Below are 56794 nucleotides of genomic sequence, written 5' to 3'. Positions count from 1 at the left end.
AAGATTCCAAGTCCCATTTTATAATCATGAAGGGCTGCTTCGGTTGTGTTTCTAGGTTCCATCTGCATTTCATCCAACTCCATTTCGAAAATAGATTCATCGAAAATAGTATGAGCCAATTTGGAATTGAATATGTTAAAAAGTTACCGAATACCACTTGATGAAAGTAAGCCGGTACAAAGGCACCGGCTTTCCTATTGTTATTCCGTTACGGGTACAACGGCTCCATCCCATTCTTCATTGATGAAGTCCTGGATTTCTTTTGAGCGCAGGGCTTTCACCAGTTCTTTTACTTCTTCTTTGTTTTCGTCACCTTTATTTACAGCAATTACGTTCACATATGGGGAGTTGCTGTCTTCGATGGCGATGGAGTCCTCCAGGGGTTTCAAGCCTGCATCTATGGCATAGTTGGAGTTGATCACCACTGCGTCCCCTTCTTCATTTTCATACATTTGCGGAAGGAGAGCTGCTTCGTACTCATAATCGAATTTCAGTTTTTTTGGATTTTCTTTGATGTCCTCAAGCTGTGCCTGTGTATTTTCCACGCCGTCCTTTAACGTGATCAGACCTTTTTTCTCTAATAATGTAAGGATGCGGCCATGATCGGATACGGAATTACTCATCAAGATCGTGGCACCTTCAGGAAGGTCCTCAAGAGATTTATACTTTTTGGAATACACACCGATTGGCTCGATATGAATTCCGCCTGCATTGACGAAATCATATTCGTTCTCTTTCATCTGCAAGTCCATGTAAGGTACGGTTTGGAAATAGTTCGCATCCAGATCACCATTATCCAGGTCTTTATTCGGAAGGATATAGTCTTGATATGTTTCAATTTGCAGGTCGATCCCCTTATCTTCCAAAATCGGTTTCACTTTTTCAAGGATTTCCGCATGGGGAACGTTTGACGCTCCTACCACTAATTCCTTCCCGTCACTGCTTCCGGAGCCGGAATCACTCCCGCATGCTGCCAATCCAAAGATACTTGTTGCTACTACTATTCCTGCTAACCATTTTTTCATCTGTTTTCTCTCCTCTTATCGTTTGTCTAATTTATTTGTGAAGTAGTCACCAATGATTTGAATGGCAAATACAACGAGTAAAATCATGATGGTCGCAGCAAGGGTTACATCCTCCCTGCTCCGTTGAAAACCATCCAGGTAAGCGAGGTTTCCTAATCCCCCGGCACCGATGACACCAGCCATTGCCGTATACCCCATCAGGGCGATGGCTGTTACCGTGATACCTGAAACCAAAGCCGGAAGAGATTCGGGAATAAGCACTTTCCATATGATCGTGCTAGTCTTCGCCCCCATCGCTTTCGCTGCTTCAATGACGCCTTTGTTCACTTCTCTTAATGCAATTTCCACCATGCGTGCGTAAAACGGTGCTGCTCCGATAATCAGGGCCGGAAGAGCCGCGTTCGCCCCGCGGATGGTATCCAATAAAAATTTTGTAAATGGAATCAGTAATACAATCAGGATAATGAACGGAATCGAGCGGAATACATTGACCACTGCACTGGTCACCGTATATGTAAGCTTGTTTTCCCATAAATTTTCCTTGGATGTAAGAAATAAAAGGATCCCAAGAATCAGTCCTACCACGAAGGTAATCAGGACTGACATCCCCGTCATATAAAGGGTTTCAACAGTCGCTTCCCACATCTTCTCCCAGTCCACATTCGGAAATATATTTTCTATCATCCTCCGATCACCTCCACTTTGACCATCTGTTCCTCAGCGAAGGAAACGGCTGCCTGAACCGTCTCTTCGTTTCCATCAAGATGGACGAACAGCGTACCATAAGCCCCTTTTTGCGTTTGGGAAATCTGTCCTTGAAGGATATTGACATCCAGGTCGAATCGTCGGATCAAGCTGGTAATGAGCGGTTGCTCAGTCGATTCACCAACGAAGGTGAATTTCAGTACTTTTCCTTTCGGATACTGAGCCAATAGGTGATCGATCGTTTCCCCTGTTTCTTCCACTTGAGATACTTCTCTCACAAATCGTTTCGTCACCTGCTCTTTAGGATTTCTGAACACCTCAAGAACATCCCCAAGTTCTACCACCTTCCCTTGTTCCATGACCGCCACACGATGGCAGATCTTTTTGATCACATGCATTTCATGGGTGATCAGGACGATGGTCAGACCTAAACGTTTATTAATATCCACCAATAAATCAAGGATGGAATCGGTTGTTTGCGGATCTAAAGCAGAGGTGGCTTCGTCACAGAGAAGGACGTCGGGATTATTTGCAAGGGATCTTGCAATCCCGACCCTCTGTTTCTGTCCACCGCTCAACTGGGATGGATAGGCGTCTCCTCTTCCATCCAATCCCACCAGCTCCAATAATTCATTGGCCCTTCGCAGTCTCTCCTTCTTAGAAACTCCGGCTATTTCTAATGGAAACTGGATATTTTCAAGTACCGTACGCGACCAAAGGAGATTGAAATGCTGAAAGATCATCCCTATCGATTGCCTCGCCTGCCGAAGATCTTTCCCTTTCACTTTGGAAACAATCTGTCCATTTACGTTCACGGTTCCATTTGTGGGAACTTCAAGTCCATTGAGCATTCGGATCAACGTACTTTTCCCTGCCCCACTATAGCCAATTACTCCAAAAATTTCCCCTTGGCCAATGTCGATGTTGACGCCATCAACGGCTGAAATCGGGCCAGATTTTGATTGATAGATTTTTTTTACATCTGAAATGCTAATCATGCTGTCTCCACCTTCTTTCTGAGTAAAACGACCTTTTTAATAAGAATTACAGTTGCACATACCGGGCAATCCCCACAGCCTTTTCGTATACAATAAAAAATGCCTTCCTGCGATAAGCAGAAAGGCATAATCATATATAGGACTATCCTTTCTCTCATCTTTCAAAGCAAATGCTTTGAGTGAATTGGCACCATTTCAATTTTCATTGACGGTTGCCGGGCTTCATAGGGCACGTCCCTCCACCTCTCTAAATAAGAGTAAAGTATCGATTTATTTAATTTTTTGAATTGTTAAAGACTCTGAAAATTTGCTACAAGAGAGATTCTATCATCGAAAATAGAAATGTGTCAATTCTTTTTTCTCACGTTTTTCATACTTGGACGGGTTCCTTGACCCTGGACCTTGTCAGCCAGAGGATAGATTCTACAAATAACAGCTGGCGGTATCCCCCCTTGACTTCCAGGATGCCGTTTTCAATCAGTTGAGACAATCGCTCTTCTCCTGTTAGTAGGGATAGCATGTCCTTCTCTTTTCCCTTAATATCAAAATGCGATTGCCTGCTACCATCACGCAATACAGCACAACCTCTGTTTGAAACGGAGATCGCATAACGCTCCTTTTCACATTGAAATTGAAGAACAAATGGGCTGTCCGGAAACAAGAGTCGTAAGTGATACCTTGAATGACACTGATCTACTAATTCCTCTAAATATATTCGCATGAATACCCTCCCAGTGAAACTTCTATATAGTATCAATTCCACTTTTAGGTATTTTTCCCTTTTAGACATTCTCGACATGTTTTGAATGAGTTTATCTTATTTGTCGAACAGTAAGAAATTGGGTGATGACCAGTCAAAAAATGATGGGATTCGAAACATTTCCCAAGAAATATGTCCTCGTTTGTAGAAAGAAAATCCACAAAATAAAAAGACCTTTCATAAAGGTCTCTTATCCCCACTGGTTGTTTTGGATTTTGTTGATGGTTTCGTATAGGAATGGGACGGATTGAAAGGCATAGATTCTTTCCATTTCCTGTCCATCTTTAAATAAAAGAAGGCAGGGGACGCTTTCAATGGATTGTTCTTCGGCGAATTGGGGCAGATAGTTCAGATTCGCCTTCACAAAATGAAATGACTGGGGGAGTTTCTCGACCACTTCCAACATTTTACCCGCGACCTGACATGTACCACACATCGGTGTATATAGATAAACGGCTTCCAACGCATGGGATTTGATCGATTCGTTTAATTCTTCTGTCTGGCTTACCTCCAACAAAACTAAATCATCCTTTTTCCAAGATATTCTTTATGCACATCGATATTTGCACCTATGAGAACGGAGGCAAGATGATATTCCGGGGCTGCGGCCACTTCCTTATACATCCGGTCGATATAAAGGTGTTCCGCCTCGGGGAATTCACGCTTGAATTGTTTACGTAACTTCTCCCCTGCATCATCCGCATCGACGAGGATGTATACATCCCTTTCAAAGAGCTCATCGATGAGTTCGTCCATTTTTGTGATGCTGATCGTTCCATTTGTGCAAATAATTTCAATCGGTTCTTTGATTATGTCTCTTACTTTCCGCTTGTCTGTTGTACCTTCGACAATGATTACCTTTTCGTCAAGTTCCATCATGATCATCACCTTATCTTTCAGAAATAAGATTAGGATAGTATATTCAGATAACAAGAGATGATGTCCACTTTCTACTCATATTTTCTCACGTTTACAAAAAATAGTGCAAGTGGTTTGTTTCACTGCTTATAGAAATGGTGCCAGATCCATACACGAATCTGGCACCGCTAGTTACCTTTAACACCATCCACCTTCGTCGCAATCCGTGTACCTTGCATCATGACCTTCGGTGGAAGTATAGTTCTGATAAATCTTATTTTCTTTTGCTTCGAAGTTCGGTTCCATTGTCAGTCCATCAAGGGGCAGGGACGTTTTGCCGATTGGCTGACCGTCGAGGAATAATTCGACTTCACCATTTTTAAGCCTGCCTGTCACCCTGCTTGTGACATCTAATTTTTTTGGTTCAAGTACCATGCGTATTCATCCTTTCTTTTTGCGAATACCCATATGATGCCCAAAAAGAAAAACAAAACACCTTGAGAAATCCTCAAGGTGTCCGGGTGGAAATTATCCTTCATTGATCATTTTATCATACTCTTCAGCTGTCATCAGCTTGTCTACTTCTCCAGTGTCTGTTGGTTCCACAACGACCATCCATGCTTTTTCATAAGGTGATTCGTTCACGAACTCAGGGCTGTCTGACAGCTCTTCATTCACTTCTACAACCTTACCGGAAACAGGTGCGTAAAGCTCAGAAACGGTCTTTACCGATTCAACACTTCCGAAAGGCTCGTCCGCTTTGATTTCATCTCCAACTTCAGGTAACTCGACGAATACGATATCGCCCAGCTCAGATTGTGCAAATGATGTGATTCCTACGCGTACATTTTCCCCTTCAACTTTGACCCACTCGTGTTCTTCTGAATAACGAAGTTCTTTCGGTGTACTCATTCTCTATCCCTCCAAATGCTAGTTATACAACCTAATATTGACACACTTTTCATCGAAAAAGCAAGAAAACTAAGTGTGAATAATGAAACTTTTTCATCGTCCACAATCATTAAATCCCTTACCCTTTTTTACTTCCAGGTTTCCTCGAACGTTTCTTCTTTAAAACCTACGGTCACCTTGCTTCCATCCGTTGTGACCGGACGTTTGATCAGCATCCCGTCAGAGGAAAGGATTTCTAATAATTCATCGTCAGAAGCTGAATTCACTTTCTCTTTCAAGCCAAGTTCGCGATACTTTTTTCCGCTTGTATTGAAAAACTTCTTCAGAGGAAGTCCACTCTTTTCGTACAGGCTTTTAAGCTCCATTTTTGACGGGGGGTTTTCTACAATATGTATTTCATCTATGGAGAGACCCTGGTCCTCCAGCCACTTTTTGGCTTTCTTGCATGTACCGCATTTTGGGTAAGAATAAAAAGTCAATGACATCATTGCACCACCTTTCCTGGTAGGTACCGAATGGGGTGTATTGCCCATCCGGTCACCGTGAATCTATTTCTTACATTCGACAATATTCGTTAGTATCCTTTTTTTCCGGAACATTACTCACATTGATTTTCAACGGTTTGTACCAATTCTTTAAGGAGGACGGTTGCGTTGTCCAGCTCAAGAGAATAGAAACGCTGTGTTCCTTTTTGCTCCAGTGACACCAGATGCTGATCTCTGAGGATCTTCAGGTGATGGGACACAGCAGGTCGGGACAATGTCAGATTTTCAGTGATCTGATTGACCGTAAGAGGTTCTTGTTCGGCAAGAAGTAAAATTATGTCCTGACGATAAGGATCACTCAGCGCTTGAAATAATGGAATACAAGCACGGAATGTATCGATTGCTTTTTGACCCATAGCCTTCTCCCTTCCACTCATTCACATTCAATTATACCCGTTCCTGTACCTTCCGAACAATATTCGTGACCATTTTACGCGGCATGAATCGAATTGCCTGAGTCAGCATCCGATTTTTCATGCCTGGTACGATCACTACTTTGTCTTTTGTCATCATTTGTTTATATCCTTCTTCCACCACCTCTTCTACACTCATCACACCCGACTGGAAGAGCTTAGAGGACTGAAGTTCGGCCGCGTCACTGAATCCTGTTTCGGTGGCACCCGGACAAAGAGCCGTCACTTTGACCCCATGACTGGCCCACTCATTGGCCAAAGCTTCTGAGAAAGACAGGACATACGCTTTAGTTGCATAGTAAACGGCCATCAATGGGCCAGGCTGAAATGCCGCTGTTGACGCAACGTTTAATATACGGCCATTCTTCCGGCTCACCATTTCCTTCCCGATATACTTACTCAGCTCTGTCAGGGCCGTGATATTCACTTGGATCATATCCAGCTCTTTGGAAAGTTCCGTTTCCTCAAACTCCCCGAATAATCCGAATCCCGCGTTATTGATGAGAATATCGACTCTGATTCCTTGTGCTTTGATTTCATCATAAAGCTTCTTTGAGGCTTGGGGTTTCGAAAGATCGGAAAGAAACACGTACGCTTTCACCCCGTATTTATTCATGATTTCTTGTGATAAAGCCAGGAGCTTTTCCTCACTTCTCGCTACTAAAATCACATCATGACCAGAGCCAGCAAACTTATGGCTGAATTTCAGGCCGATACCACTTGAAGCACCCGTAATTAAAACTGTCTTATTCATCTATCCTTACCACCTTTTCTTGTATGTTTAAACACTTAAACATTTAAACGTTTAAACATATAGTAATCGACAGTGCGATTGATGTCAAGTTGAGAATATATATAAAGGGACGGACCTCCAATTTGGAGGTCCGTCCCTGCTTTACTTACAGTGCATATTTTTCTACATCGATCAATTTTTCTGAAGCTTCACGCTTCACTGCGATCACGTTGATCGGAGTGTGACGAGTGAATTTACGAAGAGCTGACAGCATCATGCGCAGTGTGTCACCAGTTTCAGTTGCCACAAGCGTTTCTTTCGCATGCTGTTCGATTTTGTTGAAAGCTTCTTGACAGAAGATTTGTGTATAGAGAAGTTTTTGCTTCGCTTTCTCTACGCCACCTTTTTCAATCGCTTTTTCCGTTCTAAGAACAACGGATTCCATTGCGTAAGCCTCTGACACGATGTCCGCAATGTTCACCAGGATCTCCTGCTCTTTTTCAAGGGCTTTACCATATTTCTGTGCAGCCAATCCAGCCAGCATCAAGCCGATTTTCTTCGCGTTTTTCACAAGGTACTTCTCTTGTGCCAGTGGCTCATCGCCTACTTCTTCAGGCATAAGCATCATTAACTCTTCTTGAAGAGCCTGTGCTTTTTGAAGTAATGGAAGCTCTCCCTTCATTGCTTTACGAAGGTATGTTCCTGGAACCAGAAGACGGTTGATTTCATTCGTTCCTTCGAAGATGCGGTTGATACGGGAATCACGATACATTCTTTCAATTTCATATTCCTGCATGAAGCCATATCCACCGTGAAGTTGAACGCCTTCATCCACGATATAATCCAGTACTTCCGTTGCGAAGAATTTGTTCAGTGAACACTCGATTGCATATTCCGCAATGGATTTTGCCACTTCTGTTCCATTCTTCACTTCTTCATCCGAAAGCTTGCTCATGCGATCTTCGAATAATCCTACTGTACGGTAAACGGAAGATTCCGCAGCGTACAATTTAGACGCCATAGTCGCAAGCTTTTCTTTCGTCAAGTTGAAGCTTGAGATTGGAGTTTTGAACTGTTGGCGCTGATTCGTGTATTGAACCGTTACTTCAAGAGCACGTTTACTTGCTCCTACTGCGCCTACTCCCAATTTGTAACGCCCGATGTTCAAGATATTGAAGGCGATGATATGGCCTTTACCGGCATCTCCAAGAAGGTTCTCCACTGGGATTTCAGCATCTTCAAGGATCAATGTACGAGTGGATGAGCTCTTGATTCCCATTTTCTTTTCTTCAGGACCTGTTGAAACCCCAGGGAATTCTTTTTCCACGATGAATGCTGAGAAATGCTCCCCATCGATCTTTGCATACACAACGAACACATCGGCAAATGCAGAGTTTGTGATCCATTGTTTTTCCCCGTTCAGAATGTAGTGAGTACCTTCTGCGTTTAATTTAGCCGTCGTTTTCGCACCAAGTGCATCAGAACCTGAACCTGGCTCAGTTAATGCATAAGCCGCTAATTTTTCACCAGTGGAAAGGGCAGGAAGATACTTTTGCTTCTGATCTTCGTTACCGAAAAGAACGATTGGAAGGGAACCGATCCCTACATGGGCACCGTGAGAGATAGAGAATCCGCCGGCACGTGACATTTTCTCAGCAATCAAAGCCGAGCTTACTTTATCAAGTCCCAGTCCGCCGTACTCTTCAGGTACATCTGCACCAAGAAGACCAAGGTCTCCAGCTTCTTTTAAAAGACGAACAGAGTGATCGAACTCATGGTTTTCAAGATTGTCGATGACAGGTACGACTTCATTCAGTACATAATCCTCTGTCGTTTTCGCAATCATTTTTTGCTCGTCGGAATAATCCTCCGGTGTGAAAACTTGCTCAAAGCTTACATCTTCAATTAAAAAACTTCCACCCTTGATTAGCTTGTCTGTTTGATTCGCCATTTCGAATCCCCCTAATATGATATTTTGAAAGAGTAGCGGGCCTCGGGAATCGAGGTCCGTCCCTCCTGTTAACCGATTAATTCAAATACGCCTGCTGCTCCCATTCCGCCGCCGATACACATGGTGACGATACCGAATTGCTGGTTTCTGCGTTTCATTTCATGTACCAGTGAAAGAGTCAGCTTCGCGCCGGTACATCCCAGTGGATGACCGAGAGCGATGGCTCCACCATTCACGTTCACTCGTTCTTCATCCAATCCCAGCTGACGGATGACCTGGATCGATTGGGAAGCAAATGCTTCATTCAGTTCAAATAATCCGATATCCGAAAGCTCTAGTCCTGCCATCTTAAGTGCCCTTGGGATTGCTTCCACAGGACCGATCCCCATGATTTCAGGCGGTACACCCGCTACTGCGAAGCTTCTGAATTTCGCCATCGGCTGCAGACCCAATGATCCTGCCTTTTCACGGTCCATCACCATGACTGCCGCTGCTCCGTCACTCGTTTGTGATGAGTTCCCTGCCGTTACAGAGCCTTTCACATTGAAAGCCGGTCGTAATTTAGCCAGTACTTCCGAACTTGTTTCGGCACGTACACCTTCATCCTTTGTGAATTGGAAGGATTTCTCAACGAATTTATTTTCACCGTTCACTGAACGATGGAGTACATCAACAGGGACGATTTCATCATCGAATTTCCCTTCAGCGATTGCCTTGGCCGCTTTTTGGTGGCTTCTTACTGCGAAGGCATCCTGATCTTCACGGGATACGCCGAATTTCGTTGCAACCTGTTCTGCTGTATGACCCATGCTCATGTAATATTGAGGGGCGTTTTCAGCAAGCTTCGAGTTCGGACGGACCACATGGCCCATCATCGGGACAAGACTCATGGATTCCGCTCCCCCGGCGATCGCCGTGTCAGAATGACCGAGCATGATTTTTTCTGCCGCATAGGCAATGGATTGTAACCCTGATGAACAGTAACGGTTAATGGTGATTGCCGGTACGGAATCTGGAAGACCTGCAAGTCCTCCGATATTCCGTGCCATATTCAATCCCTGCTCTGCTTCCGGCATCGCACACCCGATGATCAAGTCATCAATGTTCCCTTCATAATTCCCTGCACGCTTAAGGGTTTCTTTCACTACAAGTGCTCCAAGATCATCCGGTCTTACCTGAGCCAATGATCCTTTTCGAGATTTTCCGACTGGTGTTCTTGCACCAGCGACAATGACTGCTTCGCGCATGATATTCCCCCGCTTTCTACTATGATTAAAACGCTGATTAGTTGCGTAATGGTTTTCCTTTTACAAGCATGTGCTGCATTCTTTGCTGAGACTTAGGCTGTGCAACAAGGCTTAGGAACGCTTCTCTTTCAAGATCCAACAGATACTGTTCATCTACTTCTGTTCCGTATGGTACTTTTCCTCCTGCAATCACATAAGCAAGCTTCTTCGCGATCATCAGATCGTGGTCTGAAATAAAACCTGACTGGAACATGGACTGAGCTCCAAGAAGAAGAGTCGCATATCCCGGCTCACCCACAACAGGTACTTTCTTACGGATCGGCGCTTGGTATCCACTTTCATATAAGCTAAGGGCAGCCTGTTTTGCGTCGTATAACAGATGGTCATTGTTAACACTCACACCATCTGCTTTGTTTAAGAAATTGTTGTCCCTTGCTTCATCACCGGATGTTGAAACCTTCGCCATGGCAATCGTTTCAAATACTTTATTGGCCACTTTCTGAAGATCGAATTCCACACCGTTTGGAAGGTTGGCTAAGTGCTTCATATAAAGCTCTTTGTTTCCGCCGCCTCCAGGGATCAATCCAACACCGACTTCGACCAATCCCATGTACGTTTCCATCGACGCCTGGATGTGGGCCGCCGGTAAGCAGACTTCGCTTCCTCCGCCTAATGTCATTCCGAATGGTGCCGCAACAACCGGCTTGGATGAATATTTGATTTTCATCATTGCCTGCTGGAAGTGTTTCACGACCATGTCAATTTCAAAGACATTGTCATCCTGCGCTTCCATGAGGATCATGGCAAGGTTTGCACCTACACAGAAGTTCTTGCCCTGGTTCCCAATGACGAGTCCTTTGTAGTTCTTCTCTACTTCATCAACGGCAAAATTGATCATTTGTGTGATATCCATTCCGATGGCGTTGTTTGGAGAATGGAATTCAAGAAGGGCGATTCCGTCCCCGATGTCAATCAGGCTTGCCCCGGAATTCTTTTTGATGAGCTTTCCTGAGTTCTTCAGCGCTTTTAAGTCAATTGCCTTCGGGTTACGCTCTACAAGTCGATAGTCGCCATTGTGATAGAAGTAACGCTCACCATTTTCTTCTTTAAAGAATGTGGAGTTGCCTTCTGAAAGCATCGTCTCCACCCACTGTGGTACAGTTCGGCCTTCTTCCTTCATACGGGTTACTGATTTTTCAACTCCGATGGCATCCCAAGTTTCAAATGGTCCCATTTCCCATCCGAAGCCCCATTTCATGGCTTGGTCGATGCTCACGATGTCATCTGCAATTTCACCATGAAGCTCGGCTGAATACGTTAAGACCGGAGACACGATATTCCACAGTAGTGATCCTGCCTGATCTTTTGCATAAACAAGCGATTTTACTTTATTTTTTAAGCCTTTTTCATTTTTCGCCATTTCAAGTGAAGCTGTTTTCAGTTTTTGACGGGGCTGATAGTCCATCGTTTCAGGATTCAGCTCCAGGATTTCCTTCCCTTTCTTAAGGAAGAACCCCTGCCCGCTCTTACTTCCAAGCCAGCCGTTTTCAAGCATTTTCTGCATGAATGCCGGTACTTCGAACACCTTCTGCTCTTCACCTTCCACCTGGTCATACACATTCTTTGCAACATGTGCGAATGTATCGAGTCCTACGACATCAAGCGTGCGGAAAGTGGCGCTTTTCGGTCTTCCGATCGTCGGCCCTGTAATGGAGTCGACTTCCCCTACAGAGTAGCCGCCCTTTAACATTTCCTGCACCGTGATCAGCAAGCCGTACGTTCCGATACGGTTCGCAATGAAGTTTGGCGTATCCTTTGCCATGACGACACCCTTACCGAGAACATCTTCACCAAATGTCTTCATGAAGCTCACGACTTCCGGATCCGTCTTCTTCGTCGGGATCACTTCAAGAAGCTTTAAGTAACGTGGCGGATTGAAGAAATGTGTGCCGAGGAAATTCTTCTGGAAGTCTTCAGACCTTCCGTCCGACATCGCCTCGATCGAAATCCCTGATGTATTGGAACTGATGATGCTTCCCGGTTTGCGATAACGTTCCACTTGCTCGAATACTTTCTTCTTGATATCTAAGTTCTCAACGACTACTTCGATGACCCAGTCACAATCACTGATATATTGAAGATCATCCTCGAAGTTACCTGCTGTGATAAGTGAAGCGTTTTGTTTTGACGTCAGTGGTGCCGGTTTTTGTTTAAAGAGCTTTTTTAAAGCGTTTTCACTAAACTGATTACGAAACGCCTTACTCTCTTCTGTCAATCCCTTTGCTTTATGTTCGTCTGTCAATTCTCTTGGTACGATATCTAATAACATTGTCGGGATGCCGATATTTGCAAGATGCGCGGCTATTCCTGAACCCATGACTCCTGATCCTAACACTGCGGCTTTCTGAATTCTACGAACCAATGGTATTTCCCCCTTATACACACTTTGAATGAATACTCATTCATTTTTCACTTAAAAAAAAGACTCGAATGAGTTCCTGTTACATCTAATATATCGGATTTTCTAAAATATCGCAATATTTAAAGAGTTAAATTTACAAAAAATTCACTATTGTCTCTCCGAACCTACATGGGCAATCGTCTAAACCAGCCTATTCACCCACCCAAGTCCACGTGCCTGCACACAACCGCCAACCTATCCTCTCCTATTATATATATGAAATGTTGGAGGGAAGGACCTTGGGTAGACGACCATTTCTGCTCCCATTTTTTGTGGCAAGCCCTATATCAAAGGGTTTTCATGCTCTGGCGTCTTCGTTTCCACTGAAAATTGGAGGTCCGTCCCTCATATTTTTTTAGGGATCCGGGAATGTTAGGAGTGGAGGTGTTCGAGATGGCGAAGCAGAAGAAGAATCCTTCTAAGGCTGGGGTTAGTGCAGCGAGTGTGAAGGGGGATGCCGGTCCGACGGTTGAGATGGACGGCGGCGGCAAGCGAAACAGTCAAAACAATCAATTTAAGAAGCAACCATAGAAATTGGAGATGGCACCTGATGAAAAATGATCGGGTGCTGTTTTTTTATGGGGCGTTCTCCCCACTCCCATACAAAAATTAACTTTGCCTTCCCGTCCATTTTAAAGTAAACTGTTACTATCAATTTAAAGACGTCAGACCTCCTACTTTATCAACCACATCACGAGCAAAGTAGCACGTCTGTTTTTTTAAGTATATGAATGATAACGTTTACAGATAAGGAGACTATGTGAATGAAGCGCAGATTTTTATTTTTTACGATTGGACTTTTCATTTTAACGATGGGGGTTGCCCTGATCATTAAGTCGGGCCTCGGAGCTTCTGCCTGGGATGCCCTCGCAGTCGGGGAGTCGAATATGTTCGGATTTACCGTGGGGACGGCCGTATTTATCAATGGGATTGTATTGATCGGTCTCAATGCCCTCATTATGAAAAAGAAACCCGATGTCCTCGCGGCAGGATCGATTCTGGTCATTGGCCTGTTAATCGATTTTTGGCTGCTCGTTGTCTTTAACAACTACGCACCCGGGATGCTTGTGAATCAGCTCGTTGCCCTCGCTTCCGGGATTTTGACGATGGGGCTTGGAATTGCGATTTATCTTCAGGCGAAGTTTCCAGCGAGTCCGATGGATACCCTGATGGTCGCCATCCATACACGATTCGGGTTGAACCTTCGTAACTCCCGGATCATCAGTGAAGGATTTGCCCTCTCCCTTGCATTCCTCTTTAAAGGGGATATCGGAATCGGGACCATCATCGTCACCCTTACATTAGGGTTCGTCGTTCAATACAGCTTCCCGATATTCGAACAGCTCTTCGAGAAAAAAACAGTAGGAAAAGCAGCCGTGTCTGCTGACTGATCTTCATTAAAAAAGCAATCTTTCCAAAATGGAAGATTGCTTTTTTCTATCATGCTGGATCATCTTTTGATGAGGGGCTTACTTTCCCTTTTTCATTCAACAGTCTATTGACACGCTTCCTTTGACTTTTATCGGCCATTACATAAAGTGTATCGCCTGCTTTAATCATGGTATCCCCTGTGGGAGTGATCAATTCATTGTGTCGGATGACCGCAGAGATCAACGTTTTTTCAGGGAGCTCGATGTCTTTGATTATCCTGTTTGTAATAGAGGCATCGTCATTGATGAGGACTTCAAGCATTTCATTGTTTGTTTTCCCGATGGAAACAATTTCGATGCTGTGAGCAACCGGGGGTTTTTCTTCTCCTGCAAGCTTAAGATAGTTGGCCAGAGGGGAGATGGTCGTTCCCTGAATGAGAGCAGAGAGCAGCACGACGAAAAACACGACATTGAAGATGACTTCGCTGTTTTCAATGCCCGCCACCATCGGATACGTTGCCAATACGATCGGGACCGCTCCCTTTAAGCCTGCCCATGATATGAAGAATTTCTCTTTAAAAGTGAAATTCTTTGCCAGCGCTAAGCTTAAATAGACCCCGAGGGGTCTCGCTACTACAATCAACAAAATCGCAAGTATGATTCCCTGCCATGCTATACCCGGAAGGTGCTGAGGGAAGACCAGCAATCCCAGGAGGATGAACATGACGATCTGCATCATCCACGCAAATCCTTCATTGAAGCGGACAATGGAATGGCGGTAGGTGAGTTCCTTATTCCCGACGACGATTGCCATGATATACACGGCAAGGAGACCACTCGCCTCCAGGATGCTAGTGAAGGCATAGGTGAATATGGCAAGGGAGATGGACAGGACCGGATACAGTCCGGACGAATCCAGATTGATTCGATTGATGATCCACACGGATGCGAGACCCAGGACCAGTCCAAGTACCAAGCCCATTCCCATCTGCCAAAAGAAGCTCAGGATCAGGGAAGCGGGATTCAATCCCGGGAATTGAATCAATTGTAAAAACGCTACGGTTAAGAATATGGCCATGGGGTCGTTACTGCCGGACTCGGCTTCCAGTGTGGAAGATATCTTCGGTTTGATGTTTTTGTTCCCAAGTACGGAGAATACCGCTGCAGCGTCGGTTGACCCGACGATCGCCCCAAATAACATCCCTTCAAGCCAGCTCACGCCAAGTATGTACTTCGCCGCCACCCCGATGGATACGGTGGTGGCCACAACCCCGATGGTTGCAAGTGATAGGGCAGGCTTATACACCTTTCGCACATTCCCCCACTTCGTTTGAAGACCACCCTCGAACAAAATGATGATGAGCGCAAGCGTACCGATAAATTGAGTCATAGGGGCATTATCGAAGAAGAAGTATGTATTTAAGACCATTCCCACGATGATGAAGAGAATCAATGAGGGGACGCCTAATCTTGTGGAGAATTTAGCGGTGATCACACCGACCAACAGCAAGAGGCCAAGGAGCAGGGTCAAATTATCAATGGTTATTTCCATAATATCGCCTCTTATTTCATGAAGAGTATTCCCTTTTATTATATAACATTGTGAATTCCGTAACAATTATTATGCCTTCTCACCAGCCCCTATAAATGCTTGCCCATGATGATATATTCATGCGGGACGTTCGGATAAAAACCTTCCCGGATAATCTTAAATCCCCCGGCATGATAAAAGGCGATGGCCGTGTGATTATCTTTGCGGGTCGTGAGGAGGACCCGTTTTTCGCTTCGATTTTGCAGTAATTGCCCAACGAGCAGCTTTCCAATCCCCCTGCCTCTGTATGCCGGGTCGACCCCCAGCTCCACCAGCTCCATGCAATCATTCATCCATTCAGGCTCGGAATGTAAATGACGTGCCAGCAGTTCGTGATAGTATTGACCCTTTCTTGAAGAATATCCATAAATATATCCTGCCACTTGTTCATCGATAATGGCGAGGTATCCTTCAAAAAGGGGATACGTGGAATGCCGTTTGAATTGGTCTTCCATTCCCCTTGGATCCACCTGAAATAGCCTGCAATATAACGAAATCATTCTCTTGAAATACTTTCCTTCCACCCGAAAAGGAACAATCTTCATTCTCCCTTCCTCCCATCTCCTATAAATAAATAAGACCCTATGAGCTTCCATAGAGTCTTCATCTTACTTACTATTATTTTTTCATGACCCCTTTTAGAACAAAGGCGACGTTGGCTGGTCTTTCAGCCAGTCTTCTCATGAAGTATCCGTACCAGTCTGTGCCGTATGGGACATAAACGCGCATTTTGTAGCCTTCCTTGACCAGTTCATGCTGACGTTCCACGCGGATGCCGAAAAGCATTTGGAACTCGAACTGATCGCGTGGGATCTTATACTCTTCCACGAGTCTTTTCGTATATTCGATCATCTCATCGTCATGGGTGGCAATCGCCGTATAATTCCCGTTCAACAGATGAGTTTTAATGATTTTCTTGAAATTTTCGTCCACGTCCTTCTTTTCCGGGAACGCAACTTCAGGTGACTCTTTGTAAGCCCCTTTTACAAGACGTAGATTGGGGGAATACGCATTCAAATCATCGATATCCTTTTCTGTTCTATATAAATAGGCTTGGATGACCGTGCCGATGTTATCATACTCTGACTTCAGGCGTGTGAAAATATCTATGGTCTTTCCACAACGGGAGTAGTCTTCCATGTCAATGGTGACGAAAACGTTCTGTTTGGTTGCCTCTTCAAGAATCATTCTCATATTCTTCATGACAACCTCTTCAGAGATATCCAGTCCCATTGAAGTCATTTTAAGGGATAGCTGAGAGTCGAGTTTCTCTCTCCCAATGGCACGAATCGCCTCTACACATTCAAGGGCCATTTCGTTTGCTTCACGCTCATTGTCCACAAACTCTCCCAAATAGTCGATCGTTACAACAAGATTCTGACTATTCAGCTCGCGAATAACTTCAACTGCCTGCAGGATGGAAGACCCCGCAACGAATCGACCGGCACCAAAGCGCAGGCCATACTTTTTGGCAAGTTTCGTCATCGGCTTATTTTTTGAAAGGAATAAAAAGAAATTACGCATTGCTTGCTCCATGTTGCTTACCCCCTGAAAAAACATATATATCCTACCATGAAATCGTTTTCTTTATTGCTAAAAAAGAGAAGGTTCATACTATTAGTATATTTACCAACATTTTATCACCTTTTAAACGATTTGAATATACTTTCAATACTTTCTTAGTAGAATATTATCGGAATTTGTAAATACGTGAATAAGTCTGTCGGCTAGTAGGAAAACTAACCTTTGCCTTCTGATGATACCGCTTTCTTGCCTCGCCGTATACAGGGTAATATTACCTATCCAAAAGCAACCAAGAAGGGTATTGAAGACTAAAAAAGGAAACGGAGGAATGGAACATGCAACAACAGCCTCAACAAGGGAGCCAGCAGCAGGCGTACACTCAGCCGCCGCATTTGCTCACTACGAAGGATTCACTTTATTTAAATGACATGCTTGCCTGGAATCTGACTGCCATGAAGAAATGTCATTTTGCCGCTGCTCACTGTCAGGATACGGAGATTAAAGCCGAGCTGGATAAATGCGGCCAGATGCATCAGCGCCATTACCAGCAGCTGCTTGCCCATCTAAATACGACCAACCAAAATATGATGTAGAAAGGAGTCCTGAAACCATGAATCAACAAAATCAGCAAAAAATCCAAAACCCTCAAACACAAGTTCCGGAAACGCCACAAATGAATGATCGTGACTTCATCACGGATGTCCTGTCCCATGAAAAATATATGACGGCTTCCTATTGTACGGCTTTGAATGAAGCAAGCCATCAAGCTTTATATCAGGACCTCCTGACGATTTTCAACGAAACGCAAAATGCCCAACGCGAATTATACAATGAAATGTTCCGCAAAGGCTGGTACAAGCTGGAGGCTGCCGACAGTCAAAAGATCCAGCAGTCCTATCAGCAGCATCAGCAGTATTCTTCTCAATTTCCTTATGGGTACGGCGGTCAGGTCCAATAATGAAGGGAAGGCAGACTCGGGTCTGCCTTTTTTTGTTGGGGGTAGACCCAATAAAAAAGCACCCTATTCACATCAAAAGGGTACTTTTTCAATCAGTATCGTCATTCATCTGTTTTCTTCCTGCTCATTTCCGCCCGGTGTGCTTCATTCATCTCTTTGATCTCCCCGACGATCCGTTTCATCTCATCCTTGCCTTCAGGATAGAGGGAATTCCAATGTTTCACCAGTGCCGGCATGTTCTTCGCGATGAATGAGTAAAGAGCGTATTGTGTCACCATTTCTTTTTTGGTGGCGTCGGTTTCACCCACCAGCAGTTCCGTGTACTTTTCAAGTAACGCATCAAATTGTTCAGGGAATTCCTTCATTGCATTAGCCTCCTTGCAAATGTGAATTAGGTCTTTTTAACCAGACAGGTCTGCGGACAAGTTTTACAGCGATATTGTTCCCCGTTCTCCAGCCTGTAGGAAAAGCAGCATGTTCTTCTGACACGCACCTTTTCAGCCATGCCCTCTATATTTACTTTCCTGCTATAATATCTCGCCAGTGGATTTCGGTGATAGCTGCCGAACCATGAGCTGTTTTCATCTGACAGGAGCATCCGCAGTTGGTCATCACGCCCGCTCCCCGTCCATTCGTTTAAAAGGAAGTCATCACTCTCAAATATCCAGAATACATATACGGCGATGTTTTCCCAAAGAATCAGGTTCGATAGCTTTGTGGCATTTTTAATCGACTGAATCACGTGATTGAGATGATCCCGGAAAATGGATTGAATGAACGTCTTCTTTTCCTCTAGGGATGTAAACTCCGTCACCGATGCATCCTTCAAGTGAAATTGAGGCATCCATAAGCCATTTTTCTCCCCATCGACCATGATGAGGTTTTCAGGCTTTAGATTCAATTTCTTATTCCAGTAAGTCATGGTCATTAAACCCATTGCTGCTACAAACGCATAGCGCTTCATGAATAAGGAGGCTGCCACTTTAAGGTCGTCCGTCCCGATCAGGGAGCGACGCTGGGATAAATAGGCGTTCATTTTTCCACCATCCAGGAATGAGGTTGCCTCTTCCCCTTTCAAAGCAGGGGCGGACGCATGAAAACGGTATTTCCTCAAGATCTCCCACTGCTGTTCGGTGAGGGTGTTCATCCTGTCTCCACTGCGTCTTTCAAGATGCATCGTCCTTTACCGAACGGGATGCATAAAGGTGTGCCGAATAATGGGTCCCGGGATACCTGGCAGTCCATATCGAACACATTTTTCACGAGCTCACAGCTGATCACCTCTTCAGGTTTTCCTTGAGCATAGATCTGTTTATCCCGGATCGCTACGATATTATGGGCGTATCTGCAGGCAAGGTTCAGGTCATGAAGGACCATGACGATGGTGCGCTGCTCTTTCTCATTCAGTTCGAATAATAAATCCAGTATCTCAATCTGATGGGTCATATCAAGATACGTCGTTGGCTCATCCAAAAGGATGATGTCTGTATCCTGGGCGAGTGTCAGGGCGATCCACGCACGCTGCCTCTGCCCTCCCGATAGCTCATCCACTTTCCGGTGCTGCAGCTCCTCCATCTTCGTTGCTTTCAACGCATCCTGGACGATTTCTTCATCTTTCTGTGACCATTGCTTGAGCCAGGTCTGATGAGGGTAGCGCCCCTGCTTGACGAGCTGAAGGACCGTCAGCCCTTCTGGAGCCGTTGGGGATTGAGGGAGAATGGCCATTTTACGAGCGACTTCCTTCGTTGATAAACGCGAGATCGCCTCCCCATCCAACAGGACCGATCCATGCTTCGGCTTAAGCAGACGGGCGATGGAACGGAGAAGCGTGGATTTCCCGCAGCCGTTCCCGCCGATGAAGACCGAAATTTCCCCTTGTGGAATGTCAATATTCAATTCATCGATAATCGTCCGTTCCCCGTAAGATAGAGTCAAATCCTTCGTTTGTAGTACGTCACTCATCTATGGCCAACTCCTTTAAGAATTTCTTGTTTTGAATAAAAGATAGATAAAATACGGTGCGCCGATTGCTGCCGTAAAGACACCGGCCGGGACTTCGAGTGGAAGGAAAAGTGTCCTGCCGATCAAGTCTGCCACCATGACGAGGATCCCGCCGATCAGGGCTGCAGTCGGAAGCAGTGCCCCGAAAGAAGAACCGACCATCCTCCTTGCCATATGGGGAGCCATCAAGCCTACAAAGCCGATTCCACCGGCGAATGCGACGGCTCCCCCCACTAACGCCGTTGACATGAGGAGGAGAAAGAACCGCTGCCGTTGAACATTGCCTCCTACACTAGTGGCAATTTCTTCGCCTAGTTCCTGTATATTCAGCTGCCGGGTAATAAAGAAGCTTAACAGGATAAAGACCAGGCTCCAGGGAAGCAGGATCCACACATCCTGCCAGTCGGAACCGTTCACTGTACCCGTGATCCAGATATTTGCCTGACTGGCCCTGTAAATCGGGCCGAGTATCATAAGCAACGTCGTCAAGGCTTGAGTCAAAGCCGAGATGCCAATACCGATCAGAACGAGTCTGACAGGCGATACCCCTTTTCGCCAGGCTAAAAAGTAAACCAGAAAGGCAATGACTGTCGCGCCGATGAATGCAGCAACCGGCAGCCATTTAATGCTGACCATCAACGTATTATCATCATTGCTGAAAAGGGTCAGGAAGGCTACGACAGCCGCTCCCGCTCCTCCTGTGATACCGATGATGTCCGGTGAAGCAAGGGGGTTGCGTATCATCCCTTGAAGGATTCCACCTGCAACGGCCAACGCCATCCCGGCAAGCAGTGCGATGAGGATCCGCGGGAGGCGGAATGACGTCACCACGAGGTGCTCCAGGCTCGTCCCCCCTCCAAAGAAGACACTGATCACCTTCCATGGGGCCATCTTCAAGTCCCCTATTCCTGTACTCATGATCAGAACCAGGAATGTAATCAAACCCAGGATGGTTATTTTTTTAAGTGCTGAAAGATCAACGAGCATCGAAACACGGTCCTGTAGCCATCGTTTTCCTATAAATCGATTCATCGGTTAAAACCCCTTCCTTGCCACATACACGAAGAATGGTGCCCCGATGATGGCGGTCATGACACCGACTGGCACTTCCTGGGGCATGATGATGTAACGTGCTCCAATGTCGGCAGCCAGTAATAAGATCGCTCCGAGAAGTCCCGAGAAAGGGATCAGCCACCTGTGGTCCACCCCGATGATCTTCCTTGCTAAATGGGGAATGACAATTCCGATGAAACCGATGGGACCGGCAACGGCGACGGCACCACCCGCCAAGAGGACGACAACCATCAAAGCAAGGAATTTGATCACATTCGTTTTCAGGCCTAGCCCTTTCGCCACATCTTCACCCATGGCGAGGATATTCATCTTGCCGGCAATGAAGAGAGCAAGAATCCAGCCAGCCACTATATATGGAAAGACACCGCTCAATATATCCAGGCTTCTTCCCTGGACAGATCCCGCGAGCCAGAATAACACCTGCTCCAGTGCCGCTTCATTCAAGACAAGCAATCCCTGTGTAAAGGAAGAAAACATAGCGGTGATCGCCGCTCCTGCAAGTGTCAGCTTCATCGGTGTCAAGCCTTTATCCCCTGCGGAGCTGATGACGAATACGCCGACCGCTGCAATGGCAGCACCAAGAAACGCGAGCCACGTAAAGGATTGAAGATTGGTTATGCCAAAGAGCGTAACCGCTACGACCACCATAAAAGCTCCCCCTGCATTGATTCCGAAAATCCCTGGAGAAGCGAGGGGATTATTGGTCAACGTTTGCATCAAAACCCCTGAAATCGCAAGGGATGCACCGACTGCCGCCGCAATCAGCGCCCTTGGTAACCGGATGGTCTGAAGCACGATATGCTCCGTCGATCCAGTCGGGTTGGAAAAAGCCTCGATGGCTGTTCGCCAACTTGTATCCGTGTATCCGTATACAATACTGATTCCGATACACAGGATAAGAAAAAGGAATGTTCCTATAAATAAAAGAAGCTTTTTTTGAATTTTCATTATGTGCTAACCTTTCTTTTCCTTAAAGGAAAGGAATCAATTAAACCATCACGTACTGTCTTCCCTTTCTATTTTAAAGAAGAATAAAAGGAGCGTCAATGACTTTGAAAATCATTATCATTTAGGTATTGACAATGAAAACCTTCTCAACTACCATTATGAGTGTAAATGATAATCATTATCACCGATAAAATATATCAGGAGGATCTACATATGAAATTAAAAAGCTTACTATCTTTACTGTTGATTTCTACGCTTCTATTTCTTGCTGCCTGCGGAAATAAAGAAGAAAAAGAGGAGTCTGCAGGAAATGATGCCAATGAAGAAACGTATACAGTGAAACATGCAATGGGTACGTCGGAAATCAAAGGAACGCCAAAGAAAGTCGTCATCCTTACAAATGAAGGAACCGAGGCCCTCCTTGCCATGGGTGTCACCCCCGTCGGTGCCGTTCAATCGTGGACTGGTGATCCTTGGTATGACCACATCGCCGACAAGATGAAAGACGTTGAAGTCGTCGGGACAGAGAGCGAATTAAACATGGAAGCCATCGCAAAGCTTCAACCGGACCTGATTATCGGGAACAAAATGCGTCAGGAAGAGCAGTACAACCAGTTGAAGGACATCGCTCCAACGGTCATGGCTGAAACGTTACGCGGTAACTGGAAAGAAAACTTCGAATTATATGCCAAAGCTCTGAACAAAGAAGAAAAGGGTCAGGAAGTTTTAGCGGAGTACGATCAGCGAATCGAAGATCTGAAAGGGAAACTCGGTGATAAACTGAATCAAAAAGTTTCCATGGTCCGCTTTTTAGCTGGAGACGTAAGGATATATCATAAAGATTCATTCTCAGGTGTGATTTTGGATCAATTAGGGTTCGCCCGTCCTGAAGGTCAGGATGTAGATGACTTCGCTGAAAAGGGTGTCACGAAAGAACGCATCCCGGCAATGGACGGAGATGTCCTCTTCTACTTCACATATGAAACCGGCGACGGCGAAGCGAACAAACTTGCTGAAGATTGGCTGAACGATCCGTTGTTCAAAAACCTTGAAGTAGCAAAACAAGACAAAGTATATGAAGTAAGTGATGCGATTTGGAACACGGCAGGCGGAGTCCTGGCAGCAAACGCCATGCTCGATGATATTGAAAAGTATTTCCTGGAACAGGAATAAACGTTAGCCGGAAAGGGCATCCCCCTTTCCGGCTTTTTCTATGCTGATTTTCATGAGCACTTTACGTATTCTTTCCTCTCCCCCCTTCCTTTTTCATAATTCTCCTTTTTTCGGTAACACTACAGGATAGACCATACATCGGACATGAGGGATTAGTATGTTTTCATTCTTTAAGAACAAAAAAAACAGCGATAAGGACAGTAAAAAGCAATCATATGAAAGTCTGAAAAAGGAAGCGGAGAAATCTGCCGATTATAAACAGGCCTTTTACCAGAATCCCCATACAGGGGTGAAGTTCAGTCTGCACTTCGTCACGACGTTGATTGATGGAAAGATCCTGCAGGAGGATGTCCTTCCTTCCTTGCTTTCAAAGGATTTTCACTCTTTCGATGATCTAAAAACACTGGTTCCTGTATTGGATATTCAAATCTCCACAGATGAAACCCAAATCGAACAGAAGCTGTATAACGGATATACCCTCCTGACAATGGATGCTTCCAACCGAAAATTTGCCTTCATCGCGACGAAGAATGAAATGGGCAGGAAAGTCTCTCAGCCGGAAGTGGAGTTCAGTGTCGTCGGACCCAAGGAGGCATTCGTAGAGTCTCTCAGTGATAACCTGAACCTGCTCAGAAAGCGACTGCCCATCAAGGAAATGCTAGTGGAAGAATTCAATCTCGGAACACTCACCCATACCCGGGTGGTGCTGCTCTATATTGATGGACTGGCAGATGAAGCAAACGTCAATACGGTCCGGCAGCGATTACGGGATATCGACTTTGATCAAATCATGGACAGTTCATTCATTGAACAGCTGATTGCCGATAATGGCAAGTCCCCCTTCCCGCAGCTATTGGACTCGGAACGACCTGACAGGGTAGCGTCCGTACTCGCCGAGGGTAAAATTGCCATCATGGTGGATGGATCGCCGCATGCTCTGATCGGACCGACCACTCTCGTAGAGTTTTTTAGCGCATATGAAGATTATTTCCTGAATTTCTTCATTTCTTCATTCCTGCGTCTGGTTCGTGTATTTGCCGTAGCATTCTCCATTTTGATCACACCCATTTATGTTGCTGCCTTGACCTATCATTATGAGCTCATACCGAAGGATTTAATGGCGACACTCATCACTTCAAGACAGGAGATCCCTCTGCCTCCCATTCTCGAGGCATTGTTTCTTGAGTTGACGATCGAGCTGCTGCGGGAAGCAGGGGCACGCCTTCCGACGAAGGTCGGTCAGACAATCGGTATCGTTGGAGGTATCGTCATCGGGACGGCGTCCGTTGAAGCGGGGATCACGAGTAACGTTCTGCTCATATTAGTGGCACTTGCTGCCCTCGCTTCTTTTACCACTCCCGTTTACCGGATGAGTAATACGATTCGTCTACTTCGTTTTCCCTTCTTATTGTTCGCACAACTTTGGGGACTGCTTGGGATCGTTTATTGCTTCTGCCTTCTGATGGGACATCTCCTGCAATTGACGTCTCTCGGCAGACCGTTCTTGGAACCTATTTACCCACCACGGGTAAAAGACTTGAAAGATGCACTCATTCGCCTTCCCTTCAGCAGACAAGGCGGCCGGCCGGAATATCTGCGCACGAAGAAACCGTTCAGGTTCCGTCCGTCTGAAGGGAAGAAAAAGCTTGATATCGATGAATAATGGTTGGAGGTGATCAAATGCAGCCGATTCCGGATAGAAGAAAAATATCGCCGTTCATGGTCTTCTTTCTCATTCACGCCATTCAGGTGGGGGCCGGGGTCCTTGGATTCCAGCGCATCATTTCAAAAAATGCTGGCTATGATGGATGGATTTCTGTCATTCTTGCAGGTCTTTTCACTCACGTTATCATGTTTATCATGTATCAAATCTTAAATAGAGTGGATGGAGATCTCGTATCAGCCCACACTCTTGTATTCGGGAAGTGGCTTGGGAAAGTATTCAGTCTCTTCTTTGTCATCTATTTCAGCTTGCTTGTGATTACCATTATGCGTACGTATATCGAGGTATTGCAGGTGTGGATGTATCCAAGATTGAGTACGTTCTTCTTTTCATTGCTCTTTCTCGTGCTTGTTTACTATATTGTCAACGGAGGGGTACGGACCGTGACCGGAACGGCCTTTTTCGGGATCTTTCTTCCGAGTTATCTCATATTAACGTTTGCCTTCACCTTTAAATATGCAGACTTTAGAAATATCCTGCCCGTCTTTGATCATACCGTGAAGGATCTGTTGATTTCTACCAAGAACATGTCCCTGACATATTTAGGTTATGAATCCATTTTACTTCTTTACCCTTTTGTGAAAGAGGCAAAGAAATCTCAAAAATATGCCCATTGGGCGCTATTTACGACCACTACCCTTTATACGATCTTAGCCATTGTTTCTTTCGCGTTTTTCAGTCAGAAACAACTGGAAAAGACCGTCTGGGCGACCCTCTCCATGTGGAAGATCGTCGAAATGCCGTTTGTGGAACGATTTGAGTATATCGGTATTGCCAATTGGTGCTTGATCATCCTTCCCAACGTATGTATTGCGATATGGTGTGCCAGCAGAATCTTAAAACGGATGACTCCACTGAGGCACAGGCATACATTATTCATCGTATGCCTGTTATGCTTATCCGCCCTCACATTTTTCGCTGACAGGAAACAAGTGAATTTCCTGAATACGGTATCAGGGCAGATTGGATTTTACATTAACTATTTTTACATTCCTGCTCTTCTATTGCTTGTGATCATCATGAAGAAAGTGAGGAACAAACAATGAAACATACATGTTTACTCACAGCTATTCTCATTTGTTTCTTATTACTGACAGGGTGTGTGGAGAAGGAAATCCTGGATGATTTATATATCGAAACAGGGAAAGCCTACGACTATGTAGGAGAAGATAGGATCAGGGGGACGGCCCTCTTCCCGATTTACTTAGCCGATAAATCGATTCAAAATGGGACGCTGTCAGCAGAAGCCTCATCTACGAGGGAAGTGCTCGAGAAATTGGAACGAAGATCACAGCAGCCCCTGGTCCGTGGAAGCCTTGACGTCGTTTTGATCGGTGAGGAGCTTGCCAAGAAGGGGATCATCGATATCGGTGATTCCCTTCAAAGGGATGCGAGTGTGGGGGCAAGGCTCTTTCTGACTGTGACGGAAGGGGAAGCCGGAGAGCTCATTAAAGGGAATTATGGGTTAAGGGGAAATGGTACATATCTATCCAATTTGATTCAACATAATATCTCACGAAGGGAATTGCCTGCAACCAATCTTCATATGTTCATCTATGATTATTTCCAGGAAGGTCAGACACCTTATCTGCCAATCTTAAAGCAGCTATCCAATGAAAGTGTGGGAATTACGGGCATAGCATTATTTAATAAAGATAAGATGATTAAAAAAATCCCTGCTAAGGATATGTTTTTCTTCAAGCTGATGGTGGATAGATATGCTGAAGGAAGTCACGTCATTAAAATGGGAAAAGAAAAAAGCAATGGTCATGTGGAGAAATCTATTGAAGCATCCGTGACCAGTCTCATCTCCAGGAACAAAATCATCGTCAAACATCATGCGGATCCTGTGGAAGTGACCATCCGTGTGAAAATAAGAGGAATCATCCGTGAGTATACAGGTAAGAAATTAACTCCTGATAAAGTGGTTGAAGTGGAGAAGCAAATGAAAAAAGATATTGAAGAAAATGGAATAAGAATGCTGAAGGAATTCCAGGAGTTAGGAATAGACCCTGTCGGCATCGGACAAATTCAAAAGCACGGTGTACGGGGATTTGATTTCAAGGAATGGGAAGACAGCATTTACCCACGTGTGAAATTCAATGTTGACGCCAAGGTTCAGATTTTGGAAGCAGGAACGGTGGAATAAGAGATGGAAAGGGGCTCCCTGCATGTTCAGGGAGCCCCTTTTTTCAGTTTATAGTGATGACTCGACCGGATGCTGCACTTTCTTTACATGCTTCGATGATTGTGATGACGCGCAAAGCCTCTTCCGGGTCGACAGGGAGAGGATGATTTTCTCTTATTGACCCGTATACCCCAAGGTAAAATTGAGTGTAGTCCCCTTTTTCCGATGGAATGACTTCAGATGTCACCTCTTCACCTGAGATAGTCGTAAGGACACCCCAATTTTCTTCGTCTTCGATTCCCCATTCTTCAGAAACAGGATTCTTTCCTGCCTTAAGGTCATCCTCCTGTCGATCCATCCCATGCTTCACAAAGCTTCCTTTCAGTCCATGGACCTGATAGCGTGGCCCCGGATCCAATACGATTGAACGTGAATACAGCTGAACCCTCATGACGTCATATCCCAGGGTAATAAGGAAGTAGTCCTCTGCCTTTTCAGGATCCCGCTGCGGGAACACATCCGCCTGTACCCAATTGGGTTTCCCGAACAGGGTGAGGGCCTGATCCAACAGATGAGACCCCAGATCATAAAGGACGCCTGCCCCTTCGATCTTATTCTCTTTCCACCGATCCTTAATGGCCGGACGGTACCGGTCAAAATGCGCTTCATATGTAAAGATCGGTCCAAGCGTCCCTTTTTTCACCAATTGCTGAATCGTCAGGAAGTCCGCATCCCAGCGCCGGTTATGGAAAACCGAGAGATGAAGTCCTCTTTCTTTCGCAAGTTCCAATAGCTCCTGCCCTTCCCGGCTATCCGTTACAAATGGCTTCTCTACGATCACATGCTTATCGGCTAGTAATGATTGCTTGATCATACTGTAGTGAAGGTGATTGGGAGTGGTGATAACGACTAATTCGATGTCTTCCTGAAGCAGATCTTCAAGGGAGGTCACCACAGTCGCTGCCTCTAAATCGTTTAATACTTTTTCTTCATTGGAAGACATGACCGCTTCTATATGAAATTCCTCTAAATGAGAGATTAAAGGACGATGAAAGCTTTGTCCTGAAAAACCGTATCCTGCTAAACCAACTTTAATGGGCTGCATAATGTCACCTTTTTCTTTCAAAATGTATTCTCATATTATCATGTACAAGATGAGACGAAAAATGATTCGTTTTACAATCAGACTCTGTTTTGTATAAAATAAGTGGGAAAGGGAGGTTATCATCATGCAATCAATCAAAAATAAAGAAACCTTTGACGATCTTATTACTTCAACAGAGCCTGTCATCGTAAAATTCCATGCAGACTGGTGCCCTGACTGCCGTAGAATGGATATGTTCATTGATGAAATCATGGAAGAATTCAATCAATATAAATGGTATGACATCAATAAGGACGAATTCCCGGAAATCGCAGAGAAATATGACGTCATGGGCATCCCAAGCCTGCTCGTCTACAAAAACGGCGAAAAAATCGCGCACCTGCACAGCGCCAACGCCAAATCACCAGAACAAGTGACAGAATTCCTGAACACCTTATAATGATAAAGGTCCGTCCCTCGTTATTCAGAGGGACGGACCTTTGTTTTTCACTTAATAAATATTTCCCTTTCCATCTACATACACCGTTTGAATCACTGTTCGTTGAAATTCGTTTCCCTGCTCCGTTTTCCCTTCCAGGTCAAGGGTGATGTTGTGGATTCCTTCCTCAAAGTCCGCGAGTGGCAGGGACGACAGATCTTCAGAAGTAATGAGTGTGGAGGGTTTTTTCCCGCTCTTCATTGGGATATGGTGGATCGTATACATTTTTTTCAACAAGGTTTGATCACTTGCAGTCAAGGAAGTCACTGCTGATTTCTTATGAAAGAGAATGCTCAGCATATAGTGTTCTTGAGACGCGTGAGCCCTTACTTCCCACCTTCCAGGAATGGGAGCAGTAAGCAGGAAGCTGTGATGAAAAGCACCGGGGAAATACCCTGTCGCATCTTCAGCCACACTCCACTGCCTGTATACTTGACCGTCCGGCCCCACCAGTTCATACATCGTATCCCGTTGATCGCTGACCCAGTCGATCGTGAGCCTCTCAACCCTTTCTTCCACAGAGAAATGTTCCACTGCCACACCATCCACTGTCCCTCCTCTGTGAAGCACCGAGGTTTCCTCTTCCTTAACATGTTCGTTCGCTTCAGCATGAACGACATCTTTCACCTCATCCGAGAGAATTTCCTTCATATAGGGAAAAATAGACCTTCCTTCTTTTATGGTCGAATGAGTCCAGTCCCGTACCGCCACTTCTTTGCCATAAGGGAGCCGGGAGCTCTTCACCAGGACAGCACCATCGCTCTGCCCAAACCGGCTTAAATAAAGCCCTCCCCAAAACAATTCAGATTGCGCCCCGCCCCAACCTGTACCGCCAAACGTATAAAAAGGGATGCTTCTGGCAAGATCATGCCGGTCCATTTCCGACCTGAAACCTTTCATATAGCCCGTTTGCAATGAAAAGACGGCAGGAGTCTTGCTTTTCAACGCATCGGTCAGCCATCCTGCCCATTTACTAAAAGCAAGATCGGCGAGCTCTGATCCATGATGGGGAGTTGATAGTGTAATGACCCGTTCTACATAAGGGGAAGCACCGTAATGCAACAGTGCCGTTTGGGCATCGATCCCTCCCTTGCTGTGACCGACAATCACGAGCTTTTCCTTTAAAGAATCGTACATTTCACCTATCTTCTCTGCTAAAATCCCTCCATTCGTCCACATGTCTTCGTCCCGGTGCAAATCGATGAACACCGATTGATAACCTGCTCCACGGATGATGGGGAGCATATCATTATTCAAAAGCCACGTGTCTGATGAAGTATTGATGCCATGGACAAACAAGACCGGAAACCCTTCCGTATTCGCTGCTTCCTCATCTTTGAACCACCTGCCTGGTTTTCCTTCCCGCATTTCTTTCATTCTTTCTTGCATCAGCATAGCCCTCCCAATAGAAAGAGTTCTTTTCTTCATTATCGTTCAGTACTGATAAAAATTCATCCTGATTGTTAAATTCAGGAATAAAGACATATATTCTCCCCGAATTGAATAGTCCCCTTCTCCTTATCAAAAACTAATATCGATTTTACTAATATGGAGGGATTCCTTTGACAATGAAAAACAATCGGGGCAGCGAGAACCAAAATTCACCTAGACGGGGCACAACAGAATTTGCAAGCGAAATCACAAGCGGGGACAACAGCAAGGGAAATAAGCATAATAAAGACCAGAAAAATAAAACAAAATAGTAAAAAACCTGCCTGATTCCCTTCAGGCAGGTTTCAGCTTGTAGACAAAGTCTAAGAATTAGACCAAGTCTACAAGCTTTTTTTGTATAATAGAAAGGAATAAAGCTTTTGTGGGGGATAAAAATGTTATCAAAACACACTAAAGAAGGAAGAAATCAAATTGAAATGGTTGCGCTAGATGAACTTGTTCCTGAGGATCATCTAGTTAGGAAAGTTGAACAAGCGATTGATTTTGAATTTATTTATGACTTAGTAGAAGATAAATATTGTTTAGACAATGGGCGGCCTGGTATTGATCCCGTTGTTCTCATTAAAATGGTCTTTACCCAATACCTCTTTGGCATACGCTCCATGCGTCAAACCATCAAAGAAATCGAAACCAACGTTGCTTATCGATGGTTTATTGGGTATTCGTTCAAAGAGAAAATCCCTCACTTTTCAACCTTCGGTAAAAACTACGTTAGGCGCTTCCACGATACGGATCTCTTTGAACAAATTTTCTACCGCATTTTGAAAGAAGCGATGACCAAAGGATTGGTGGATCCATCCGTTGCGTTTATAGATTCTACTCATGTAAAAGCGAATGCGAATAAGAAGAAATTCGAAAAGAAAATAGCCCGAGTCGAAACTAGAACGTATCAGGATCAGCTGGATAAAGAGATCAACATTGACCGAGAGGAACACGGAAAAAAGCCCTTCCCCCCACAGAATAAAGAAGAGTCAAAAGAAATAAAGGTCAGCACGACAGACCCTGAAAGTGGGTATTACGTAAAAGATGAGCGCGAAAAGCTGTTTGCGTATTCTTTTCATACGGCAAGCGACTCCCGGGGTTTTATCTTAGGATCTCTTGTCACGGGAGGAAATGTTCACGATAGTCGGATGTTGGACAAGCTCGTCACTCAAGTCACGGATAAAGTCGGTAAGCCCAGTTCTGTCGCTGTTGATGCAGGATATAAAACACCCCACATCGCTAAATTCCTCATGGACCAAGAAATCAGACCCGTTATGCCTTATACACGGCCGAGAACGAAAGACGGATATCTTAGGAAATACGAATACGTTTACGATGAATATTTTGACTCCTATCTTTGTCCCGAAGGACAAATTTTACCTTACCGTACTACCACAAGAGACGGGTACAAACAATACGCTTCAAATCCTTTGGAATGTAAAGACTGTCCTCTGTTAGAACGTTGTACACAAAGTAAGAATCACACCAAGATGATTCATCGACATGTGTGGCAGGATTACATAGATGAAGTAGAACATTTGAGACATACAGAACTTAATAAAACTCTATATGCGAAACGCAAAGAAACGATCGAACGGGTCTTTGCGGACGCAAAAGAAAAGCATGGCATGCGTTGGACGACCTTAAGAGGTCTTAAAAAAGTTTCAATGCAGGCGATGCTTACATTCGCTGCCATGAATCTTAAGAAGTTGGCAAACTGGACATGGCGAGGGCCATGTCCAGCCTAGAAACAGGAGAAAAATCTTTTAAAATATCAGAAAACCCCACCTTCGGTTAAAGTGAAGGTGGGGTTTGTCTACAGTCTGAAACCTGCCTGATTCCCTTCAGGCAGGTTTTTTTGATTTGGAAAGGAGTCACTCTTCTTCCTTTGCGATATTCACTGGCATCATATTGGATTCGACATGTATGTGACTCTGGTCGGCTTCCCTTTCAGCGCCACCATTGAATCGTTCATTTAATTCCATATTGGCTTCTGTTGCCGACATTTTCTCATCCTGCTTTTTCATCTCATCATCCTTTCACTTATAGAGTATCAATTCCCCTGAGGAATTATGCGGTCATGGTTCATCAGAATTTGGGACACACTAATCAGTGAAAAACATTAGGAGGAATGAATATGGATCAAAATCGAGTCAAACAAATCTTATCTTCTTCAGCCGACATCGAAGTCAAGTACCGGGATGCGTCCGTCTGGATCGACTCTGTCAAAGAAGACGGAAAAACAGCCGTAGTGCACCTTCGTGGACCATCGGAAGAACGTTCCGAAGTCAGTATTTCTGATTTAGAAGAAGTATAATAAAAAAAGACCACGTCGGTATCGACCCCCAAAAGTTAGAGTAGAAAACTAACTTTTGGGGGTGTTTTTATGGCTAAATATAGTGAAGAATTTAAACTAAAACTTGTCACCGAGTATCTGGATGGCCATCTTGGATATAAATCATTGGCGAAAAAATATAACCTACCTTCTAAGACACCACTACTAGATTGGGTAAGAGCTTATAAAACACAAGGAATAGAAGGTATAAAGCGAAGAGAAATAAACAAAGCGTACTCTGTTCAATTTAAATTAGATACGATACTATTTATGTTAGAGACAGGCGCTTCTTATCAGGAAACTGCGGAACAATTTAAGCTGAACAATCCTTCATTAATTCATTCTTGGACGAAAATATTTAATGAACAAGGAGTAGATGGCCTGAAACCTAAATTAAAGGGGAGACCTTCTATGTCTAAGAAACCTAATAAATCGGAGAAGAAGGAAGAGAAAAAGGTAACACGCGAAGAGGAATTAGAACGCGAGAATGAATTACTGCGATTGGAAAATGCGTACCTAAAAAAGTTGAGAGCTTTTCGGGAGAATCCGAATGCCTTCCGCGAAAAGCACAAGCCAAGCTCGCATTCGAACTTAAAGAAGAAGGATTCCGATTAAAAGATATTTTTCAAGTAGTGGGGATTCCCGAAGCAACCTACCACTATCATGTGAAGGGTTTTGACAAAGAGGATTCAAATGCAGAATTAAAAGAACTCATTACTTCCCTATTTAAAAAATTTCATGAACGTTATGGGTATAAACGGATTACGAAGGAATTAAAGAAATTAGGTCATCATATCAATCATAAAAAAGTATATCGTATTATGCGAGACATCGGATTGAAATGTGTAAAATTCATGCGGAAATCCCGTAAATACAATTCGTATAAGGGGAACGTTGGAAAGGTGGCAAAGAACCGATTATCACGCCGGTTTAACACGCATGTCCCTCTACAAAAATTAGTAACTGACATTACAGAATTTAAATGTCTAAACGAAGAGAAGTTATATTTAAATCCCATTCTTGACCTCTATAACGGAGAAATCATCGCGTACGGAATCAGGAAACGTCCCACGTTAGATCTAGTCACGGAACCTTTACATGAAACGATAGAAATAATAAGAGATCACGCAATCTATCGAACCACCATCCATTCTGATCAAGGCTGGCATTACCAGCACAATCAATGGGTGAAGACATTAAAGAAGAATAATGTATTCCAAAGCATGTCACGGAAAGCTACATGCGCAGACAACGCTGTAATGGAAAACTTTTTTGGTGTTTTGAAGCAGGAAATGTATTATGGAGAAAAATTAGTTACCTTTGAGGATTTGAGAAGCCGGATTGAAGAATATATCCACTGGTACAATCATGAACGTTCAAAAGAAAAATTGGATGGACTTAGTCCAGTCGAATACCGAACTCAGTCCATCCAATCAGCTGCATAACAAAACTCTAACTTTTGGGGTTAGCCACCGTCAGGGCGTACCCCCGACATGGTCTTTTTCAGTGAGTTTATTTCTTGTCTTTGATTTTGCCTTTATTCTTCAACAATTCAAAGATCATGTTTGCTTGATCCGTATTATCAATCAGGCCGGCAAATTTCTCTTTTTGAGGACCGTATGCGTACACAGGTACGTCATCACCAGTATGTCCGTCCGTTGTCCAGCCGGTACCTGAACGTTTATCAAAAATCTTCTCGATTGCATTATCGATTTCCGTCTGATCGCCTTTTTCAGCTGCGGTTTTCACAGAATCAATTTCTTCCTCAGTCAATTCAAGGTCGATATTGTCGGCTAACGTTTCTTCAACCGATGCACCGTTTACAATCTGCTCTGCCATATAGTCAGGTGTATGCTTTGCCGCCTGGATTGGAGCCGGATCCCAGTTGTACTCACCGTCAGAGCCAATTGAGATTCCACCCGTTGAATGGTCTGCTGTTACGATGACAAGAGTTTCTCCATTTTCTTTCGCAAAATCTCTTACTTTTTCAAACGCTTGTTCAAAGTCTCTCATTTCACTCATGGCACCGACTACATCATTATCATGACCGGCCCAGTCGATTTGACTTCCTTCCACCATCAAGAAGAAACCATCTTTATCTCCTTTTAAACGGTCAAGGGCAGCCGTCGTCATATCCGCTAAGCTTGGCTGCTTCTCATCACGGTCGATCATCTTGTCCATTCCGGATTCAGCGAACAGACCAAGAATTTGATCATTCTTATCTTTTTTAAGCTCATCAGCTGATTTTACATAGCTGTATCCGTCTTTTTTGAACTGTTCTGCAATATTGCGATCATCACGCTCGAAGAAATCTGTTCCTCCACCAAGCATGACATCGATCTTATGCTTCCCGTTGATCATTTCATCATAATAATCATTGGCAATCGCATCTTCACTCTTGCGTGACTCTTCATGAGCTCCGTAAGATGCCGGTGTAGCATGGGTGATTTCTGACGTAGAGACGATTCCTGTAGACATGTTATTTTCCTTCGCCTGCTCCAGAACCGTTTTTACATCTGATTTATCATTATCTACTGCAATCGCGTTATTATATGTTTTCACTCCGCCGCTCATTGCCGTTGCAGCAGCCGCTGAGTCTGTTACGTTCTCTTTTTCATCTTCCGGGTACGTCGTTTGTAGTCCGACAAGGTAAGGGTCAAATGCCGTCTTCTCCATTTCCATCGTATCAGGATTGTCATTCATATAACGAAGGGCTGTTGTGTACGGTACACCCATTCCATCACCGATCATAAAGATGACGTTCTTGGCTTTCCCATTTTTCGATTCCTTCGCTTTCGCTTCTGTGTTATCCTGGTTCATTCCTATGACGCTTCCAAGAGCTAATGAGGATACGACCGCCAACGGAAGGATCTTCTTCATTGATTTCTTCATTTTCCCTACCTCCTATAATTCGTGGTACATGTAGAAGGATAAAGGGGAAATATGAAGAACCATTTACGAAACGAATACAAGAGAGTAAAGCTTATGTAAATTGAAAAAAAACAGGCAAATAGTCACCTGTTTCTTTCAATATCATTCTCTTATAAGGGGAAGCGTACAGCAGCGGAATGACCCGCCTGACTTGATGATTTCCGATAAGTCCAGTTCGATCACGTCAAACCCTTCTGCCCTGATTCTCTCATTCAGAGCTTGGTTCTGGGTGAGACTGATGATTTTCCCATCTCCGATTGCCAATACATTCGGTCCCATTTGAAATTGTTCTTCATCCGTCACCGTAATGATGTTGTAGTGCTTCTTGATGGTCTCGAGATCCCCTTCGGAAAAGGCCGGCGGATATACAAGTGCCCATTCACTGGAAATGATGGTGAATACACAATCCAAATGGAGAATGTCTTCCCTTAATGGGAGTTCATGTACGGTATATGGTGTGAGCTGATTCCTCAGGGATTGTATTGCAAGCTGATTCGTTCGACCGCTCACGCCGATCCAGATATTTTCTTCATCAACAAGAACATCCCCACCTTCAATGGAATGGAGAAGTTCGGTATATGGTACCTCGTTTTCTTCCAGCCAGTGCTTGAGGATTTTCACTTCCCCCCGCCTGACATCCGTATTCATCGATGCGACGAAAAACTGATCATGAATCGTGAAACCGATATCTCTCGTGAAGACTTGTTCATTGAATTCAGGAGAAGGTTGAAGGTGAATCACCTCAGATCCATTTTCCTCCAGCGCTTCAACAAATGTTTTATGTTGGGAAACAGCTTTATCTATATCAATATTTTCTTTCAAAAAATGTTTTTGTGTTTCATTTATGATTTCATTGATTTGCATATTTTCAGGTGAAACCACGACCACTTTCATTAACTTTCCATACTCATTGGTACAATGTGTTTTTGATTTTGGAACCAACGGGGAATTTAAACTCATCTTTATGCCCTCCAATTATCTACTCTTAAAAACTGCTTTTCCCTGTTATTATGAAGATAAAACGTCCTTTTTATAACATATGCCGTCTGGGTATGAACAGGGACGACGAGCAGCCTTGATAGATGAAATAAGGGCATTTGTCCACATAAAATAGAAAAGCCGTGCAGCTGCACGACTTTTCCCATTAATGAACCATCCGGTCATGATCCTTCCAAAACTCTTTCCGGATCACCACTTTTTGGATCTTTCCTGATGCGGTTTTAGGTAATTCTTTCGCGAAAGTAATGCTCTTTGGTGCCTTGAAGTGTGCAAGCTTTTCTCTCGTGAAGTCGATCAGGTCCTGTTCTGTCAATATGTGTCCGTCTCTTAGAACCACCACTGCATGGGGAACTTCCCCCCATCGTTCATGGGGAATGGCCACCACCGCTGCTTCCAGGACACCATCATGCTCGTAAAGGGCTCCCTCCACCTCAATGGACGAAATGTTTTCTCCGCCGCTTATGATGACGTCTTTCATCCGGTCGACGATTTCGATGTAGCCGTCTTCATCGACCGTCGCCATATCTCCCGTATGCAGCCATCCTTCCCTGATCGTTTGATTGGTGGCTTCCGGATTTTTATAATATCCTTCCATCACCGTATTGGTCCTCGTCACGATTTCACCAATCGCTTTTCCATCATGAAGCACCTCTTCCCCGAGTTCGTTGACCACCTTCACCCTACTCCCGATCATGCTGTATCCCGCTTTCGCCTTCAGGCGGTATGTTTCTTCCTTGGGCCGGTCCTGTTCCGAGGATCTTAAGATAGAAGTCGTGATAAGGGGTGAGATTTCCGTCATCCCGTACACCTGGATGAATTCCCACTTCAAATTCTCCTCTACTTTCCGGACGAATGCCGGCGGCGGGGCAGACCCGGCAATGACAACCCTTATATTTTTCCCGGTGGAGCGATCCCTGTCCGGATAGGACTCGAGGAGCATGTTGAGTACGGTCGGTGCCATATGCATAACGGTCACATCATGCTTCTCCACCTTATCGAGAATCACTTCCGGATCCACTTTTCTGAGCATCACCTGGGTTGCGCCATTGGCCGTATAATAAAATGGTGACCCCCAACCGTTCACATGGAACATGGGCAGGACGTGAAGAAGCGTATCCTGATCCGTCACCCGCAAATGATGCATGGACGATAGGGCATGCAAATAATTGGACCTGTGTGTGAGGAGCACCCCCTTCGGATCCCCCGTCGTCCCGCTTGTATAAAGAAGGGACGCGATATCCGTCTCTTCCAGTTCGGCACGGGAGAAAGGCTCGCGACTGAACGAGCCGCGCCACTCATCATAGCCCCGATGGCCGTCCCTCGTATTCCCGTGAATGACCACATGCTTCAAGTGAGGGACCTTTGGTAGAATCGGCTGGACCAACGGATAGAGTTCCTCATCGACAAACAGTGCCTTACTCTCACTATGTGTGAGGATAAATTGATAATCGGCTGGCTTTAATCTGGTATTCAAAGGCGTCATGACTCCTCCGACAGAGTAAACGCCATAAAATCCTTCCAGCATCTCCGTCGTATTGGGAGCAAGATACGCCACCTTATCCCCTTTTTCTATTCCAAACTCCTTCAGTCCCCTTGCCAGTTGGTTCACACGGTCACCGAGTTGTTTATACGTCAAACGCTTTTCGTCATCGATGATCGCTACCTTATCCCCGTATAACTCCACTGCCCGATCCAGAAAATCCGTTAACACCAATGGTACGTGCATATGTACATCCATCCCCTCTATTAATCAATCTTATATGGACTATATTAACAGATACAGACTATTTATGGGAATATTCAGATATTTATACCGACTAAAAAAGCATGATGACCTTCTCGTCACCATGCTTTAGAAATCAGCGCCCTCTTCGATTCGAAGTGGATCTGCTGCCACTATTTCGTTGATTACCGTTGTTGTTCCTTCCTGTCGAGCCACTTCGCTTACCGCGGGTGTTACCCGATGATTCACCACCACCGCGGCGGGGATTCTTGTCTTCACTCTTGGACCTGCGACTGCGGGTCGGACCATCATTGTCACCCGTCCTGGATCTGCCACCCCGGGGTGACCTTGCTTTTCTTTCCTTACTCGCTTGTATATTCTTTTCACGGCGATCCTTTGCACTTTCACTGGATCCTTTCGTGCGATTGGGGGTTTCTTTAGTAGAAACGACTTCCACTACACGGCGGGGCAATGAACGTCCGATGCCTTTTTCGATCATTTCCAGATCCTGCTTATCCTTCAGTGCAACAAAGGTGATGGCCAGCCCGTCTTTTCCGGCACGGCCCGTACGCCCGATTCTATGGATATAGCTTTCCACATCTTGAGGGATATCATAGTTGAACACATGGGTCACACCCTCCACATCAAGCCCCCTGGCCGCCACGTCCGTTGCGATAAGAAGCTGGAGCTTTGCGTCCCGGAACTTCTTCATCACGTTTTCCCGCTTCGCCTGAGACAAGTCACCGTGGAGTTCATCGACGAGAAAACCTCTCGCTTTAAGGTCTCCCAGAAGCTTGCTGACCCTCCTCTTCGTCCGGCAGAAAATGATGCCAAGGAACGGCTGGACATCGTGGATCGTCTGACTGAGGGCATCCAGCTTCTGTCGATCCGTCGTTTCCACAATTTCCTGCTGGATTTCCTGTACAATTTTTTCTTTTTCACGGATCTGCACATTATGAGGTTGATTCATATAGCGCTTCCCGATCTTACGGATATCCTTGGACATCGTTGCTGAAAACAGGGCGGTCTGACGGGTGAACGGCGTCTCGCGGATGATCGACTCCACTTCATCGAAGAAGCCGATATGAAGCATCTGATCCGCTTCATCCAATACGAGGAACCTAACATTTGAAAAATCGACCGTCTCGCGGCGCACATGATCAAGGAGTCGTCCCGGTGTACCGATCACGATATGAATCGCCTTATTCTTCAGTCGCTTAATCTGTTTCTCCACATCCTGACCACCGTACACAGCTAATACATGTATATCATCTTCGACAGAAGATAGTATTTGATTCAATTCAGCAGTTACCTGAATCGCAAGCTCCCTCGTCGGAGTCACAATAAGGGACTGGATCTCATCTTTTTCCGGATCGATTTTCGCAAGCATGGGCAGGAGAAACGCCATCGTTTTTCCCGTTCCGGTCTGTGCCTGTCCGATCACGTCCTCACCATTCAATAAGACTGGGATGGTTTCGCTCTGAATCGGCGTCGGTTCTGTTATGGATTGTTCTTTTAAAGCATTAACGTACTTAGGTTGAATTCCTAAGGAAGTAAAATCATTCAATGGGGTCACCTCTTTGATACTCATTATACCCGTAATCCTCTTTAGAAAATAGGGCGCTGTGGTATAATGGGAAAATCGTAAAATGAAATGAGGAATCACATTGCTGACATTTGAAGATAAATTAGCTCTCATAGAAGAATTTCCCGAGCTTACACGAAAGGACGTTTCACTGAACCGCGTGAACTTCCACTTTGAAGACAGTCTCTATGAAAAAACGACCGTCGTCTATCACCTGCACCCGAACGGAAACGGCTTTGTTTACACGGGCAGCCTCGATTATGAATCCAATCCAAAAGGCCTTGTGAATATCCGTGATTTTTCGGCAGATGAACTGCGCGAAATCATTCGTGCGTCGATCGATCACTTGGCAACGGAAGAAGAAGTTGCGCCTCCCGTGGAACAGTTATGGAAAGACGCAGAAGGACATTCCCTCATGCTGATTGAAGAAGATGACCGCTGGAATATCTACGCCGGTGACAATCTTGAGGACAGCTTCGGCGGGTATGATGAAGCAGCGTTGTATCTGCGTGAAGAAGGGTTCCGGAGACGGTAATACGTTTTCGGGATGCAAGAAGGATGAAAAAAGGACGAATCGGTGTGTCGATTCGTCCTTTTTTGTTCTCGGGCAGCGTGGGCGATGGGGGGATTTGGTCATGGTGTAGGGGAATCTGGTCCGGGCGAAGCCGGAGTCGCCAAGAATCCAGCCGATTTTCGAGAAAATCCAGCCGAAACGCGCGTTAATCCGGCCGTTTTTGATGAAAATCCAGCCGGAATGGCCAAGAATCCAGCCGTTCCTGAACAGAATCCAGCCATTTTACTTTTTTTCCCAACAAACACACCAAACCCGGGAACCACATCATCTAAAGAGATCTTGCCAATATATCCCTCACACTGTCCAGATCCATTTCTTTATACGTACCTACGCCAGGCTTGATGAACGTCTTCTCCGCAATGGAATCGAACTGACTATCATCAATGTCATAATCGGCAAGCGTGCCAGGTGCCCCGAGGGAGTTCCAGAAGTCGCGCAGAGCTTTCGCCCCTTCACGTGCCACGTCGATATCTTCCTTGCCTTCAGGCGAGATCCCGAACACATTCACCGCAAGCTGTTTGACCCGGGATGGATCCTCTTCCAGTACATGCTCCAGCCAGTTCGGGAAAAGTATCGCAAGACCGCCGCCATGGGGAATATCGTAGATGGCCGAAATGGCATGCTCGATCCGGTGGGTGGCCCAATCCCCTCCGTCGGTCCCATTTGCAAGAGATCCATTGAATGCCGTCGTACTGATATACATCATCGTTTCCCTATGCTCGAAGGACTCGAGATCCTCCAGTAGTTTAGGACCGGTTGCAATCGCCGTCCTTAAAAGGGATTCAATGAACCCGTCAATCATCGGCGTATTTTCCGTCCGATGGAAATAGTGTTCAAGAGCATGGGACATGCTGTCGACGATCCCATAAATTGTCTGGTCGCGGGGTACAGAGAATGTGTAAGAAGGATCCAGTATAGAAAACGTCGGGAAGACAAGAGGCGAGCCCCAACCTAATTTATCATTCGTTTCCCAGTTCGTAATCACAGACACAGAGTTCATTTCTGAACCTGTCGCAGCCAACGTCAGGATCGTTCCAAAGGGAAGTGCTTCCTCGATCGGGGCTTTGGCGGTGATCAGTTCCCACACGTCCCCCTCGTACTTTGCTCCTGCCGATATCGCTTTTGTGCAGTCGATCACACTTCCACCGCCTACTGCCAGGATGAAGTCTATTCCTTCTTTTTTGCAGATATCGACACCTTTACGGACATTGGTCAGTCGGGGATTGGGTTCCACTCCCTTTAACTCAAAAACGTTGGCATCCATTTTACCCAACTCGGTCATCACATCATTGTAAACGCCATTTCTCTTGATGCTTCCTCCCCCATAAACCAGTAAGACCTTCAGTCCCTTGTCTAAAATGGAAGACAGCTGCTTCACTTCATCTTTACCGAAGTAAAGCTTCGTCGGATTGTATTGTAAAAAAGTGTTCATATTCAGCACCTCTTCGTAAGAATTATCCATTCATTTTACCATCTTTTTGACCCATAAAGTTATTGATAGTTTTTCATATTATTCATCAAGAATTTTGATATCTATGAAGTCAGGGCTCCGATCAATTGTGTAAGTGGAGGCGTCAGCCACTTTTTTTCTAGATAAATAATCTGTGTATAAAGAGGGCTTTTTTCATGATCAAATGGAATCTGAACGACCTTTCCACTCTCAATATCCTTTTGCACGGCTATCTCAGGCAGGATGGCCAAACCCAGGTCATCGGCTACACACTGTTTGATGGCTTCTAAGCTGCTGAAGGAGATGATAGATTTTGCCTGCACATCGTTCTCTTTTAAAAGTTGCTCCAATAAGACCCGGTACGAACAACCTTTCTCTGTTAAAATCAGGGTTTCCGATTCAAGCTCCCTTACGTTCATTTGTTTCAGGGAATGCAATCGGTGACCCGGTGGCGCAATCATGACCAATTTCTCCTGCCTGATGGGAATCGTCGTTAAGTCGGGATGTTCTGAAAAACGGTCAAGAAGGATAGCGATATCATACTTCCCTTCAAGGATGCCTTCCTTTAAGTTCGGACATAGTCCGGATTCAAGGAGGATCTTTAATTCAGGGTGCTTCCCTTTTAGTTCCTTAATATAAGGCGTGATGAAATAAGCTGCCAGGGATTCCACGGTCCCGATCCGCAAGGTCCCCCGCAGATTGCTTTCCTGGGAGATCCGTTCTTCCGCTTCATCCAGAAGGGACACTATTTTTTCCACGTAGTAGTAAAGCTCTTCTCCTGACTGCGTCAGCCTCATTTTTCCGCCGACCCGTTCGAATATTTTTATCCCATAATGCTCTTCCAGCTTCTTGATCTGGGTCGTCACACTGGACTGGGCATATCCGAGTTCCTCCCCGGTCTTCGTGTAACTCCCCCATTTAACCACTTCCTTAAATGTATAAAAATAGTTCAGATCCATTTTTCCCCTCCTATCATCTATTACAATAATTAGTATCGATAATTATAGATAACTTTAATCTCCCCATCAATGGTATACTCTTAACCATTCAGAATCCCATTAGCGGTTAAAGCCAAATATAATGAAATGTATAAAGGAGTGTTCATCAATGAAAGTACTGGCCCTTTTAGGAAGCACACGAAAAAACGGGAACTCCGAATATCTTGCGAAGAAAATCGTCGAAGGTACCGACCATACCGTCGTCTCCCTTGCCGATCTGCATATCGAGCCGATTGAAGACCTGCGTCACGCTGAAGGAGGATTTCTCCCTGTCGATGATGATTACGAACAGCTGGTCCGGATGATGGAGGAGCATGACGTATTATTATTCGCTACGCCTCTCTATTGGTATGGAATGAGCGGTCCGATGAAGAACTTCTTCGACCGTTGGAGTCAGTATTTGCGCGACGAGCGTTTCAACTTGAAAGAAGAGCTTACGAAGAAAAAGGCGTACGTGGTGATTACCGGAGGAAGCTCGGCCAACATAAAAGGACTTCCCCTTGTACAGCAATTCAATTACATTTTTGAATTCGTCCATATGGAATTCACAGATTACCTGATCGGTGCCGGCGTCAAACCTGGTGAGATCGTGAACGACACGGCTGCACTGGAGAAGGCAGAACGCTGGAACGCGCGATTTAAAATGGATGATCCCTCTTAAGGGGTCATCTTTTTTTGTTAATCCACACACAATAAGGAAATAGTATGAACAAAACCCTTATTGGAGGCTTTATATGGATTTCCCAACGATTCACACAAACTTCTGGGATGCCGTCATCGCCATTCCCGTCATCATCCTGTTAACCCAGCTTATCAAAGTCTTCTTTAAACCACGTGCTTTTCTGGTACCGAATATTGCCGTCCTGCTCGGGCTTTTCATCTCGATTTTCATCAGCCACAGGGGGCATCCCGTCACGGGCATATTCATGGGCTTTTTTTACGGTTATGCGGCGATTGGGAATTACGCTTCTTTGAAGACTTCAGTGCTGGCATTTCGGGGGGAGAAGGAGGAGTCGCCATAAGTGGTGATAAGTTGTATGCCCGGTCCCTTGTGGATCCCGTCGATGGAAGGGCCAATTTTTGCAGGAGTTTGCGCGCAGTTGAAGTGGACTCCAATTTTAAGAATTCCCTCGTTTGCTTGTTCGTAATAAAGGTATTTATCAGAAACGCATAATCTCTCAATGCATGAGTATGGGCATCCTTTTGAACGGATAAACAGCGCCCGCATCTCCATGTACCACTTATTCTCTCCATCGATCCGGACTGACATTGAACACAGTACACTCCATGAAGAATAAACGATTGTGAGATATTGAACTGTTTCAAGAGGTTATAGGATTGTGGTATGTGATGCTTCAAAAATGCTTTCGTCAATTTGGTTACTTGTTGAGGAGATAATGATGGATTTTGATGGGATTGGAAATAGCTTTCAATTTGGAAAGGGAGTTTTGCACTTCTTATCACCTTCTGATAAACGGAATGATCTTGCGAAGAATTTTTTATATGGGAATGTGGGTTGGTAAAGACTACAATGTTCTCGACAGGTATGGACGGGTAATTTCTTTCCACCAGCCAACTTTCAAGGTCCTTTTTTTGTCTGTGAGACTGGAGTATGGGATCCTGAAATACCTCTATTTTACCATTAAGATTCCGGATCATTTGGTTATAGGTTGTATCAATATAAATTTCTCCTGCGATGTTCTTCACTTCTAAAATGAGAATGAAATTCCTATGAAGGATTAAAGTATCGATTTGGAAAAAGGCGGATTGAATAAAGAGGCGAAGATCGTGGAGAATCAAATATTCTTTTTCTGGGAGTCGATTCAAATAATAGTCCAAAGATAGCTCTCCGTGGTAACCTGCCTTGAAATTCCCCAACTGATGCTCAATCTCATTTCTTCCGCTGTAGGATTTGGGTAAGCGCCGTAATAATACCTCAAGGTTTACGATGATACCAGGGGGTTCATGCTTTTTTACGATCAATAAGATCACTCCTTTAAGATAAGTAGGGTGTTGGGATGGTCTCAGGGGATGATTTTCATCATTTTTTGTTGAGGGTTCGGTCCAGACAGGAAAAATCCAGCCGCTTGTGATGGAAATCCAGCCGTTATGGGAGAAAATCCAGCCAGAAACAAGGAGAATCCGGCCGTTATGAGACAAAATCCAGCCAAAACGGCAAAAAAACCAGCCAATATCCAAATTATAACAATATATATCCAGAAATGATAATTATTTTTATCCCTGCAGTTTATCGAGGATCGTCGTCAACGTCTGATCCAACTTCGAAAGCTCGTCACCATCCATCTCAAGACGCTCCAATAAACGGGTCGGGACACATTCTGCTTTCTCCTTCATTTCCAGTCCTTTATCTGTAAGACTGATGATGACACTTCTCTCATCCTCTGACGAACGCTTCCGCTCCACCAGTCCGTTCGCTTCCATTCTTTTCAACATGGGGGTCAGCGTTCCGGAGTCGAGGAATAACTTCCTTCCGAGTTCCTTTACCGATATCGTTTTTTCTTCCCATAACACGAGCAAAGCCAGGTATTGTGGATACGTGACACCGATTTCCTCCAGGAGGCTCCGGTAAAGCTTCGTGATCTCCCTCTCAGCTGTATATATTTTAAAGCAGATTTGATTTTCCAATAATAGTGGATCCTTCATACATGTCGATTCCTTTCTTGTACATACTAATTGTGATTATCATACAAAAAAGAATAACAATTATCAAATTAAATTGCGCACAACTAAATTGTTGACAACTAAATTAAAATCCTTTATAGTTATTTTTGCAAAGTTAAATTGTGCACAACTAAAAAAGAGGAGTGAAAGAAATGGATGCATTATACACAGCAAAAGCAACGGCTAAAGGTGGCCGTGACGGAAAAGTAACAAGCAGTGACGGAGTATTGGATGTGGCTTTGGGCATGCCAAAATCACTTGGTGGTTCCGGGGCAGACGGGGCAACAAATCCTGAACAACTATTTGCAGCTGGATATTCGGCTTGTTTCGACAGCGCTCTAAATTTAGTGGCCCGCCAGGAAAAGAAAAAAATCCAATCCAATGTGACGGCTGAAGTGTCAATCGGGAAGGATACAGATGGAGGATTTAAATTAGGTGTTGTCCTCTCAGTTGCCGTAAATGGTGTAGAACTGGATGAAGCCAAACAACTGGTGGAAAAAGCACATGGTGTATGTCCTTATTCCAAAGCGACAAACGGAAATATTGATGTAGAATTGCATACTGAATTATTTTAATGGATCAGGATGGGCAAATGAATGCCCATCCTTTTTTTGATTTCACATGTTTTAATCTCCCCTCCTCAAGGGAATGGAATAGGAATAAATTCATTACTCAATGGGGGCACCAGGATGGAATTACATAATGGTCAATTGTATTGGCCAACCACATTAAAAAATAGACAAGAAGATTTTGATCAAAAATATGATGCAGTTATTATAGGAGGCGGGATGTCAGGGGCATTATGCGCCTATTCACTCGTCCAGGAAGGCTTGAATGTTGCCATCATTGAAAAACGGACGCTGGCTGCCGGCAGTTCATCCGCCAATACAGGTCTGCTTCAGTTTTCCAATGACGTCATGCTTCATGAATTGATGGACCAGATTGGAGAAGACAAAGCGGTTAGTTTTTATTCCTTATGTATGGAAGCAGTGGAGAATCTGGAGAAGGTGGCGATGAATCTACCCGTTTCTCCTGATTTCATCCGCAGGAAAAGCATTTACTATGCAAGCACGTCACGACATGTTCCAAAGTTAAAGAAAGAATATAAAACCTTGAATGAGCACGGCTTCCCTGTGGAGTATTGGTCTCGTAAAGAGATGAAAGACCGCTTGCCTTTTTCAAAGGCCGGCGCGTTGATCACACATGGTGACGCAGAAGTGAATCCATACAAATTCGTGAATGGGATATTTGATTATTTAAAAGATGGAAAGCAAACAACGATATTTGAAAATCTGGAAGCAACAAACATAGAAGAACATTCTACAGGTGTAAATATCCAAACCCCTGACGGAATCATTCAAGCTACGCACCTGATCCATGCAACAGGCTATGAAACGCCTCCCTTGAATAAGAAGGTGGGCTCAGACATCAACAGATCCTATGCCATTGCGACAGAACCGATCGAAGATTTATCTCAATGGGATGACAGAGCGCTCATATGGGAGACAAAGCGGCCTTATTTATACTTGCGCACTACGGTCGATAATCGGATTATTGCCGGAGGGTTAGACGAAGACCCTGCAGAGGCGCCACAAAGTGAGAAGAAAATCGAAAAACGCGGAAAGCGGATTGAAAAAGAAGTTCAGAAACTGTTTCCCGACCTGAAGATCAAGATGGACTATGCATGGGGGGCAAGCTTCGGGGAGTCCCTAGACAACCTTCCCTACATCGGGAAACATCCCGACAAAGACAGGATTTATTATCTGCTCGGTTATGGTGGAAACGGCACTGTCTACAGCATGCTCGGAGCCAACATCCTGCGGGACCTTATCTCGGGCCGTCCCAACCCGGATGCAGAGATCGTCAAATTGGATAGATAAATGATCGGGGACGGACCTTCAATAAAGGTCCGTCCCCCACTTCCATTTAGAATTGAGACAAGAATTCACCGTATCCCTGCTCCTCCAACTCATTCTTCGGAACAAAACGAAGAGCTGCCGAATTCATGCAATACCTTAGTCCTGTAGGTTTCGGGCCATCATCAAATACATGACCCAGGTGGGAATCCGCATGTTTACTCCTGACTTCCGTCCGAACCGTGAACCACGACCGGTCTTCCACTTCCACAATATTATCTTCTACAAGAGGCTTTGTGAAACTCGGCCACCCTGTTCCACTTTTGTATTTATCCTTCGAGCTGAATAGAGGTTCACCCGAGACGACATCCACATAGATGCCCTCTTCCTTGTTGTCCCAGTATTCATTCTTGAATGCTTCCTCCGTGGCATCTTCCTGAGTGACTTTGTATTGGATATCCGTCAATTTTTCTTTTAATTCATCATCCGTAAAAGAGGGATAAAGAGAATTGGTCTTGAGTTCGATATGGCGATCATCTCCCCAGGCCTCATCAAGGAAATCATCCCTGCCTGAATTGCTTCGGTAAAATTTGTAGCTCAGTTTATTTTTCTTATAGTAATCCTGGTGGTACTCTTCGGCTTTGTAAAAGGTTTTTGCCGGCTGGATCTCTGTTACAATTTCTCCATCAAAACGGCCTGAATCTTCCAATTCCTTTTTTGATTTTTGAACTGTCTTCATCTGTTCTTCATTATGATAGTAAATCCCGCTCACGTACTGGGGTCCCCGGTCGACGAACTGTCCACCGGCATCCGTCGGATCGATTTGCCTCCAGAAGACTTTCAGTAATTGTTCATAGGTGATGACCTCAGGGTCGTATTCGATTTGAACAGCTTCCACATGTCCCGTCTGTTGTGAGGATACTTCATCATAGGTCGGATTTTTTTCTTCGCCGCCTGTATATCCTGAAATGACCGAGTATACTCCGTCCAGTTTTTCAAAGGGCGGTTCCATGCACCAGAAGCATCCCCCTGCAAAGGTCGCAATTGCATGGTCTTCATCGATCGTCTCCGATTTCACCGCTTCACTCCCCAACGATTTCTGGGTCAGGCTTGCATACAGTTTCGGTCCAAAAAATGCCCCAAGAGCTACTATGAGTATGAGCCCAATTCCAATCAATATCTTTTTCATCGTTTCTCCTCCCCACCATTTTTCTCTTACCTTCATTGTACTCTTTGTCTTTTCGTCTTGCGAAGATGAGTCGGTTTTCTTCTATGAACGATCACAAACTTGGCTTTGGACAGGAACGCAGGATTCTGCGATAGTAATAGCTAAAAGGAGAAAATCCATGTCTCTCATTCTTATAGTGCTATTCGCTGTCATTTTGACCGCTTTCCTGATTGTAAAGTACTATCCCGCATTTGGAAAAAAACCCTCAGGTGAACGGGTTTTCTCATCGCCTCAGTATTCACAAGGATCCTTTCAAAACTCGATTCCCACTTCCATGGACACGAGCTTTTCTGCATCCGTTTCCATGATCCGCGACCTCGTAAAACGAAACGCTAATCGCAAACCTGATGTTGATCTTCCAAGAGTCGCTTTCCCATCTTTTTCCCACCCCCACCCTGTGACAAATGTTACGTGGTTCGGACACTCTGCTTCGATGCTTGAAATGGACGGGAAGAGACTGCTGCTTGACCCCATGTTTGGCAGTGCCCCATCCCCATTTCCATGGATAGGGGGAAAAAGGTACAGCAGGGAGCTTCCCTTTCAACTCGATGAACTGCCTTCCATCGATGCTGTGATTTTTTCCCATGATCACTATGATCATCTTGATTACGGGACGATTCGAAAGCTTCGCACGATAGTGAAGCAATTCTTTGTTCCCATTGGGGTAGGCAGCCATTTGGAACGTTGGGGAATTCATCCCGATCACATAGTGGAGCTTGATTGGTGGGAGGAAAAGGAATGGGCCGGCCTTACACTCGTATGTACTCCTGCCCGGCATTTCTCCGGCAGAAGCCTGAATGACCGGAACGCTTCCTTATGGTGTTCATGGTGTATAAGCGGCATTTCCTCCAACATCTTTTTCAGTGGGGATAGTGGGTATGGCCCACATTTCAAAGAGATTGGTGAGAAGTACGGTCCGTTCGATTTGACCTTGATGGAATGCGGACAGTATGACCCCAGATGGGCACCGATTCATATGCTCCCTGAAGAAACCGTCCAAGCCCATATTGACGTGAATGGGAAATGGATGCTGCCCGTCCATTGGGGGGCTTTCACATTATCTTTCCATGCATGGACAGATCCGATTGAACGTGTCACAAAATTCGGAGAAGACCGGAATGTCCCCATTGTAACGCCTAAAATCGGGGAAACCTTTCTTGTGGAGGGAGATTCATTCCCATCTTCTAAATGGTGGGAATGAACAAACATTGGTCCATATGTATACACTATCTAAGAACGAAAAAGTAGGCGATCAACTATGGGAAATGAGCAAAAAGCCACATTCGGTGCTTGGGTTGCGGCTACCGGGACCGTCATCGCCGCGATCGGGAGTACACCCATTAAGAGGATTCCGAGGGAAACGCTCAATTCTTTTAATCTCATAGGAAACGAACTTCAGGCAACAGGGAGCGCCCTTAGTGCAGATGCCATTAAAGAATTCACCTTGACAAAAGTGGGGAATGGGCTTCAGGCCATTGGGAACGTCATCGTCATTGCAGGCATTGTCAGGGGTTACAGTGACATTATCGAGCGGGAGTTGATTATCAAGGGAAACCTGGTGCAGGCATTGGGGGCATCCACTGCCCTGGCAGATTCCTTTAATGAAGAGCACACAGTAGAAGAACTATTTTCAATATACGGGAACCTTTTGAAAGCTATCGGGAACTCCCTTCAAGCCATAGCCGTCATCTTGGAATTAAACGATAGGGACAGTGGAAACCTCTATGCCATAGGCAGCTGGATCCAGGCGATCGGAGCCATTATTTCAGCCCTCGCCCAATCAAAAAAATCCTCCACTCGATGCTGCTTTACGTACTCCCATTACGGGAATATTGTGCGAATGGATTCGCAATAAAGTCAACCGAACCCTATGCATATTCCGATAGAGATACAAACATTCTCCTGATGGCCCCCTGGGTACTTTTTCATAAAATCTCCCTATCTGGGTAAATGCCTATACCAATCCTACTCAAAAAGAATACTCATAACCTAGATAGAGAGGAGGTTTTATGCTATGAATGATTTTCAAGCAGGCACTGAAACGTTTGTAGACTATAGTGATTACCGCCGACCAATCGGACGGGTAGGCTTCGGAAGACCGGGATTTGGAGGGTTCGGGAGACCAGGGTTCGGCTATGGCGGATTCGGAAGACCAGGATTTGGATTCGGCTTCAGTCCGTTTGTGGGAGGACTTGCCGGTGGATTATTAGGAGCAGCATTATTGAGTCCGGGGTATGGGTATGGCTACGGATATGGATATCCGCCACCTTATTATGGTTATGGTTATTCGCCATATCCTTATTACTAATTTCATATAAATCGAAAGGGAACCTTGGCGGCAAAGCGCCATTGGTTCCCTTTCTTATTTCAGGGGTTTTCATGCCTCTCAGGTCCCTATGAATTAGAGAACCGCCTCAGCGATCAACTCATACGACCTTACTTTGTCTTCGAATCCTGACACATTGGTGATGATCATGAATTCATCGGTTTGATATACTTCTCTTAGCATCTGGAGCTCTTCCTTCACCTTTTGAGGAGTTCCGACTATCGCTCTTTTTCTGTTCTCCTTTATTTTTTCTTTTTCTTTCGGTGTAAGAACCCTTGCCTTTGCTTCTTCCACGGAAGGAATTTCAGTATCAATCCCCTTCTCTACAGCCAATAACCACAAGTCTTGTATGAGAGCCATTTCTTCTGCTTTCTCCTCGGTTGGAGCGCACACGACAAAGATACACACATTGCTCAAGGGTCGGGCTAATGAGGATGAAGTTTGAAAGTGGGTTTGATAATAATCCATCGCCCGCTTCCCATTGACCGGATTGATGAAGTGACCAAAGGTAAAGGCCGTGCCTTTTTCAGCTGCCACCCTGGCACCACGGTGGGTGATGCCCAGTATCCATGGAAGTGGAGGAGACGGTATGTCAGGATAAGCCTTCACGCTTTGTTCAGATGAGAGATGCAAGTAATTCTGAAGTGCCTCCACCTGCCCCGGAAACTCATTCATACTCTTTTTCAACCCATCCGTAAGAGCCATCCGTGTTTCATATGATCCCCCTGGGGAACGACCGATTCCTAGATCGATGCGATGGGGAAATAGGGTTTCCAACACCTTGAAGTCTTCCGCAATTTTGTACGGACTGTATTGTGGAAGAAGGACACCCCCAGATCCTACCCGGATTGTACGCGTCATGGACGCAATATGTGAAATCAGTACCTGGGGAGCCGAACCTGCAAGGCCATTCGTATTATGATGCTCCGCCACCCAGAATCGTGTGTACCCTAACTTCTCTGTAACCTGCGCAAGCCTGACTGTATTCCGAAACGCAGTGCCAGCGTCCCCACCCCTCTCAATCACAGACTGATCCAATACACTCAACTTCATCCATCTCACTCCCCTTCCCAAACGAATTTCCATTAGTATGTACTTACATTATCCCACTAACATCTGCAGGACCAAAAAAAACTGCTTAGAGGGACGGACCTCGTTTTTCGTTGGAATATCACGGAAAACACTATCCATAAATCCAGATGAACCCCTCTGTATCAACATTTATGAAAAATACAGAATAGGGACGGACCTCGTTTTCCGAGGTCCGTCCCTCCCCTTTACAAGCTTAAATAGATGTGGTTGCCGGATGGGTCCATTGTGAGGATCTTATCGTCAAGTTCTTTGATTGTAGCCCCAATGGACTCCAGGCTATGAATGATGCTGCTTCGCTTTTCTTCATTTGGGAAGTGAAGGGTGAACCAGTTGAGGCCCACACTGTTTTCGGCTGGAGCCGGTGCGCCTACACCATTCCACGTATTCAATCCTATGTGATGATGGTATCCTCCTGTCGAAATGAAGAGTGCCTGATTCCCGAATCGGCTCACCACGTTAAAGCCAAGACCTTTCCCGTAGAATTCTTCCGCCGACTTCAAATCTGATACGTGGAGATGGATGTGCCCCATCACTGTACCGGCAGGGAGTCCGTCCCACGCTTCCCCTTCCGCCTCGGCTAATATTCCCCGTGCATCGATGGGATCAACGGTCATCTCGACTTGGTCGCCATGCCATGTCCAATCGGACGCTGGACGATCCCTGTAAATCTCGATCCCGTTCCCATCAGGATCGGATAAATAGATTGCTTCACTGACAAGGTGGTCAGAGGATCCGAGCCGTATATTCAGCTTGATCAGATGAGCCAATATCTTACCAAGATCTTCTCTACTTGGCAGCAAAAGAGCAAAATGATACAACCCGGTCGTCCGCGGCTCCTTGGGTAAAGTTTCTTCAAGCTCTTCCAGCGATAACAGACTATGAATACCGTCCGCCGTTAAAGTGGCCCGTTTATGTGATTGTTCCAGAACCTTAAACCCGATCACTTCCTTGTAAAAAGAAAGAGATCGTTTCAAATCTTGTACGATCAAGCTCACTTCCCCAACAAATGTATGGGGTCCTTTATGAAAGTTCATTATGGTTCCTCCGATTTATTTTTAGACGTTTTTCATTAAGTTACTTTATGTAACTAATTTTATTTTAATAACCTAATTCCGTCAAGTAATTAAATTACCCCATTACCCGTTATATGGTATACTACAAATTAGAATTTCCATGAATGAAGGAGGCATTGAAGATGAACCAATCTGAAATATGTCCACGATTTGAAAAAGCGATCGGCATCTTAAGTCAGCGATGGACGGGACTCATCATTTATCAACTGCTGTCCGGCCCCCAACGGAACTGCACCATCAAAGACGCAATAGGCATCAGCGGCAGACTTTTATCCGAGCGATTAAAGGACCTTGAACAAGAAGGAATCGTTACACGGACCGTCTATCCCGAAACACCGGTGAGGATTGAATATTCGTTAACAGAGAAAGGATATTCGTTAGAACCCTTAATGAGGAATATAGAGAAGTGGTCACAGGAGTGGATTGAAAAGGAATGACAGTCCGTTTGTTAGTAAGGGGTTTCGTTTTGGGAGAGAAACATATAAGGGTGATAAGTCGATGATAGGAATCAGTATAGCAACGAAGTGGGAATACGAAGCGGCATTGGAATATTTCGGCATAAAAAATGATGAAATATTCGCTTATCCTTTTGGCGAATATTTCATAAGAACAATGAATGATACCGAACTTGTTTTTTATAGTACCGGTGTAAGAAAAGTAAACGGAGTCGGTGGTACTCAGTATATGATTTCTAAATATAACTTAACGAAAGTAATCGTTGCTGGAACCTGTGCAGGAATAGATGACAGGTTCAGAAATTTGGATATTATTGTACCCGATAAAGCCGTTCAATATGATTGCACGGTAAAAGAAGTTGAGCCTCTTATTAAACAATCCTTCATCGTCGATATAGATCTGTCAAAATACGGAAATGTTTTTTATACCGGAACAATCGGCACCGCTGATAAAGCAGTCGTTATGTGGAAGGACTATTTAGAACTTAAAGAAAACAAAATAACGATAGCCGATACAGAAGCGGGAGCCATTGCGTATATCTGTAAGAAGAATGATGTTGAATGTATCATTGTGAAAGGAATATCTGATTTTCCAACAGATGAAAGTAACTCTGATCCATTCGAATCAAACATTGAACAGATAAATGTCTATATAGAAAACACACCCAAAGTGATGAACAAAATATTTGGCGAATATTTAATTAGATTTATCTAACCATAAAAACCCGGAGTCTATTTGACTCTGGTTTTTTTACTTTACTGGTGGGCTTTTTTGTATAACAATGAGAATTATTATCAATACTATATCAAAAGAAGACAACCACGCCTATGGTTGCCTTCTTCCCTATTACATACCCGGTTCGAATGTTTTGCAGTCCGTTTCTTCGCTGTTATGCGCTTTGTTCCCTTTATGACTGACAACGAAAATCTGGTCTGCAGAACACTTCTTTCCTTCACTGTTGTACCTGCAGTTGCTCACTTCACATAGTACGTCCTGTGCCATGGTCTTACACCTCCCCTGTACCATTAGAGTGTACGTTTCGTTTCAGGTTCATACCTTCACTTTGACCCCTGATCATCAAAAAGGGACTCACCTCAGAAAGGTAAGCCCCTGTTCATTTTATAACTCCAATGCTTCCTCTTGATGTACAGCCATTGTTCTTCGTTTGGTCACGATTTTATATGCCGCGACTGTAACCAACACCACTCCACTGCAGATGATATATAAAGCCGAAAAACCGAGCTGCGATGAAACAAGCCCCAGCATAAACGACCCTACCGCAATACCAAGGTCATAAAAAATGAAGAACGTAGCCGTCGCATGCCCTGTTCTCCTCTTCGGTGCCGCCTGTATCGACATGGTCTGGAAGCTTGGAAGCAAGGCACCATACCCGAGACCGATCAGCGCTCCTGACACCAATAAGAAAACGACGGAATGAGTGAAGCTCAAGAGAATTAGTCCAAAGGCAAAAATGATCAAGGACGGGTAGATGACCGCGTTTGGTCCCGACCGATCAAATAGTCGCCCTGTATATGGCCGCGACAGAAGCATGGCCGCTGCAAATACGACGAAGAATAAACTGACGGATTCGAATAATCCGATAGACTTCGCATAAACGGAGATAAACGACATGATCCCGGAATAAGCAAATGAGGTCAGGAACCCTACCAATGCAATCGGGATCGCCTTCACTTCTATTAAATCCTTAAGGGTCAGGCGTCTGCTCGCTACCTGTTCCACCACATCGTTCTCTGTCACCTGAATGCCAAATGAGCAAAGAAAGCCAATGACAATGATCCATGCAAGACCCATAAACAATGTCGTATACGGGATCCATTGCAGTAGCGCCAGGGAAAGAAACGGCCCGACCACAACGGCCAGGTTCATCGACATGGCAAAGTAACCAAGTCCCTCCCCCTTCCTGTTTGCCGGGATCATGTCTGCCGCAATCGCCACCATGACCGTTGAACCGATACTAAACCAGATTCCATGGAAAAAACGGAGCCCCATCAAAAAATAAAAATCATTTACCCAAAAGTAAATGAATGAGGAAATCCCGAACATGAATACACTGAGGATGAGCGTCTTTTTCTTTCCCAACAGCTCAATGATTTTTCCCGAAAAGGGACGCACAATGATCGCCGATAGTAAGAAGACCGTTGTAGCAAGTCCTGCCTGACCTTCCGTTCCGTGCAACTCATCTAGTACATACAGAGGCAGGATGGTCAACAGTGAGTAAAAAACCAAAAAGAGAAAAAAATTATTCAATAACGCCATAAAAAATGGCCGTGTCCAGATGTTTTGTTTTGTTGAGTGCTCCACTATCATTCTCCTTCGCGCAATTAGTTGTTATACTAATTATATCTATAACATGTATATTTGTAAATATAGTTGTTGTGACAATTAATTCAATTCCTTCCGGTTTTCATGTATGATAAAGGAAAGAAACTCAAGTAGAAGGTGAAACCAGTGACAATGTCCCGAGATGAATCCATTGGCTTATATACGAGCCACACAGTCAAAAATATCATTCGATTCCTCACCCTCCATCTGAAAGATTTCGATGTGACACCTGAACAGTGGACGGTTTTGAAGAGACTCGCCGAGAAGGATGGAATCAGTCAAAAACAGCTTGCCATGAGGTCTGAAAAAGACCAGCCGACCCTGACTAGAATCCTGGATATATTAGAAAGAAAAAAGCTGATCTACAAAGAAAAGAATTCCGAAGATAGAAGATCATTCCTTATTTTCATCACTGAGAAAGGAGTGACGGCAAAGGACGAGCTGTCCCCTTTCATTGAAAATTTGTATGAAGACACGATTCTTAAAGGGATTTCAGAAGAGGAATTAGAAGTATATAAGAGCGTTCTTTCTCAAATCAACGCGAACATGACCAAAGGATAGGAGTGAGCGTATGAAAGAAATCCCTGTTGCCCTCCAAATGTATACATTGCGAAACGAGGCGGAAAAGGATTACATCGGTACTTTGCAAAAAGTGGCCGATTTAGGGTATGAAGGGGTAGAACTTGCCGGTTATGGCGGTTTATCCGTCAAGGAGCTGAAAGGTTTATTGGACAAGCTGAATCTTCGTGCCGTCTCCAGTCATATTTCTTTATCCGAACTAAGGACCAATGCGGATCAGGTGATCGAGGATCAGCTTGAGCTGGGCAGTACCTACATCGTGTGCCCATATTTACCCCCTGAAGAACGAACAGAGGAAGATTATTTCCGATTGATCGATGACCTGAACACCATTGGTGCAAAATGCTTTGAAGCGGGTATCACCCTCTGCTATCATCACCATGACTTCGAGTTAATGACTCTTTCCAACGGGAAAACGGCTCTCGAAACGATTCTGGCTGAAACGAATC

The 56794-nt window shown here is 44.8% G+C and carries 65 protein-coding genes and 1 riboswitch (2 of these 66 only partly in view); of the genes, 26 read left to right on the top strand and 39 right to left on the bottom strand.

What is annotated here, in order from left to right; genetic code table 11:
- From N5C46_RS18525 to N5C46_RS18455, 15 genes are all read right to left on the bottom strand, one after another.
- Positions 1–68: the start of a carboxymuconolactone decarboxylase family protein gene (locus tag N5C46_RS18525; protein ID WP_079532028.1), read on the bottom strand. It extends 298 nt beyond the left edge of the window; 68 of the gene's 366 nt are visible here — the first part of the coding sequence; it begins with the start codon at positions 66–68; the stop codon falls past the left edge of the window.
- A 132-nt stretch (positions 69–200) separates the two neighbouring features.
- Positions 201–1025, bottom strand: coding sequence for a MetQ/NlpA family ABC transporter substrate-binding protein (locus tag N5C46_RS18520; RefSeq protein ID WP_261749749.1), 825 nt, complete (start codon positions 1023–1025; stop codon positions 201–203).
- A gap of 15 nt (positions 1026–1040) precedes the next feature.
- On the bottom strand, positions 1041–1709 hold the full coding sequence (locus tag N5C46_RS18515; RefSeq protein ID WP_261749748.1) for a methionine ABC transporter permease: 669 nt from the start codon (positions 1707–1709) through the stop codon (positions 1041–1043).
- Complete coding sequence (locus tag N5C46_RS18510) at positions 1706–2728, bottom strand: methionine ABC transporter ATP-binding protein (RefSeq protein WP_261749747.1); 1023 nt, start codon at positions 2726–2728, stop codon at positions 1706–1708. The genes N5C46_RS18515 and N5C46_RS18510 overlap by 4 nt, the downstream gene beginning before the upstream one ends.
- Before the next feature lie 151 nt (positions 2729–2879).
- A riboswitch (SAM riboswitch) is annotated at positions 2880–2986 on the bottom strand.
- Between the two features lie 112 nt (positions 2987–3098).
- Positions 3099–3449, bottom strand: coding sequence for an SCP2 sterol-binding domain-containing protein (locus N5C46_RS18505; RefSeq protein WP_224522012.1), 351 nt, complete (start codon positions 3447–3449; stop codon positions 3099–3101).
- A gap of 229 nt (positions 3450–3678) precedes the next feature.
- Positions 3679–4005: a thioredoxin family protein gene (locus N5C46_RS18500; protein ID WP_406686336.1), complete on the bottom strand. Its 327-nt coding sequence runs from the start codon at positions 4003–4005 to the stop codon at positions 3679–3681.
- 2 nt (positions 4006–4007) lie between these two features.
- On the bottom strand, positions 4008–4367 hold the full coding sequence (locus N5C46_RS18495; protein WP_082197523.1) for a toprim domain-containing protein: 360 nt from the start codon (positions 4365–4367) through the stop codon (positions 4008–4010).
- Positions 4368–4544: 177 nt separating this feature from the next.
- Positions 4545–4781 carry a YusG family protein gene (locus N5C46_RS18490; protein WP_034764025.1) on the bottom strand — a complete coding sequence of 79 codons (237 nt, stop codon included), beginning with the start codon at positions 4779–4781 and terminating at the stop codon, positions 4545–4547.
- A 93-nt stretch (positions 4782–4874) separates the two neighbouring features.
- The gene (gcvH, locus tag N5C46_RS18485) at positions 4875–5258 is read right to left on the bottom strand and encodes a glycine cleavage system protein GcvH (RefSeq protein ID WP_061809722.1); all 384 of its coding nucleotides are present in this window, start codon (positions 5256–5258) and stop codon (positions 4875–4877) included.
- Between the two features lie 128 nt (positions 5259–5386).
- Positions 5387–5743, bottom strand: coding sequence for an arsenate reductase family protein (locus N5C46_RS18480; protein WP_261749746.1), 357 nt, complete (start codon positions 5741–5743; stop codon positions 5387–5389).
- Positions 5744–5856: 113 nt separating this feature from the next.
- Positions 5857–6159: an ArsR/SmtB family transcription factor gene (locus tag N5C46_RS18475; RefSeq protein WP_261749745.1), complete on the bottom strand. Its 303-nt coding sequence runs from the start codon at positions 6157–6159 to the stop codon at positions 5857–5859.
- 31 nt (positions 6160–6190) lie between these two features.
- Positions 6191–6970: an SDR family NAD(P)-dependent oxidoreductase gene (locus tag N5C46_RS18470; RefSeq protein WP_261749744.1), complete on the bottom strand. Its 780-nt coding sequence runs from the start codon at positions 6968–6970 to the stop codon at positions 6191–6193.
- Positions 6971–7115: 145 nt separating this feature from the next.
- Positions 7116–8900: an acyl-CoA dehydrogenase FadE gene (locus N5C46_RS18465; protein WP_261749743.1), complete on the bottom strand. Its 1785-nt coding sequence runs from the start codon at positions 8898–8900 to the stop codon at positions 7116–7118.
- Between the two features lie 68 nt (positions 8901–8968).
- Positions 8969–10147 carry an acetyl-CoA C-acetyltransferase gene (locus N5C46_RS18460; RefSeq protein WP_034764043.1) on the bottom strand — a complete coding sequence of 393 codons (1179 nt, stop codon included), beginning with the start codon at positions 10145–10147 and terminating at the stop codon, positions 8969–8971.
- 37 nt (positions 10148–10184) lie between these two features.
- The gene (locus tag N5C46_RS18455) at positions 10185–12524 is read right to left on the bottom strand and encodes a 3-hydroxyacyl-CoA dehydrogenase/enoyl-CoA hydratase family protein (protein ID WP_261752376.1); all 2340 of its coding nucleotides are present in this window, start codon (positions 12522–12524) and stop codon (positions 10185–10187) included.
- A gap of 477 nt (positions 12525–13001) precedes the next feature.
- On the opposite strand from N5C46_RS18455, the gene N5C46_RS18450 reads away from it, so the two are divergent.
- The gene (locus N5C46_RS18450) at positions 13002–13139 is read left to right on the top strand and encodes a YuzL family protein (protein ID WP_079532050.1); all 138 of its coding nucleotides are present in this window, start codon (positions 13002–13004) and stop codon (positions 13137–13139) included.
- 233 nt (positions 13140–13372) lie between these two features.
- A complete protein-coding gene (locus N5C46_RS18445) occupies positions 13373–13999 on the top strand; it encodes a YczE/YyaS/YitT family protein (protein ID WP_261749742.1) in 627 nt (208 codons plus the stop codon).
- A gap of 49 nt (positions 14000–14048) precedes the next feature.
- On the opposite strand, the gene N5C46_RS18440 is transcribed toward N5C46_RS18445, so the two are convergent.
- The 3 genes from N5C46_RS18440 to N5C46_RS18430 form a co-directional block, all read right to left on the bottom strand.
- Complete coding sequence (locus N5C46_RS18440) at positions 14049–15530, bottom strand: potassium/proton antiporter (protein ID WP_261749741.1); 1482 nt, start codon at positions 15528–15530, stop codon at positions 14049–14051.
- Positions 15531–15619: 89 nt separating this feature from the next.
- Positions 15620–16114, bottom strand: coding sequence for a GNAT family N-acetyltransferase (locus tag N5C46_RS18435; protein ID WP_261749740.1), 495 nt, complete (start codon positions 16112–16114; stop codon positions 15620–15622).
- A gap of 73 nt (positions 16115–16187) precedes the next feature.
- Complete coding sequence (locus N5C46_RS18430; RefSeq protein WP_034764054.1) at positions 16188–17105, bottom strand: proline dehydrogenase family protein; 918 nt, start codon at positions 17103–17105, stop codon at positions 16188–16190.
- A 323-nt stretch (positions 17106–17428) separates the two neighbouring features.
- Here N5C46_RS18430 and N5C46_RS18425 point away from each other — a divergent pair, with 323 nt between their 5' ends.
- Together N5C46_RS18425 and N5C46_RS18420 are read left to right on the top strand one after the other, a co-directional pair.
- Positions 17429–17686, top strand: a complete 258-nt coding sequence (locus N5C46_RS18425; RefSeq protein WP_261749739.1) for a hypothetical protein — start codon at positions 17429–17431, stop codon at positions 17684–17686.
- Between the two features lie 17 nt (positions 17687–17703).
- On the top strand, positions 17704–18051 hold the full coding sequence (locus N5C46_RS18420) for a spore coat protein (RefSeq protein WP_148970081.1): 348 nt from the start codon (positions 17704–17706) through the stop codon (positions 18049–18051).
- 101 nt (positions 18052–18152) lie between these two features.
- Here the strand turns inward: N5C46_RS18420 and N5C46_RS18415 are convergent, their stop codons facing one another.
- From N5C46_RS18415 to N5C46_RS18395, 5 genes are read right to left on the bottom strand one after another with little or no spacing between them, the layout of a single operon-like run.
- Positions 18153–18416 carry a YusU family protein gene (locus N5C46_RS18415; protein WP_261749738.1) on the bottom strand — a complete coding sequence of 88 codons (264 nt, stop codon included), beginning with the start codon at positions 18414–18416 and terminating at the stop codon, positions 18153–18155.
- A gap of 26 nt (positions 18417–18442) precedes the next feature.
- Positions 18443–19198, bottom strand: coding sequence for a siderophore-iron reductase FhuF (gene fhuF, locus N5C46_RS18410; protein ID WP_261749737.1), 756 nt, complete (start codon positions 19196–19198; stop codon positions 18443–18445).
- A complete protein-coding gene (locus tag N5C46_RS18405) occupies positions 19195–20013 on the bottom strand; it encodes an ABC transporter ATP-binding protein (protein WP_261749736.1) in 819 nt (272 codons plus the stop codon). The genes fhuF and N5C46_RS18405 overlap by 4 nt, the downstream gene beginning before the upstream one ends.
- 15 nt (positions 20014–20028) lie before the next feature.
- A complete protein-coding gene (locus N5C46_RS18400) occupies positions 20029–21084 on the bottom strand; it encodes a FecCD family ABC transporter permease (RefSeq protein WP_261749735.1) in 1056 nt (351 codons plus the stop codon).
- A gap of 3 nt (positions 21085–21087) precedes the next feature.
- The gene (locus tag N5C46_RS18395; RefSeq protein ID WP_261749734.1) at positions 21088–22074 is read right to left on the bottom strand and encodes a FecCD family ABC transporter permease; all 987 of its coding nucleotides are present in this window, start codon (positions 22072–22074) and stop codon (positions 21088–21090) included.
- A 213-nt stretch (positions 22075–22287) separates the two neighbouring features.
- Between N5C46_RS18395 and N5C46_RS18390 the strand changes: the two genes are divergently transcribed.
- The 4 genes from N5C46_RS18390 (at position 22288) to N5C46_RS18375 (ending at position 27119) form a co-directional block, all read left to right on the top strand.
- A complete protein-coding gene (locus tag N5C46_RS18390; protein WP_261749733.1) occupies positions 22288–23247 on the top strand; it encodes an ABC transporter substrate-binding protein in 960 nt (319 codons plus the stop codon).
- A 157-nt stretch (positions 23248–23404) separates the two neighbouring features.
- Positions 23405–24910, top strand: coding sequence for a spore germination protein (locus tag N5C46_RS18385; protein ID WP_261749732.1), 1506 nt, complete (start codon positions 23405–23407; stop codon positions 24908–24910).
- Positions 24911–24927: 17 nt separating this feature from the next.
- Entirely contained in the window at positions 24928–26016 is a 1089-nt protein-coding gene (locus N5C46_RS18380) for a GerAB/ArcD/ProY family transporter (protein ID WP_261749731.1), read from the top strand.
- Positions 26013–27119, top strand: coding sequence for a Ger(x)C family spore germination protein (locus N5C46_RS18375; RefSeq protein ID WP_261749730.1), 1107 nt, complete (start codon positions 26013–26015; stop codon positions 27117–27119). The genes N5C46_RS18380 and N5C46_RS18375 overlap by 4 nt, the downstream gene beginning before the upstream one ends.
- 43 nt (positions 27120–27162) lie before the next feature.
- Here the strand turns inward: N5C46_RS18375 and N5C46_RS18370 are convergent, their stop codons facing one another.
- Positions 27163–28224 carry an oxidoreductase gene (locus N5C46_RS18370; protein WP_261749729.1) on the bottom strand — a complete coding sequence of 354 codons (1062 nt, stop codon included), beginning with the start codon at positions 28222–28224 and terminating at the stop codon, positions 27163–27165.
- 103 nt (positions 28225–28327) lie between these two features.
- On the opposite strand from N5C46_RS18370, the gene N5C46_RS18365 reads away from it, so the two are divergent.
- Entirely contained in the window at positions 28328–28642 is a 315-nt protein-coding gene (locus N5C46_RS18365) for a thioredoxin family protein (protein WP_159362757.1), read from the top strand.
- A 51-nt stretch (positions 28643–28693) separates the two neighbouring features.
- On the opposite strand, the gene N5C46_RS18360 is transcribed toward N5C46_RS18365, so the two are convergent.
- Positions 28694–30070, bottom strand: coding sequence for a PGAP1-like alpha/beta domain-containing protein (locus N5C46_RS18360; protein WP_261749728.1), 1377 nt, complete (start codon positions 30068–30070; stop codon positions 28694–28696).
- 173 nt (positions 30071–30243) lie between these two features.
- Between N5C46_RS18360 and N5C46_RS18355 the strand changes: the two genes are divergently transcribed.
- Together N5C46_RS18355 and N5C46_RS18350 are read left to right on the top strand one after the other, a co-directional pair.
- Positions 30244–30384, top strand: coding sequence for a hypothetical protein (locus N5C46_RS18355; protein WP_261749727.1), 141 nt, complete (start codon positions 30244–30246; stop codon positions 30382–30384).
- A gap of 123 nt (positions 30385–30507) precedes the next feature.
- Positions 30508–31863, top strand: a complete 1356-nt coding sequence (locus N5C46_RS18350) for an IS1182 family transposase (RefSeq protein ID WP_261748840.1) — start codon at positions 30508–30510, stop codon at positions 31861–31863.
- 126 nt (positions 31864–31989) lie between these two features.
- On the opposite strand, the gene N5C46_RS18345 is transcribed toward N5C46_RS18350, so the two are convergent.
- On the bottom strand, positions 31990–32142 hold the full coding sequence (locus N5C46_RS18345; protein ID WP_261749726.1) for a hypothetical protein: 153 nt from the start codon (positions 32140–32142) through the stop codon (positions 31990–31992).
- Between the two features lie 110 nt (positions 32143–32252).
- Here N5C46_RS18345 and N5C46_RS18340 point away from each other — a divergent pair, with 110 nt between their 5' ends.
- The 3 genes from N5C46_RS18340 to N5C46_RS18330 all read left to right on the top strand — a co-directional run bounded on the left by N5C46_RS18340 (position 32253) and on the right by N5C46_RS18330 (position 33895).
- Positions 32253–32432, top strand: coding sequence for an H-type small acid-soluble spore protein (locus tag N5C46_RS18340; protein WP_261749725.1), 180 nt, complete (start codon positions 32253–32255; stop codon positions 32430–32432).
- A 69-nt stretch (positions 32433–32501) separates the two neighbouring features.
- Entirely contained in the window at positions 32502–33065 is a 564-nt protein-coding gene (locus N5C46_RS18335) for a transposase (RefSeq protein ID WP_261749724.1), read from the top strand.
- Positions 32951–33895: an IS3 family transposase gene (locus N5C46_RS18330; RefSeq protein WP_336275584.1), complete on the top strand. Its 945-nt coding sequence runs from the start codon at positions 32951–32953 to the stop codon at positions 33893–33895. Before N5C46_RS18335 ends, N5C46_RS18330 begins: the two co-directional genes overlap by 115 nt.
- 67 nt (positions 33896–33962) lie before the next feature.
- Here N5C46_RS18330 and N5C46_RS18325 read toward each other — a convergent pair whose 3' ends face one another.
- From N5C46_RS18325 to N5C46_RS18310, 4 genes are all read right to left on the bottom strand, one after another.
- Positions 33963–35342, bottom strand: a complete 1380-nt coding sequence (locus N5C46_RS18325; protein ID WP_261749723.1) for an alkaline phosphatase — start codon at positions 35340–35342, stop codon at positions 33963–33965.
- Positions 35343–35483: 141 nt separating this feature from the next.
- Positions 35484–36341: a dimethylarginine dimethylaminohydrolase family protein gene (locus N5C46_RS18320; protein ID WP_261749722.1), complete on the bottom strand. Its 858-nt coding sequence runs from the start codon at positions 36339–36341 to the stop codon at positions 35484–35486.
- A 184-nt stretch (positions 36342–36525) separates the two neighbouring features.
- Complete coding sequence (locus tag N5C46_RS18315) at positions 36526–38106, bottom strand: long-chain-fatty-acid--CoA ligase (RefSeq protein ID WP_261749721.1); 1581 nt, start codon at positions 38104–38106, stop codon at positions 36526–36528.
- 133 nt (positions 38107–38239) lie between these two features.
- Positions 38240–39679 carry a DEAD/DEAH box helicase gene (locus tag N5C46_RS18310; RefSeq protein WP_261752375.1) on the bottom strand — a complete coding sequence of 480 codons (1440 nt, stop codon included), beginning with the start codon at positions 39677–39679 and terminating at the stop codon, positions 38240–38242.
- Positions 39680–39770: 91 nt separating this feature from the next.
- Between N5C46_RS18310 and N5C46_RS18305 the strand changes: the two genes are divergently transcribed.
- A complete protein-coding gene (locus N5C46_RS18305; RefSeq protein WP_261749720.1) occupies positions 39771–40223 on the top strand; it encodes a hypothetical protein in 453 nt (150 codons plus the stop codon).
- 307 nt (positions 40224–40530) lie between these two features.
- On the opposite strand, the gene N5C46_RS18300 is transcribed toward N5C46_RS18305, so the two are convergent.
- Positions 40531–41694, bottom strand: a complete 1164-nt coding sequence (locus N5C46_RS18300) for an iron-containing alcohol dehydrogenase (protein WP_261749719.1) — start codon at positions 41692–41694, stop codon at positions 40531–40533.
- A gap of 101 nt (positions 41695–41795) precedes the next feature.
- On the bottom strand, positions 41796–42671 hold the full coding sequence (locus N5C46_RS18295) for a LysR family transcriptional regulator (RefSeq protein ID WP_261749718.1): 876 nt from the start codon (positions 42669–42671) through the stop codon (positions 41796–41798).
- Between the two features lie 148 nt (positions 42672–42819).
- Here N5C46_RS18295 and N5C46_RS18290 point away from each other — a divergent pair, with 148 nt between their 5' ends.
- Entirely contained in the window at positions 42820–43371 is a 552-nt protein-coding gene (locus N5C46_RS18290; protein ID WP_261749717.1) for a flavodoxin family protein, read from the top strand.
- Positions 43372–43444: 73 nt separating this feature from the next.
- Positions 43445–43732 carry a hypothetical protein gene (locus tag N5C46_RS18285; RefSeq protein ID WP_261749716.1) on the top strand — a complete coding sequence of 96 codons (288 nt, stop codon included), beginning with the start codon at positions 43445–43447 and terminating at the stop codon, positions 43730–43732.
- Here the strand turns inward: N5C46_RS18285 and N5C46_RS23340 are convergent.
- The gene (locus N5C46_RS23340) at positions 43635–44702 is read right to left on the bottom strand and encodes a nuclease-related domain-containing protein (RefSeq protein ID WP_420720465.1); all 1068 of its coding nucleotides are present in this window, start codon (positions 44700–44702) and stop codon (positions 43635–43637) included. The genes N5C46_RS18285 and N5C46_RS23340 overlap by 98 nt on opposite strands.
- Before the next feature lie 243 nt (positions 44703–44945).
- Positions 44946–45374 (bottom strand): MarR family winged helix-turn-helix transcriptional regulator, encoded by a 429-nt coding sequence (locus N5C46_RS18280; protein ID WP_261749715.1) that lies wholly within the window; start codon positions 45372–45374, stop codon positions 44946–44948.
- Between the two features lie 170 nt (positions 45375–45544).
- Between N5C46_RS18280 and N5C46_RS18275 the strand changes: the two genes are divergently transcribed.
- Both N5C46_RS18275 and N5C46_RS18270 read left to right on the top strand, forming a co-directional pair.
- Positions 45545–45967 (top strand): organic hydroperoxide resistance protein, encoded by a 423-nt coding sequence (locus N5C46_RS18275; protein WP_261749714.1) that lies wholly within the window; start codon positions 45545–45547, stop codon positions 45965–45967.
- Between the two features lie 114 nt (positions 45968–46081).
- The gene (locus N5C46_RS18270) at positions 46082–47272 is read left to right on the top strand and encodes an NAD(P)/FAD-dependent oxidoreductase (RefSeq protein ID WP_261749713.1); all 1191 of its coding nucleotides are present in this window, start codon (positions 46082–46084) and stop codon (positions 47270–47272) included.
- A 46-nt stretch (positions 47273–47318) separates the two neighbouring features.
- On the opposite strand, the gene msrB is transcribed toward N5C46_RS18270, so the two are convergent.
- Positions 47319–48437, bottom strand: coding sequence for a peptide-methionine (R)-S-oxide reductase MsrB (gene msrB / locus N5C46_RS18265; protein ID WP_261749712.1), 1119 nt, complete (start codon positions 48435–48437; stop codon positions 47319–47321).
- Between the two features lie 157 nt (positions 48438–48594).
- Between msrB and N5C46_RS18260 the strand changes: the two genes are divergently transcribed.
- The 3 genes from N5C46_RS18260 to N5C46_RS18250 all read left to right on the top strand — a co-directional run bounded on the left by N5C46_RS18260 (position 48595) and on the right by N5C46_RS18250 (position 50784).
- Positions 48595–49677 (top strand): MBL fold metallo-hydrolase, encoded by a 1083-nt coding sequence (locus N5C46_RS18260; protein WP_261749711.1) that lies wholly within the window; start codon positions 48595–48597, stop codon positions 49675–49677.
- A gap of 57 nt (positions 49678–49734) precedes the next feature.
- Positions 49735–50331, top strand: a complete 597-nt coding sequence (locus N5C46_RS18255; RefSeq protein ID WP_261749710.1) for a DUF6944 family repetitive protein — start codon at positions 49735–49737, stop codon at positions 50329–50331.
- A 159-nt stretch (positions 50332–50490) separates the two neighbouring features.
- Complete coding sequence (locus N5C46_RS18250) at positions 50491–50784, top strand: hypothetical protein (RefSeq protein ID WP_261749709.1); 294 nt, start codon at positions 50491–50493, stop codon at positions 50782–50784.
- Positions 50785–50877: 93 nt separating this feature from the next.
- Here the strand turns inward: N5C46_RS18250 and N5C46_RS18245 are convergent, their stop codons facing one another.
- Both N5C46_RS18245 and N5C46_RS18240 read right to left on the bottom strand, forming a co-directional pair.
- Entirely contained in the window at positions 50878–51855 is a 978-nt protein-coding gene (locus tag N5C46_RS18245; RefSeq protein ID WP_261749708.1) for an LLM class flavin-dependent oxidoreductase, read from the bottom strand.
- Positions 51856–52079: 224 nt separating this feature from the next.
- Entirely contained in the window at positions 52080–52928 is an 849-nt protein-coding gene (locus N5C46_RS18240) for a VOC family protein (RefSeq protein WP_261749707.1), read from the bottom strand.
- A 161-nt stretch (positions 52929–53089) separates the two neighbouring features.
- Here N5C46_RS18240 and N5C46_RS18235 point away from each other — a divergent pair, with 161 nt between their 5' ends.
- A complete protein-coding gene (locus N5C46_RS18235) occupies positions 53090–53404 on the top strand; it encodes a winged helix-turn-helix transcriptional regulator (protein ID WP_261749706.1) in 315 nt (104 codons plus the stop codon).
- Between the two features lie 61 nt (positions 53405–53465).
- The gene (locus N5C46_RS18230) at positions 53466–54137 is read left to right on the top strand and encodes a 5'-methylthioadenosine/S-adenosylhomocysteine nucleosidase family protein (protein ID WP_261749705.1); all 672 of its coding nucleotides are present in this window, start codon (positions 53466–53468) and stop codon (positions 54135–54137) included.
- Positions 54138–54269: 132 nt separating this feature from the next.
- Here N5C46_RS18230 and N5C46_RS18225 read toward each other — a convergent pair whose 3' ends face one another.
- Together N5C46_RS18225 and N5C46_RS18220 are read right to left on the bottom strand one after the other, a co-directional pair.
- Positions 54270–54425, bottom strand: coding sequence for a DUF1540 domain-containing protein (locus tag N5C46_RS18225; RefSeq protein ID WP_079532121.1), 156 nt, complete (start codon positions 54423–54425; stop codon positions 54270–54272).
- 117 nt (positions 54426–54542) lie between these two features.
- Positions 54543–55751: an MFS transporter gene (locus N5C46_RS18220; RefSeq protein WP_261749704.1), complete on the bottom strand. Its 1209-nt coding sequence runs from the start codon at positions 55749–55751 to the stop codon at positions 54543–54545.
- 147 nt (positions 55752–55898) lie between these two features.
- Between N5C46_RS18220 and N5C46_RS18215 the strand changes: the two genes are divergently transcribed.
- Together N5C46_RS18215 and N5C46_RS18210 are read left to right on the top strand one after the other, a co-directional pair.
- Positions 55899–56327, top strand: a complete 429-nt coding sequence (locus N5C46_RS18215; RefSeq protein ID WP_261752374.1) for a MarR family winged helix-turn-helix transcriptional regulator — start codon at positions 55899–55901, stop codon at positions 56325–56327.
- Positions 56328–56337: 10 nt separating this feature from the next.
- A protein-coding gene (locus N5C46_RS18210; RefSeq protein ID WP_261749703.1) for a sugar phosphate isomerase/epimerase family protein crosses the window boundary here: on the top strand, positions 56338–56794 show its 5' portion. The gene runs 299 nt beyond the window's last position; 457 of the gene's 756 nt are visible here — the first part of the coding sequence; its start codon is at positions 56338–56340; its stop codon lies beyond the right edge, outside the window.

Source organism: Rossellomorea vietnamensis, assembly GCF_025398035.1.
Classification (GTDB): Bacteria; Bacillota; Bacilli; order Bacillales; family Bacillaceae_B; genus Rossellomorea; species Rossellomorea vietnamensis_B.
Note: the sequence above shows the minus strand (reverse complement) of the source record. Positions and strands in the feature narration are given on the sequence as shown.

Coding starts and splice junctions, on each gene's coding strand:
- N5C46_RS18520 (WP_261749749.1), bottom strand. CDS start 1,025: ATGAAAAAATGGTTAGCAGGAATAGTAGTAGCAACAAGTATCTTTGGA.
- N5C46_RS18515 (WP_261749748.1), bottom strand. CDS start 1,709: ATGATAGAAAATATATTTCCGAATGTGGACTGGGAGAAGATGTGGGAA.
- N5C46_RS18510 (WP_261749747.1), bottom strand. CDS start 2,728: ATGATTAGCATTTCAGATGTAAAAAAAATCTATCAATCAAAATCTGGC.
- N5C46_RS18505 (WP_224522012.1), bottom strand. CDS start 3,449: ATGCGAATATATTTAGAGGAATTAGTAGATCAGTGTCATTCAAGGTAT.
- N5C46_RS18495 (WP_082197523.1), bottom strand. CDS start 4,367: ATGATGGAACTTGACGAAAAGGTAATCATTGTCGAAGGTACAACAGAC.
- N5C46_RS18490 (WP_034764025.1), bottom strand. CDS start 4,781: ATGGTACTTGAACCAAAAAAATTAGATGTCACAAGCAGGGTGACAGGC.
- gcvH (WP_061809722.1), bottom strand. CDS start 5,258: ATGAGTACACCGAAAGAACTTCGTTATTCAGAAGAACACGAGTGGGTC.
- N5C46_RS18480 (WP_261749746.1), bottom strand. CDS start 5,743: ATGTCATTGACTTTTTATTCTTACCCAAAATGCGGTACATGCAAGAAA.
- N5C46_RS18475 (WP_261749745.1), bottom strand. CDS start 6,159: ATGGGTCAAAAAGCAATCGATACATTCCGTGCTTGTATTCCATTATTT.
- N5C46_RS18470 (WP_261749744.1), bottom strand. CDS start 6,970: ATGAATAAGACAGTTTTAATTACGGGTGCTTCAAGTGGTATCGGCCTG.
- N5C46_RS18465 (WP_261749743.1), bottom strand. CDS start 8,900: ATGGCGAATCAAACAGACAAGCTAATCAAGGGTGGAAGTTTTTTAATT.
- N5C46_RS18460 (WP_034764043.1), bottom strand. CDS start 10,147: ATGCGCGAAGCAGTCATTGTCGCTGGTGCAAGAACACCAGTCGGAAAA.
- N5C46_RS18455 (WP_261752376.1), bottom strand. CDS start 12,524: ATGGGTTCAGGAATAGCCGCGCATCTTGCAAATATCGGCATCCCGACA.
- N5C46_RS18450 (WP_079532050.1), top strand. CDS start 13,002: ATGGCGAAGCAGAAGAAGAATCCTTCTAAGGCTGGGGTTAGTGCAGCG.
- N5C46_RS18445 (WP_261749742.1), top strand. CDS start 13,373: ATGAAGCGCAGATTTTTATTTTTTACGATTGGACTTTTCATTTTAACG.
- N5C46_RS18440 (WP_261749741.1), bottom strand. CDS start 15,530: ATGGAAATAACCATTGATAATTTGACCCTGCTCCTTGGCCTCTTGCTG.
- N5C46_RS18435 (WP_261749740.1), bottom strand. CDS start 16,114: ATGAAGATTGTTCCTTTTCGGGTGGAAGGAAAGTATTTCAAGAGAATG.
- N5C46_RS18430 (WP_034764054.1), bottom strand. CDS start 17,105: ATGGAGCAAGCAATGCGTAATTTCTTTTTATTCCTTTCAAAAAATAAG.
- N5C46_RS18425 (WP_261749739.1), top strand. CDS start 17,429: ATGCAACAACAGCCTCAACAAGGGAGCCAGCAGCAGGCGTACACTCAG.
- N5C46_RS18420 (WP_148970081.1), top strand. CDS start 17,704: ATGAATCAACAAAATCAGCAAAAAATCCAAAACCCTCAAACACAAGTT.
- N5C46_RS18415 (WP_261749738.1), bottom strand. CDS start 18,416: ATGAAGGAATTCCCTGAACAATTTGATGCGTTACTTGAAAAGTACACG.
- fhuF (WP_261749737.1), bottom strand. CDS start 19,198: ATGAACACCCTCACCGAACAGCAGTGGGAGATCTTGAGGAAATACCGT.
- N5C46_RS18405 (WP_261749736.1), bottom strand. CDS start 20,013: ATGAGTGACGTACTACAAACGAAGGATTTGACTCTATCTTACGGGGAA.
- N5C46_RS18400 (WP_261749735.1), bottom strand. CDS start 21,084: ATGAATCGATTTATAGGAAAACGATGGCTACAGGACCGTGTTTCGATG.
- N5C46_RS18395 (WP_261749734.1), bottom strand. CDS start 22,074: ATGAAAATTCAAAAAAAGCTTCTTTTATTTATAGGAACATTCCTTTTT.
- N5C46_RS18390 (WP_261749733.1), top strand. CDS start 22,288: ATGAAATTAAAAAGCTTACTATCTTTACTGTTGATTTCTACGCTTCTA.
- N5C46_RS18385 (WP_261749732.1), top strand. CDS start 23,405: ATGTTTTCATTCTTTAAGAACAAAAAAAACAGCGATAAGGACAGTAAA.
- N5C46_RS18380 (WP_261749731.1), top strand. CDS start 24,928: ATGCAGCCGATTCCGGATAGAAGAAAAATATCGCCGTTCATGGTCTTC.
- N5C46_RS18375 (WP_261749730.1), top strand. CDS start 26,013: ATGAAACATACATGTTTACTCACAGCTATTCTCATTTGTTTCTTATTA.
- N5C46_RS18365 (WP_159362757.1), top strand. CDS start 28,328: ATGCAATCAATCAAAAATAAAGAAACCTTTGACGATCTTATTACTTCA.
- N5C46_RS18360 (WP_261749728.1), bottom strand. CDS start 30,070: ATGCAAGAAAGAATGAAAGAAATGCGGGAAGGAAAACCAGGCAGGTGG.
- N5C46_RS18350 (WP_261748840.1), top strand. CDS start 30,508: ATGTTATCAAAACACACTAAAGAAGGAAGAAATCAAATTGAAATGGTT.
- N5C46_RS18345 (WP_261749726.1), bottom strand. CDS start 32,142: ATGAAAAAGCAGGATGAGAAAATGTCGGCAACAGAAGCCAATATGGAA.
- N5C46_RS18340 (WP_261749725.1), top strand. CDS start 32,253: ATGGATCAAAATCGAGTCAAACAAATCTTATCTTCTTCAGCCGACATC.
- N5C46_RS18335 (WP_261749724.1), top strand. CDS start 32,502: ATGGCTAAATATAGTGAAGAATTTAAACTAAAACTTGTCACCGAGTAT.
- N5C46_RS18325 (WP_261749723.1), bottom strand. CDS start 35,342: ATGAAGAAATCAATGAAGAAGATCCTTCCGTTGGCGGTCGTATCCTCA.
- N5C46_RS18320 (WP_261749722.1), bottom strand. CDS start 36,341: ATGAGTTTAAATTCCCCGTTGGTTCCAAAATCAAAAACACATTGTACC.
- N5C46_RS18315 (WP_261749721.1), bottom strand. CDS start 38,106: ATGCACGTACCATTGGTGTTAACGGATTTTCTGGATCGGGCAGTGGAG.
- N5C46_RS18300 (WP_261749719.1), bottom strand. CDS start 41,694: ATGAACACTTTTTTACAATACAATCCGACGAAGCTTTACTTCGGTAAA.
- N5C46_RS18295 (WP_261749718.1), bottom strand. CDS start 42,671: ATGGATCTGAACTATTTTTATACATTTAAGGAAGTGGTTAAATGGGGG.
- N5C46_RS18290 (WP_261749717.1), top strand. CDS start 42,820: ATGAAAGTACTGGCCCTTTTAGGAAGCACACGAAAAAACGGGAACTCC.
- N5C46_RS18285 (WP_261749716.1), top strand. CDS start 43,445: ATGGATTTCCCAACGATTCACACAAACTTCTGGGATGCCGTCATCGCC.
- N5C46_RS18280 (WP_261749715.1), bottom strand. CDS start 45,374: ATGAAGGATCCACTATTATTGGAAAATCAAATCTGCTTTAAAATATAT.
- N5C46_RS18275 (WP_261749714.1), top strand. CDS start 45,545: ATGGATGCATTATACACAGCAAAAGCAACGGCTAAAGGTGGCCGTGAC.
- N5C46_RS18270 (WP_261749713.1), top strand. CDS start 46,082: ATGGAATTACATAATGGTCAATTGTATTGGCCAACCACATTAAAAAAT.
- msrB (WP_261749712.1), bottom strand. CDS start 48,437: ATGAAAAAGATATTGATTGGAATTGGGCTCATACTCATAGTAGCTCTT.
- N5C46_RS18260 (WP_261749711.1), top strand. CDS start 48,595: ATGTCTCTCATTCTTATAGTGCTATTCGCTGTCATTTTGACCGCTTTC.
- N5C46_RS18255 (WP_261749710.1), top strand. CDS start 49,735: ATGGGAAATGAGCAAAAAGCCACATTCGGTGCTTGGGTTGCGGCTACC.
- N5C46_RS18250 (WP_261749709.1), top strand. CDS start 50,491: ATGAATGATTTTCAAGCAGGCACTGAAACGTTTGTAGACTATAGTGAT.
- N5C46_RS18245 (WP_261749708.1), bottom strand. CDS start 51,855: ATGAAGTTGAGTGTATTGGATCAGTCTGTGATTGAGAGGGGTGGGGAC.
- N5C46_RS18240 (WP_261749707.1), bottom strand. CDS start 52,928: ATGAACTTTCATAAAGGACCCCATACATTTGTTGGGGAAGTGAGCTTG.
- N5C46_RS18235 (WP_261749706.1), top strand. CDS start 53,090: ATGAACCAATCTGAAATATGTCCACGATTTGAAAAAGCGATCGGCATC.
- N5C46_RS18230 (WP_261749705.1), top strand. CDS start 53,466: ATGATAGGAATCAGTATAGCAACGAAGTGGGAATACGAAGCGGCATTG.
- N5C46_RS18225 (WP_079532121.1), bottom strand. CDS start 54,425: ATGGCACAGGACGTACTATGTGAAGTGAGCAACTGCAGGTACAACAGT.
- N5C46_RS18220 (WP_261749704.1), bottom strand. CDS start 55,751: ATGATAGTGGAGCACTCAACAAAACAAAACATCTGGACACGGCCATTT.
- N5C46_RS18215 (WP_261752374.1), top strand. CDS start 55,899: ATGTCCCGAGATGAATCCATTGGCTTATATACGAGCCACACAGTCAAA.